General features: G+C 65.1%; 51 protein-coding genes. 21 read left to right on the forward strand and 30 right to left on the reverse strand.

Annotated elements, in window-relative coordinates; genetic code table 11:
• The 6 genes from AC1DRP_RS17635 to AC1DRP_RS17660 form a co-directional block, all read left to right on the forward strand.
• Positions 1-280, forward strand: a 280-nt coding sequence (locus AC1DRP_RS17635) for a TRAP transporter large permease subunit (RefSeq protein WP_476769122.1), incomplete at its 5' end; no start/stop codon positions are given.
• A gap of 10 nt (positions 281-290) precedes the next feature.
• The gene (locus tag AC1DRP_RS17640) at positions 291-611 is read left to right on the forward strand and encodes a rhodanese-like domain-containing protein (protein WP_441506262.1); all 321 of its coding nucleotides are present in this window, start codon (positions 291-293) and stop codon (positions 609-611) included.
• Positions 612-737: 126 nt separating this feature from the next.
• Positions 738-3,047 (forward strand): xanthine dehydrogenase family protein molybdopterin-binding subunit, encoded by a 2,310-nt coding sequence (locus AC1DRP_RS17645; RefSeq protein ID WP_476769123.1) that lies wholly within the window; start codon positions 738-740, stop codon positions 3,045-3,047.
• Between the two features lie 131 nt (positions 3,048-3,178).
• Positions 3,179-3,616 (forward strand): c-type cytochrome, encoded by a 438-nt coding sequence (locus AC1DRP_RS17650; RefSeq protein WP_441491531.1) that lies wholly within the window; start codon positions 3,179-3,181, stop codon positions 3,614-3,616.
• Between the two features lie 283 nt (positions 3,617-3,899).
• Positions 3,900-4,334: a c-type cytochrome gene (locus tag AC1DRP_RS17655; RefSeq protein ID WP_476769124.1), complete on the forward strand. Its 435-nt coding sequence runs from the start codon at positions 3,900-3,902 to the stop codon at positions 4,332-4,334.
• 149 nt (positions 4,335-4,483) lie between these two features.
• Positions 4,484-5,413, forward strand: a complete 930-nt coding sequence (locus AC1DRP_RS17660) for a c-type cytochrome (RefSeq protein ID WP_441491529.1) — start codon at positions 4,484-4,486, stop codon at positions 5,411-5,413.
• A gap of 137 nt (positions 5,414-5,550) precedes the next feature.
• On the opposite strand, the gene AC1DRP_RS17665 is transcribed toward AC1DRP_RS17660, so the two are convergent.
• The 3 genes from AC1DRP_RS17665 to AC1DRP_RS17675 form a co-directional block, all read right to left on the reverse strand.
• Complete coding sequence (locus tag AC1DRP_RS17665; protein WP_043237595.1) at positions 5,551-6,171, reverse strand: helix-turn-helix domain-containing protein; 621 nt, start codon at positions 6,169-6,171, stop codon at positions 5,551-5,553.
• A 162-nt stretch (positions 6,172-6,333) separates the two neighbouring features.
• A complete protein-coding gene (locus AC1DRP_RS17670) occupies positions 6,334-7,257 on the reverse strand; it encodes a DMT family transporter (RefSeq protein WP_441506259.1) in 924 nt (307 codons plus the stop codon).
• A 227-nt stretch (positions 7,258-7,484) separates the two neighbouring features.
• Entirely contained in the window at positions 7,485-8,264 is a 780-nt protein-coding gene (locus AC1DRP_RS17675) for an SDR family oxidoreductase (protein WP_441491527.1), read from the reverse strand.
• Between the two features lie 124 nt (positions 8,265-8,388).
• Between AC1DRP_RS17675 and AC1DRP_RS17680 the strand changes: the two genes are divergently transcribed.
• Positions 8,389-9,201 (forward strand): UDP-2,3-diacylglucosamine diphosphatase, encoded by an 813-nt coding sequence (locus AC1DRP_RS17680; protein WP_476769125.1) that lies wholly within the window; start codon positions 8,389-8,391, stop codon positions 9,199-9,201.
• Positions 9,201-10,280 (forward strand): glycosyltransferase family 4 protein, encoded by a 1,080-nt coding sequence (locus AC1DRP_RS17685; protein ID WP_476769126.1) that lies wholly within the window; start codon positions 9,201-9,203, stop codon positions 10,278-10,280. The genes AC1DRP_RS17680 and AC1DRP_RS17685 overlap by 1 nt, the downstream gene beginning before the upstream one ends.
• Here the strand turns inward: AC1DRP_RS17685 and AC1DRP_RS17690 are convergent.
• Positions 10,219-12,006 carry a cation:proton antiporter domain-containing protein gene (locus tag AC1DRP_RS17690; RefSeq protein WP_476769127.1) on the reverse strand — a complete coding sequence of 596 codons (1,788 nt, stop codon included), beginning with the start codon at positions 12,004-12,006 and terminating at the stop codon, positions 10,219-10,221. The two genes, AC1DRP_RS17685 and AC1DRP_RS17690, sit on opposite strands and share 62 nt — an antisense overlap.
• Before the next feature lie 147 nt (positions 12,007-12,153).
• Here AC1DRP_RS17690 and AC1DRP_RS17695 point away from each other — a divergent pair, with 147 nt between their 5' ends.
• Positions 12,154-12,999, forward strand: a complete 846-nt coding sequence (locus tag AC1DRP_RS17695) for an AAA family ATPase (RefSeq protein WP_441506255.1) — start codon at positions 12,154-12,156, stop codon at positions 12,997-12,999.
• 12 nt (positions 13,000-13,011) lie between these two features.
• Here AC1DRP_RS17695 and AC1DRP_RS17700 read toward each other — a convergent pair whose 3' ends face one another.
• Complete coding sequence (locus tag AC1DRP_RS17700; RefSeq protein ID WP_476769128.1) at positions 13,012-13,605, reverse strand: hypothetical protein; 594 nt, start codon at positions 13,603-13,605, stop codon at positions 13,012-13,014.
• Between the two features lie 91 nt (positions 13,606-13,696).
• Here AC1DRP_RS17700 and AC1DRP_RS17705 point away from each other — a divergent pair, with 91 nt between their 5' ends.
• From AC1DRP_RS17705 to AC1DRP_RS17740, 8 genes are all read left to right on the forward strand, one after another.
• On the forward strand, positions 13,697-14,263 hold the full coding sequence (locus tag AC1DRP_RS17705; RefSeq protein ID WP_441506253.1) for a DUF2975 domain-containing protein: 567 nt from the start codon (positions 13,697-13,699) through the stop codon (positions 14,261-14,263).
• Positions 14,264-14,272: 9 nt separating this feature from the next.
• Positions 14,273-14,509 carry a helix-turn-helix domain-containing protein gene (locus AC1DRP_RS17710; protein WP_069879946.1) on the forward strand — a complete coding sequence of 79 codons (237 nt, stop codon included), beginning with the start codon at positions 14,273-14,275 and terminating at the stop codon, positions 14,507-14,509.
• A gap of 52 nt (positions 14,510-14,561) precedes the next feature.
• Complete coding sequence (locus AC1DRP_RS17715; protein WP_441491519.1) at positions 14,562-15,089, forward strand: SixA phosphatase family protein; 528 nt, start codon at positions 14,562-14,564, stop codon at positions 15,087-15,089.
• Between the two features lie 25 nt (positions 15,090-15,114).
• Positions 15,115-16,563, forward strand: coding sequence for a YcjX family GTP-binding protein (locus tag AC1DRP_RS17720; protein ID WP_441506252.1), 1,449 nt, complete (start codon positions 15,115-15,117; stop codon positions 16,561-16,563).
• Positions 16,564-16,580: 17 nt separating this feature from the next.
• Positions 16,581-17,582: a YcjF family protein gene (locus AC1DRP_RS17725; protein WP_441506251.1), complete on the forward strand. Its 1,002-nt coding sequence runs from the start codon at positions 16,581-16,583 to the stop codon at positions 17,580-17,582.
• Between the two features lie 201 nt (positions 17,583-17,783).
• Positions 17,784-19,199, forward strand: a complete 1,416-nt coding sequence (locus AC1DRP_RS17730; RefSeq protein WP_476769129.1) for a flagellar hook protein FlgE — start codon at positions 17,784-17,786, stop codon at positions 19,197-19,199.
• Between the two features lie 71 nt (positions 19,200-19,270).
• Positions 19,271-21,145, forward strand: coding sequence for a flagellar hook-associated protein FlgK (gene flgK / locus AC1DRP_RS17735; protein ID WP_476769130.1), 1,875 nt, complete (start codon positions 19,271-19,273; stop codon positions 21,143-21,145).
• 11 nt (positions 21,146-21,156) lie between these two features.
• Positions 21,157-22,674, forward strand: a complete 1,518-nt coding sequence (locus AC1DRP_RS17740) for a flagellar biosynthesis protein FlgL (protein ID WP_441506248.1) — start codon at positions 21,157-21,159, stop codon at positions 22,672-22,674.
• Positions 22,675-22,769: 95 nt separating this feature from the next.
• On the opposite strand, the gene flaF is transcribed toward AC1DRP_RS17740, so the two are convergent.
• The 9 genes from flaF to AC1DRP_RS17785 all read right to left on the reverse strand — a co-directional run bounded on the left by flaF (position 22,770) and on the right by AC1DRP_RS17785 (position 29,152).
• Positions 22,770-23,141 (reverse strand): flagellar biosynthesis regulator FlaF, encoded by a 372-nt coding sequence (gene flaF / locus AC1DRP_RS17745; protein WP_441506247.1) that lies wholly within the window; start codon positions 23,139-23,141, stop codon positions 22,770-22,772.
• Positions 23,125-23,517 carry a flagellar biosynthesis repressor FlbT gene (gene flbT / locus AC1DRP_RS17750; protein WP_441506246.1) on the reverse strand — a complete coding sequence of 131 codons (393 nt, stop codon included), beginning with the start codon at positions 23,515-23,517 and terminating at the stop codon, positions 23,125-23,127. The genes flaF and flbT overlap by 17 nt, the downstream gene beginning before the upstream one ends.
• A 52-nt stretch (positions 23,518-23,569) precedes the next feature.
• Complete coding sequence (locus AC1DRP_RS17755) at positions 23,570-24,901, reverse strand: flagellin N-terminal helical domain-containing protein (protein ID WP_441506245.1); 1,332 nt, start codon at positions 24,899-24,901, stop codon at positions 23,570-23,572.
• Between the two features lie 206 nt (positions 24,902-25,107).
• Positions 25,108-25,644 carry a flagellin gene (locus tag AC1DRP_RS17760; RefSeq protein WP_476769131.1) on the reverse strand — a complete coding sequence of 179 codons (537 nt, stop codon included), beginning with the start codon at positions 25,642-25,644 and terminating at the stop codon, positions 25,108-25,110.
• 38 nt (positions 25,645-25,682) lie between these two features.
• Positions 25,683-26,279 (reverse strand): flagellin N-terminal helical domain-containing protein, encoded by a 597-nt coding sequence (locus AC1DRP_RS17765; protein ID WP_476769132.1) that lies wholly within the window; start codon positions 26,277-26,279, stop codon positions 25,683-25,685.
• Positions 26,280-26,521: 242 nt separating this feature from the next.
• Positions 26,522-26,983: a hypothetical protein gene (locus AC1DRP_RS17770; RefSeq protein ID WP_441506243.1), complete on the reverse strand. Its 462-nt coding sequence runs from the start codon at positions 26,981-26,983 to the stop codon at positions 26,522-26,524.
• 192 nt (positions 26,984-27,175) lie between these two features.
• Positions 27,176-27,664: a hypothetical protein gene (locus AC1DRP_RS17775; RefSeq protein ID WP_441506242.1), complete on the reverse strand. Its 489-nt coding sequence runs from the start codon at positions 27,662-27,664 to the stop codon at positions 27,176-27,178.
• The gene (locus AC1DRP_RS17780) at positions 27,651-28,019 is read right to left on the reverse strand and encodes a rod-binding protein (protein WP_441491507.1); all 369 of its coding nucleotides are present in this window, start codon (positions 28,017-28,019) and stop codon (positions 27,651-27,653) included. Before AC1DRP_RS17780 ends, AC1DRP_RS17775 begins: the two co-directional genes overlap by 14 nt.
• On the reverse strand, positions 28,019-29,152 hold the full coding sequence (locus tag AC1DRP_RS17785; protein ID WP_043237642.1) for a flagellar basal body P-ring protein FlgI: 1,134 nt from the start codon (positions 29,150-29,152) through the stop codon (positions 28,019-28,021). Before AC1DRP_RS17785 ends, AC1DRP_RS17780 begins: the two co-directional genes overlap by 1 nt.
• A 227-nt stretch (positions 29,153-29,379) precedes the next feature.
• Between AC1DRP_RS17785 and AC1DRP_RS17790 the strand changes: the two genes are divergently transcribed.
• A complete protein-coding gene (locus AC1DRP_RS17790) occupies positions 29,380-29,787 on the forward strand; it encodes a flagellar assembly protein FliX (protein ID WP_441491506.1) in 408 nt (135 codons plus the stop codon).
• A gap of 153 nt (positions 29,788-29,940) precedes the next feature.
• Here AC1DRP_RS17790 and AC1DRP_RS17795 read toward each other — a convergent pair whose 3' ends face one another.
• From AC1DRP_RS17795 to AC1DRP_RS17810, 4 genes are all read right to left on the reverse strand, one after another.
• Entirely contained in the window at positions 29,941-31,113 is a 1,173-nt protein-coding gene (locus AC1DRP_RS17795; RefSeq protein WP_476769133.1) for an alpha/beta fold hydrolase, read from the reverse strand.
• 121 nt (positions 31,114-31,234) lie between these two features.
• Positions 31,235-31,780: a 2,4'-dihydroxyacetophenone dioxygenase family protein gene (locus tag AC1DRP_RS17800; protein WP_441491504.1), complete on the reverse strand. Its 546-nt coding sequence runs from the start codon at positions 31,778-31,780 to the stop codon at positions 31,235-31,237.
• A gap of 106 nt (positions 31,781-31,886) precedes the next feature.
• Positions 31,887-32,609: an SDR family NAD(P)-dependent oxidoreductase gene (locus AC1DRP_RS17805; protein ID WP_476769134.1), complete on the reverse strand. Its 723-nt coding sequence runs from the start codon at positions 32,607-32,609 to the stop codon at positions 31,887-31,889.
• A gap of 62 nt (positions 32,610-32,671) precedes the next feature.
• On the reverse strand, positions 32,672-33,511 hold the full coding sequence (locus AC1DRP_RS17810) for a hypothetical protein (RefSeq protein WP_476769135.1): 840 nt from the start codon (positions 33,509-33,511) through the stop codon (positions 32,672-32,674).
• Between the two features lie 221 nt (positions 33,512-33,732).
• Here AC1DRP_RS17810 and AC1DRP_RS17815 point away from each other — a divergent pair, with 221 nt between their 5' ends.
• On the forward strand, positions 33,733-34,947 hold the full coding sequence (locus tag AC1DRP_RS17815; protein WP_441491501.1) for an NADP-dependent isocitrate dehydrogenase: 1,215 nt from the start codon (positions 33,733-33,735) through the stop codon (positions 34,945-34,947).
• A gap of 319 nt (positions 34,948-35,266) precedes the next feature.
• Here the strand turns inward: AC1DRP_RS17815 and AC1DRP_RS17820 are convergent, their stop codons facing one another.
• The 11 genes from AC1DRP_RS17820 to flgB form a co-directional block, all read right to left on the reverse strand.
• Positions 35,267-35,911: a hypothetical protein gene (locus AC1DRP_RS17820; RefSeq protein ID WP_476769136.1), complete on the reverse strand. Its 645-nt coding sequence runs from the start codon at positions 35,909-35,911 to the stop codon at positions 35,267-35,269.
• 27 nt (positions 35,912-35,938) lie between these two features.
• The gene (alaS, locus tag AC1DRP_RS17825; protein WP_476769137.1) at positions 35,939-38,581 is read right to left on the reverse strand and encodes an alanine--tRNA ligase; all 2,643 of its coding nucleotides are present in this window, start codon (positions 38,579-38,581) and stop codon (positions 35,939-35,941) included.
• Positions 38,582-38,762: 181 nt separating this feature from the next.
• Entirely contained in the window at positions 38,763-39,809 is a 1,047-nt protein-coding gene (gene recA, locus AC1DRP_RS17830) for a recombinase RecA (protein ID WP_113514031.1), read from the reverse strand.
• A 166-nt stretch (positions 39,810-39,975) separates the two neighbouring features.
• Positions 39,976-40,455 carry a hypothetical protein gene (locus AC1DRP_RS17835; protein WP_441491498.1) on the reverse strand — a complete coding sequence of 160 codons (480 nt, stop codon included), beginning with the start codon at positions 40,453-40,455 and terminating at the stop codon, positions 39,976-39,978.
• 57 nt (positions 40,456-40,512) lie between these two features.
• Positions 40,513-43,014 (reverse strand): cell cycle histidine kinase CckA, encoded by a 2,502-nt coding sequence (gene cckA / locus AC1DRP_RS17840; RefSeq protein WP_441491497.1) that lies wholly within the window; start codon positions 43,012-43,014, stop codon positions 40,513-40,515.
• A 75-nt stretch (positions 43,015-43,089) separates the two neighbouring features.
• On the reverse strand, positions 43,090-44,157 hold the full coding sequence (gene flhB / locus AC1DRP_RS17845) for a flagellar biosynthesis protein FlhB (protein ID WP_441491496.1): 1,068 nt from the start codon (positions 44,155-44,157) through the stop codon (positions 43,090-43,092).
• A 9-nt stretch (positions 44,158-44,166) separates the two neighbouring features.
• The gene (fliR, locus tag AC1DRP_RS17850) at positions 44,167-44,925 is read right to left on the reverse strand and encodes a flagellar biosynthetic protein FliR (protein WP_069882615.1); all 759 of its coding nucleotides are present in this window, start codon (positions 44,923-44,925) and stop codon (positions 44,167-44,169) included.
• A 74-nt stretch (positions 44,926-44,999) separates the two neighbouring features.
• On the reverse strand, positions 45,000-45,266 hold the full coding sequence (gene fliQ, locus AC1DRP_RS17855; protein ID WP_069879968.1) for a flagellar biosynthesis protein FliQ: 267 nt from the start codon (positions 45,264-45,266) through the stop codon (positions 45,000-45,002).
• A gap of 26 nt (positions 45,267-45,292) precedes the next feature.
• Positions 45,293-45,619, reverse strand: coding sequence for a flagellar hook-basal body complex protein FliE (gene fliE, locus AC1DRP_RS17860; protein ID WP_441506233.1), 327 nt, complete (start codon positions 45,617-45,619; stop codon positions 45,293-45,295).
• A 29-nt stretch (positions 45,620-45,648) separates the two neighbouring features.
• Positions 45,649-46,059 (reverse strand): flagellar basal body rod protein FlgC, encoded by a 411-nt coding sequence (gene flgC / locus AC1DRP_RS17865; protein ID WP_043237671.1) that lies wholly within the window; start codon positions 46,057-46,059, stop codon positions 45,649-45,651.
• 27 nt (positions 46,060-46,086) lie between these two features.
• The gene (flgB, locus tag AC1DRP_RS17870) at positions 46,087-46,488 is read right to left on the reverse strand and encodes a flagellar basal body rod protein FlgB (RefSeq protein ID WP_441491493.1); all 402 of its coding nucleotides are present in this window, start codon (positions 46,486-46,488) and stop codon (positions 46,087-46,089) included.
• Between the two features lie 258 nt (positions 46,489-46,746).
• On the opposite strand from flgB, the gene AC1DRP_RS17875 reads away from it, so the two are divergent.
• Positions 46,747-47,802, forward strand: coding sequence for a hypothetical protein (locus AC1DRP_RS17875; RefSeq protein WP_476769138.1), 1,056 nt, complete (start codon positions 46,747-46,749; stop codon positions 47,800-47,802).
• Positions 47,803-47,999: 197 nt separating this feature from the next.
• Positions 48,000-48,701, forward strand: coding sequence for a flagellar type III secretion system pore protein FliP (gene fliP / locus AC1DRP_RS17880; protein ID WP_476769140.1), 702 nt, complete (start codon positions 48,000-48,002; stop codon positions 48,699-48,701).
• A 3-nt stretch (positions 48,702-48,704) separates the two neighbouring features.
• Here the strand turns inward: fliP and AC1DRP_RS17885 are convergent.
• The coding region (locus tag AC1DRP_RS17885) for a hypothetical protein (RefSeq protein ID WP_476769139.1) at positions 48,705-51,532 on the reverse strand (2,828 nt) is incomplete at its 5' end.

The following is a 51,532-nucleotide window of genomic DNA, read 5'->3' on the forward strand; positions in this document are numbered from 1 at the left end:
GCCGGTGTTCTTCCCGATCGTGACCGCGCTCGATTTCGGCATGCCTGTCGACGATATCGCGATCTGGTTCGGCATCCTCGTCCTGATCGTGGTCGGGATCGGGATGACCTGCCCGCCGATCGGCCTCAACGTCTTCGTCGTCGCTTCTCTGGCGCGTGATGTCCCGGTCACGCGGATCTATCGCGGGGTGCTGCCTTTCGTGCTCTCCGATATCATCCGGCTTGGCATCGTGGTGGCATTTCCAGCCCTCACGCTCTATCTGGTGAAGCTACTGGATTAGCCTGGACTGGATGGCAGCCGTGACCGTGAACGATCTCGATATCGACGACATCAAGGCCGGGCTTGCGGCTGATTCCATTCTGATCGTGGATGTGCGCGAGCCGCATGAATTCGCCGCCGGGCATATTCCCGGCTCGGTCTCGCGGCCGCTGTCCCAATTCAACCCCGCCGACCTGCCCAATCCGCCTGGAAAGCGCGTCGTGTTCTCCTGCGCGGCCGGCGTGCGCTCGCTGCGGGCTCTGGAATTCGCGCAGTCGGCCGGGCTCGATATCGACAGCCATTATCGCGGTGGCTTCAAGGACTGGGCGATGCACGGCCAGCCCGTCGAGTAATAGGACCGGGCCTTGCGCGTCATGCATCGCAGCTTTCTGCCTCCGGGGGGCTGACGCGACGCCGATCCTGCTCCAGTTTCCTAAGCGACGGTTTCGAGATTTTCGTACTTTCAAGGATGTAAGCCCATGCGCCCCATGAAGTTCGGAGTCGGCCAGCCCATTCGCCGGGTCGAGGATCACCGCCTGACTACCGGGACGGGGCGCTATACCGACGATATCGCCGTCGAGGGAGCGCTGCATGCCTTCGTGCTCCGCTCGCAATATGCTCATGCGAAGTTCACGATCCGGGACAAGGACACCGCCCGCAAGATGAAGGGCGTGAAGCTGATCCTGACCGGCGAGGATGTCGCGCATCTCGGCGACATCCCCTGCAAAGGCTTGATCACGACGGTTACGGGCGAACCGGTGGAGCCGAATCCGGTGCCGGTCTTGCCGACCGACACGGTGCGTCATGTCGGCGAGGCGGTCGCCTTCATCGTTGCCGAGACCCTGAGCCAGGCCCGCGACGCAGCCGAGGCGATCGATATCGCCTGGGAGGTCCTGCCCTCGATCACCGGTATCGCCGAAGCGCTCGCTCCAAAGGCACCGCAGGTCTGGCCGGGGCGTGAGGGCAATGTCGCGTTCGAGGCCGAACAGGGCAATGCGGAGAAGACGGAGAAGGCTTTCGCCAAGGCCGATCGCATCGTTTCCGTCACGATCGTCAACAACCGTCTCGCCTCCAACTACATGGAGACGCGCGCCTGCATCGCCGAATACGACAAGGATTCGAAACGCTGGACGCTGACGCTCGGCAGCCAGGGCAGCCATGGCACGCGCGATATCCTCGCCGGCTACATCCTGAAGGTCGACCCCTCGCGCATCCGCGTCATCACGCCCGATGTCGGCGGCGGCTTCGGCACCAAGATCTTCATGTATCGCGAATACCCCCTGACCATGGTGGCGGCCGAGAAGCTGAAACGCCCGGTGCGCTGGGTCGCGGACCGGACCGAGCATTTCCTCGCCGACACGCATGGCCGCGCCAATCTGACCACGGCTACGATGGCGCTCGACAAGCAGGGCCGGTTCATTGGCCTCAAGGTCGATCTCGCTGCGGAAATGGGCGCCTATCTCTCGCAGTACGGGCCTTTCATCCCCTGGGTCGGCACGACGATGACGCCGGGCTGCTACAATATCCCGGCCGTGCATGTGCGCTTCCGTGGGGTCTTCACCAACACCACGCCGGTCGATGCCTATCGCGGAGCCGGGCGTCCGGAGGCCGCCTACCTGATCGAGCGGCTGGTCGATGCCATCGCGCGCGAGACCGGCAAGACACCGGACGCTGTCAGAGCGCAGAACTTCGTCAGGCCGGCGGAGATGCCGCATTCGACCCAGACCGGGCCAGTCTATGATTCCGGTGAGTTCGAGGGGCATATGCGCCGCGCCATGGATGTCGCCGACTGGAAGGGCTTCAAGGCGCGTCTCAAGGCCTCGACCAAGGCCGGCAAGATCCGCGGCATCGGCATGGCCTGCTATATTGAGGCTTGCGGCGGCGGCGGCCCGGAGAGTTCAACCGTCATCCTCGAGAAGGACGGCACGGTGACCGTGCTGATCGGCACCCAGTCGAACGGGCAGGGGCACGAGACGGCCTACTCGCAGCTCGTCGCGCAGCATCTCGACATTCCGATGGACCGCATCCGCGTCGTTCAGGGCGATACCGACCGGGTCGAAACCGGATCCGGCACCGGCGGCTCGCGCTCCATTCCGGTTGGGGGCGCTGCGCTCGACAAGGCATCCTCGATCCTGACCGAGAACCTGAAGCAGCTCGCGTCCGAAAAGCTCGAGGCCGGTATCGGTGATCTCGAGATCGTCGATGGCGMGGTGCGGATCGTCGGCACCGACAAGGCGCTCGACCTCAAGGCTATTGCCGCCCTGCCTGGAGCGACGGCGGACAAGCTCAGGGTCCATCAGAGCTGGACGCCACCGGAAGCGACCTATCCGAATGGCACGCATATCTGCGAGCTGGAGGTTGATCCCGGTACCGGCGCGACCGAGATCGCCAACTATGTCGTGGTCGACGATTTTGGCGTGACTCTGAACCCGCTGATGCTCGAGGGCCAGGTCCATGGTGGTGCCGCCCAAGGCATTGGCCAGGCTCTGATGGAGGAAATCCGCTTCGATAGCTCCGGCCAGATGCTGACGGCGACGTTCATGGATTACGCTCTGCCGCGCGCGGTCGACGTTCCCAACTTCCATTTCGAGACCCGCAATGTCCGCTGCGTCACCAACGCGCTCGGTGTTAAGGGCGCCGGAGAGGCCGGGGCGATCGGGGCCTGCCCGGCGGTGATGAACGCGATGGTGGACGCGCTCGACCGTGCAGCCGGCATCCGGGCGATCGATATGCCCGCGACGCCGAAGAAGGTCTTCGGGGCATTGAGAGCTGCGGGCTATCAGCACTGACGCAGGCGTAAGCCCCTCTCGTTCCGACGTGATCACGGAAATGCGACTTGGCGTCGTGATGCGGATCGGCTGATCTGGAACGCTTCTAAGCGGCGCGCTCGACGCCGCGCTTTCCGGGAGGAGGCTTACGCATGATACGCACCGTACTCGTCGCTGCCGGCCTAGTTGTGACGCTCTCGACCGTGATTGCCCAATCGGATCCGATTGCCGAGCGTCGCAATACGATGAAGGGGGTCGGCGCCGCCACGCGCGATGGCGCGGCCATGGCCAAGGGCGAGGCTGCCTTTGACGCGACCAAGAGCGAGACGATCTTCAAGGTCTACGCGGCCGCCGCCAAGAAGATGCCGGGCCTTTTCCCTGATACGGCCAAGACGGGTGGCGAGAGCACGGCCGGACCCAAAATCTGGGAGGATCCAGCCGGCTTCAAGGCTGGGTTTGCCAAGCTCGATACGGAGGCCACCGTTGCGGCGGCGAGCTCCACCACGGACCTCGACAGCTTCCGTACCGCCTTTGGAACGGTGACCAAGAACTGTGCCGCCTGCCACGAGGTCTATCGCATCAAGAAATAGGTTTCTCTGGGCCACTGCGGTGGTGCCGCCTTGTCGAACATGAGGTGAGGGGCGGGGTCCATATTGGAGCCCGCCCTTTTGTCTTTGCCCTGCACTACGGCCGTTCCAAACTCCCGCAACGTTCGTGGCGGCCGCCTGTCCGCGGCAGCGACAGGTAGATTTGCTTAAATTCCGGTGCGTTCACGAAAATGCGACTTGGCGCTGTCATGCGAATGAGCTGATCTGGAAGGGTTCTAAGCGGTGCCTGTCAGGCGCCGCATCTCCCCGAAAAGGATAGTCGCGCATGATCCGTACCGTAGTCGTTGCTGCTGGCCTCATTCTCGGCCTTTCGGCCGTCGTCGCGCAGTCTGACCCTATCGCCCAGCGCCGCGATGCGATGAAGGCCGTTGGCGCGGCAACGCGCGAGGGCGCGGCCATCGCCAAGGGCGAGGCAGCTTTCGATTCCGCCAAGGTCCAGAATATCTTCAAGGTCTATGCAGACGCGGCCAAGAAGCTGCCTGCCCTGTTCCCGGAGACGGCCAAGACCGGCGGCGAGACCACTGCCGCGCCAAAGATCTGGGAGGATCAGGCTGGCTTCAAGATCGCTCTCGCCAAGTTCGAGACCGAGGCCATGGCCGGTGCTGCCGCTGCCAAGGACCTTGACGGTTTCCGCGCGGCCTTTGGCGCCGCGACCAAGAATTGTGGCTCCTGCCACGAGGTCTACCGCATCAAGAAGTAAGCTCGGCTGCGCCGCGCGGTTGCGTCGTGCGGTCGAACATGGGTTGATGGGCGGGCTCCACCATGGGCCCGCCCATTCTCGTCAGACCTGCGCTTCGAACTTTTGGAATCCTCGGAGCGTTGAGGCACCAGCAAACCGGGAAACGCTTGATGCGCCGCCTATTTCTCACGCTCGGCATTTTCATCCTGTTGGGACTAGCCGGCTTCTATGTTCTCACCGATCCGCGCGTCGTTTCGCCCGCGCCCGAGATCGGCACTCTGCCGCCGCCGGATGTCGAGAATGGCAAACTGCTCTTTGCGGCGGGAGGCTGCTCTTCATGCCATGCAACGCCCGGTCAGGATGACAAGCTCCGGCTTGGCGGCGGGCTTGCCTTGCCCTCGCCCTTCGGCACGTTTCACGCTCCCAATATCTCACCGCACACGCGGGACGGAATCGGCAATTGGGGCGTGAAGGATTTCGTCGATGCGATGGCGACCGGTGTCTCGCCGTCGGGACAGCATTACTATCCGTCGTTTCCCTACACCTCCTATCGGCTGATGCCACCCAAGGCCCTGGCCGATCTCTTCGCCTACCTGCGCACGCTGCCCTCGGTCGAAGGACGTGCGCCGGGGCACGATCTGCCTTTCCCCTTCAACATCCGCCGCGCGGTCGGGGGCTGGAAGCTGCTGTTCTTCGACGGTACGCCGTTCCGGCCGGACCCGACGAAGAGCGAGGAGTGGAACCGGGGCGCCTATCTGGTGCAGGGGCCGGGCCATTGCGCCGAATGCCATTCCAATCGCAATGCGCTGGGCGCGATCATTCCGGCGACACGCTTCGCCGGTGGCCCAGACCCGGAGGGCAAGGGCTTCGTGCCGAACATCACGCAGCATGCGGACGGGCTGGCGAACTGGTCGAAGTCGGAGATCGCCGAGATGCTCAAGACCGGCTTTACTCCGAGCTTCGACAGCGTCGGCGGCAGCATGGCGGCGGTGGTGCGCAACACCGCACAGCTGTCAGATGCCGATCGGATGGCGATGGCGGAGTTCATCAAGTCGCTGCCGGCGGTCGCCGGCCCGCCGCGGCCCAAGAAGGCMGAGTGAGCCGCATTGGCGCGTTGGCGGTTACGCTCGCACTGTCATCCCGGTCTGCCTTTGGCCGCCCGGGATGATCCAACCTTCTGCGTTTGGATCGGCCTTCGCGAGACCGCAATCCACTCTTCAGGCCGGTGCTTTAGCGTCTACTCCATCACCGCCGCTTTGAGGATGCAGACCATCAGCGCCGAACCGGGCTGGTCGCCGACGCAGCGGACGATATGGCGGCGGTCGCAGCGGTAGCGCAGCGTCTCGCCCGCCTTGGCGCGCTGGATCACGTCCCCGACCTCGACCTCGAACTCGCCGGAGGTCACGGAGAGCGACTCGATCGAGCCGCGCTGATGACCTTCGGAATCGAGCTCGCCGCCGGGCTCGGCCTGTACGTCGTACCATTGCAGCCATTCGACCGTCTTGATCCACCCGATGATGGCGAGCCTGAGCTTGCCGTCTTCTGAGACCAGAATCGGCGTATCGGCGCGGGTGGTCTTGTCGATGAAGGCTTCCTCTTCGCCGCTCGACAGCACGCGCTCGATCGAGATGTCGAGGGCCTGCGAGAGCCGCCAGATCGTCGCCAGTGTCGGGTTGGTTTCGTTGCGCTCGATCTGGCTGATGATCGACTTGGCAACGCCCGACTGCTCCGCGAGCTCGGAAAGCGAGAGATTATAGGCCTTGCGCAGGCGCTGGATCGTCTTGCCGAGCTGGCCCGAGATGACCTGGGCTCCGGATTCGAGCTCGCGCCCGCCACGTTCCTTGGTCTCGATACCCATCCTGATACCTGTCACACGAATGCTGATCGTTTGCGGAAGCGAACAAACGTTTGTCTAACCGGACAATGCCTGTTCCAGTTGGAAGGAGCAAGCTGGAGAGGGGCGGGCGACGGCCGAGGGCGGCTTCGTCGGGGCGCCTTTCACACAATTCTGCCCGTGTTCTCAGGTCGCCCGCGTCGGGCCGACCTCGCGCGTCTCCCGCTTGAGCAGACCGAGCTGCTTCTCGCGCAGGATCACATAGATGCCGGATGCGATGACGATGGCTGCGCCGATGAGCACGGCTGAAGCCGGCCAGTCGCCGAAGACGAACCAGCCGATCGTAACGGCCCAGAGCATCGTCGAGTATTCGAACGGCGCGATCAGCGAAGCGTCGCCGTAGCGATAGGCCTGGACCAGGAAAATCTGGCCGAGCCCGCCAAGAATGCCGATCGCGACCATGAGTGCGGCGTCCTGAAGATCGGGCATGCGCCAGCCGAGCAGGATGGTGAAGAGGCCGAGCGTCGTCGTCATCAGCGTGAAATAGAAGACGATCGCGCCGGTGCGCTCCGTCATGGTCAATTGCCGCACCTCGATCGAGGCAAAAGCCGAGCAGCAGGCGCCGGCAAGGCCGAAGGCCGCGCCGATTGCCGGTGCATTGCTGCCAGCGATCTGGAAACTGCCCAGATGCGGGGACAGCATGATCAGGACGCCGATGAAGCCGATCGTCACCGCGCTCCAGCGATAGATGCGGACACGCTCCTTCAGCACCAGAGCTGCAAGCACGACGACTGCGAGCGGCGCGGCATAGCCGAGCGCGACCGCGTCCGGGAGCGGCAGAAAGCTCAAGGCTACGAAGCCGCAGAACATGCCGGTCGAACCGATCACCCCCCGCTTGAAATGGCCGCGCAGATTCTTGGTCTTCAGGGCAGCAGGAATTTCGCCGCGCCAGCCGAGCCAGAGCAGCAGCGGGATCAGCGCGAAGAAGGACCGGACGAAGACGAGTTCCCCTGTCGGATAACGGGCCGCGATCGCCTTGATGCCAGCCGACATCAGGGTGAAGGACAAAGCCGAGATCAGCTTGAGCGTGATGCCGAGGAGAGGAGACAACGGTGCTGCGCGTACGTGTCGGGGGAGAGAGTCTTATAAAAGACTTGTCCCTCTAGATCACGTTCGCGCGTCCGGTCCAAGCGCAATGCTTGCAACCCTGATGCCCGCGGCGGCGCATGCGTGCCGGGGAAGCGTGCTGGATGCGGGTCTTGCGCGGCAGGAACTGGGAGAGAATTCCTGCCCCGGACAGCAAGGCTCACCGGGGCAGATGCTGGCCTTGCCGCGTCTCAGAACGTTCCCTTGAAGACGCCGCCGTCGATCAGCAGGTTCTGGCCGGTGATGTAGCCGGCATGGGCGCTTGCCAGGAAGGCGCAGGCCTTGCCGAACTCCTCGGCGCTGCCGAAGCGCCTCGCCGGGATTTCGGCCATGCGGCCCTTCGTCATTTCTTCGGGCGTGATCCCCTTGATCGCCGCCATCTTGGTGGTCGAGCCCTTCAGCCGATCGGTATCGAACATGCCGGGCAGGATGTTGTTGATGGTGACGTTGGCATATGCGACCTCGCGGGCGACGCCGGAGAAGAAGGCGGTCAGACCGGCGCGTGCGCCCGACGAGACATCGAGCCCGGTCAAGGGGGTCAGCACGCTCATCGAGGTGATGTTGACGATGCGGCCGAAGCCGCGCGCGATCATGCCGTCGACGACACGCTGCATCAGTTCGACCGGCGTCGCCATGTTCTGGATGACGCCTTCGAGTAGCGCTTCGCGCGAGACTTCGCGGAACGGCTTCGGCGGTGGGCCGCCATTGTTGTTGACCAGGATGTCCGGCTCCGGCGCGGCGGCGAGCAGCGCGTCCTGACCTGCGCGGGTCGAGACGTCGGCAACGACCGCGATCACGGTTGCACCATACTTGGCCCGGATCTGGCTTGCCGTGGCCTCCAGCGTGGTCGCGTCGCGGCCGTTGATGACCACGGTGCATCCGGCCTCTGCGAGGGCCTCGGCGCAGCCGCGGCCAAGCCCCTTGCTCGAGGCGCAAATGATGGCCGTACGGCCGGCAATACCCAAATCCATCGCGTTTCTCCCGAGCTTTCGCTGATGTTCAGCTGAGCAGAACCACGGATTGAGTTCTGCGTCATCAAAGCGCAATGCAAATCAGACACACGCCGCAAGCAATGCAACAAGATGGGCTGGCGGCATGAGCGACGAGGACGAGGCGAAGCAGGTTCGCAGCATCTTCATCTCCGACCTGCATCTGGGAACGCGAGGAGCACAGGCCGATCTCGTGCTCGAATTCCTGCGGGCCTATGATGCTCCGCAGRTTTATCTCGTGGGTGACATCATCGACGGCTGGCGGCTGAAGAGCGGCTGGTACTTCCCGCAGGCGCATAACGACGTCGTGCAGAAGCTCTTGCGCAAGGTGCGCAAGGGTTCGCGGCTGATCTACATCACCGGCAACCACGACGATTTCCTCCGCGACTTCACTGGAAGCGAGTTCGGCGGAATCCACATCGCCGACCATGCGCTGCATGAAACCGCTGACGGCAAGCGCCTGCTGGTGATCCATGGCGATCTGTTCGATCTGGTCGTGCGCAACGCAAAATGGCTCGCCCTGCTGGGCGACTGGGCCTACACGGTTGCGCTTGCGTCCAATACGGTCGTCAACAAGGTCCGTCGCCTCTTCCATCTGCCGCACTGGTCGCTCTCGGCCTGGGCCAAGCAGAAGGTGAAGAATGCGGTCAATTATATCGGCGAGTTCGAGACCTGCCTTGCCGCCGAGGCCCGCCGCCATGGTGCAGACGGCGTCGTCTGCGGCCATATCCATCACGCCGCACATCGCAAGATCGACGGGCTCACCTACATCAACACGGGCGACTGGGTCGAAAGCTGCACGGCTGTGGTCGAGCATCATGACGGCCGCTTCGAGGTCATTCGTTGGCCGCAATACCGGCTCAAGAGCGAGCCCGTGCGGCCGATCCCGCTGCCGGCTCTGGTCAGCGAGGCCGCCTGATGCGCGTCCTCATCGCGACGGACGCCTGGCGCCCCCAGATCAATGGGGTCGTCCGGTCGCTGGAGCAGATGGTCGAGGCAGGACCGTCATTCGGTGTGACGCCGCATATGCTGACGCCCGACGGATTTCGGCAGATCGGCTTGCCATCCTATCCCGATATCCGCATCGCGCTGGCAACGCAGGGCGCCATCGCCCGGCGCATCACCGATTTTGGGCCGGACCACATCCATATCGCGACGGAAGGGCCGATCGGCTGGCTGACCCGCGCCGTCTGCCTCGCGCAGAAGCGGACGTTCACGACGAGCTACCACACAAGGTTCCCGCAATATGTCGCGGCCCGCTGGCCCATCCCGGAACGCTGGAGCTACCAGTTCCTGCGCCGGTTCCATGGGGCGGCTGCCGGGGTCATGGTCTCGACCGCGACAGTCGAGGCCGAACTGAAGGAGAACGGGTTCGAGCGCATTCTGCGCTGGGGGCGAGGCGTCGATCTCCAGCAGTTCCATCCGCGCCAGGCAAGCGTGCTCGACCTGCCGCGTCCCATCTTCCTCAGCGTCGGGCGCGTCGCGGTCGAAAAGAACCTGGATGCCTTCCTGTCGCTGCGCCTGCCCGGCAGCAAGGTCGTCGTCGGCGATGGCCCGGCGCGCGCGGATCTGCAGCGGGCCTTCCCGGATGTGACATTCCTGGGCACGCGCGAGGGCGACGACCTGGCCGCGATCTATGCGTCGTCGGATGTCTTCGTCTTTCCGAGTCTGACCGACACCTTTGGTATCGTGCTGCTCGAAGCCGCGGCAAGCGGGCTGCCCGTTGCCGCCTTTCCGGTGCAGGGGCCGAGCGATGTCTTTGCCGGCAGTGGTGCCGCCGTGCTGGACGAGGATCTGCGGCGCGCAGCGCTAGCGGCCTTGCGCATCCCGCGCGAAGCTTGCCTGGGACTTGCCGCAGGCCATAGCTGGCAGAGCAGTGCCGAGCAGTTCTACGGGCATATCCAGCGGATTYCCCGGCGCGCTCCGGTCCAGAGCATTACAACCTTCGCGAACGCCCGTGCCGGGGAAGCGCAGGCGCAGGAGCGGCAGCGGGCTTGAGTTCGCGCCGAAACACATCCCTTCTTTCGTGCACGGAGGCGATGACGAGGCCCATTGGCACGCCAAGGCCGACAAGTGCTGCCTCCGACAATTGCAGACTGGCCTCGATGGTCTCCGGCACTGCGTCGTTGACGCCGAGTTCATRGAGATGCCGGGCATGGGCGGCGTCGCGGGCGCGCGCCACGATGACGAGATCGGGGCGCAGAGCCCTTGCCGCCTTGACGATCTCATCGACCGCACGGTGGTTGTGGATCGTGACGATCAGGGCGCTTGCGTCGACCACGCCGCAGAGTTTCAGGAAGTCGGGCTTGGTCGCGTCGCCGAAGAAGGCGGGTCGGCCAGCGCGCCGTTGGCCGGCGATCAGGATCGGGTCGGAGTCGAGCGCGATATAGGGCTTCTTGTGCTCTTCCAGCATCGAACCGACGAGCCTGCCAACCCGGCCGCAGCCGATGACGATCGCACGCCCCGCATGATCGTCGGGCGGCAGGATCGTAGCCTCCTCAGGCAGTATCACCGGCGGCGCGAAACGCGCCGCCATATGGCGTGCTACACGAGCCAATAATGGCAGCGCCACCATGGTGAGGGACACCGCGGCAAGCACGAGGCTTGCCGCGTGCTGGTCAACAAGCTTCGCGCCGACAGCCGCATTGAGCAGCACGAAGGCGAATTCGCCGCCCGGAGCGACCATGATCGCGGTCTCGAGCGCTGTCGGGACGGAGAGAGCCAGCAGCCGGGCCAGGCCCAGCACAACCAGCACTTTGGTCAGGAGAAGGCCGGCCGCGATGCCGAGGATGATTGCGGGCTGGGCTGCAAGCTGCGCGGGATCGACACTCATGCCCACGATCAGGAAGAAGACGCCGATCAGCAGGGATTTGAACGGCTCGATCGTGACTTCGATGGCGCGCCGATACTCGGTTTCGGCCAGGAGCAGGCCGGCGATGAAGGCGCCGAGGCCCATGGAGAGGCCAGCTGTTGCCGCCACAAGTCCCGTGCCGAGTGCCACCAGCAGAGTTGCGGCAAGGAAGCTCTCGGAGCTGTCCGTCGAGGCGACAAGGCGAAAGAGCGGACGAAGCGCCAGCCGCCCGACCACCACAATGCCGGCAATCGCTGCGAAGGCGTGCACGAGCGCCTGCGCAAGGCCGGCGATCAGCGAGCCGCCATTCTGCGCACCGAGGACGGCGATGAGGAAGAGCAAGGGCACGACCGCGATATCCTGGCAAAGCAGGATCGCAAAGCTGGTGCGCCCGGCCGAGGTCATCATGCGGCGCTTGGCCGAGAGCAGTTCGACGACCATGGCGGTCGAGGACAGGGCGAGGCCGAAGCCGATGATCAAGGCCGCCGCAGCGGGCTGCTTCAGCAGGAAGGCGCCGCCGCCGATGATTGCGGCAGACAGCGCGACCTGCCCGAGCCCGAGGCCGAAGACCAGCCTGCGCATGGTCATCAGGCGCTCGAAGGAGAGCTCGAGCCCGATGACGAAGAGCAGGAAGGCAACGCCGATTTCGGCGGGGCCGGTCAATGTGCTCGAGTCGGACACGGTGATCGTGCGCAGCAKCGGCACCGAAGAGACGAGGCCGCCCAATCCGAAGGGGCCGAGCAGCGCGCCGCAGGCCATGAAGGCGACAATCGAATTGACGCGGAAGCGCTTGGCAAATGGCACGATTACGCCGGCCGTGGCGAGGACGACGATGGCGTCTTTATAGGCCGAGGGGTCGATCGTGGCTGCCAAGCTATCCTCGCGTTGCCGATTCAGGGGGCGAATCATGTTTGCGGTCCAAGAGCTTGCGATACAAGCGCTTGTGCGGACCCCAGCAAAAAACTTGCCGTTGGCGGAGACGGCCCGTAGCTTCCGCCCGCATTGTTCGAAGGGGTTTCCATGCGTTTTGCCGGCACCGATTCCTATGTCGCGACCGAGGATCTCACCGTCGCTGTCAACGCGGCGATCCGGCTGGAGCGGCCTCTGCTGGTCAAGGGAGAGCCGGGCACCGGCAAGACCGTGCTGGCGGAGGAGATCGCATCGGCCCTGAAGGCGCCGCTGATCACCTGGCACATCAAATCGACGACCAAGGCCCAGCAGGGTCTCTACGAGTATGACGCGGTCAGCCGTCTGCGCGACAGCCAGCTCGGCGACCCGCGGGTGTCCGATATCTCCAACTACATCAAGCGCGGCAAGCTCTGGGAAGCCTTCGCCTCGGGCGAACGACCCGTGCTGCTGATCGACGAGATCGACAAGGCCGATATCGAGTTCCCCAACGACCTGCTGCTCGAGCTCGATCGCATGGAGTTCCATGTCTACGAGACGGGCCAGACGGTTCGGGCCGCGCAGCGCCCGGTGATGATCATCACCTCCAACAACGAGAAGGAACTGCCGGACGCCTTCCTACGCCGCTGCTTCTTCCACTACATCCGCTTCCCCGATACGAAGACGATGCAGGCGATCGTCGAAGTGCATTTCCCCGGCATCAAGAAGCGGCTGATGGAGGAGGCGCTGCGCCTTTTCTTCGAGGTGCGCGAAGTTCCGGGAATCAAGAAGAAGCCCTCGACCTCGGAGCTGCTCGACTGGCTGAAGCTGCTGGTCGCCGAGGATATCGGCCCCGAGGTCCTGCGTGAGCGCGACCCGCGCAAGCTGATCCCGCCCCTGCACGGAGCGCTGCTCAAGAACGAGCAGGATGTCAGCCTGTTCGAGAAGCTCGCCTTCATGGTGAGGCGGGAGAGCCGCTGAGCGGCTGACCGCTCAGGGATTGCAAGGCGGGATCGCCACCGCGAGATCGATCTTGGCATCGACCTCGCGCACGGCTTCGCGCAGATCGAAATCGCGCGCCACGACGACGTAGTCCTGCGTTTCCGACGTCTTCAGATAGCTCGTCATCAGGATTGGCTTGTCGCCGAGCTCTCCCGTACGGCAGGCCTTGTCCGCGTTTAGCGCCAGGGAACCGCGATTGCCGCTGTTGCCGACCCCGACAAGCAGTTCCTCGCGGAACACCGAGAGCTTGGTTGCATCCGCGGGGCTAAGCCGGAACACGGCCAGACGCCGTCCCGGCGAAGTCATGACCGGCAATGCGGCGAGCTCGGTGGCGTCGCGCACTTCTTCCAGCACCACTTTGCGCTCATGGCGCCCGCCGCCCTTGGGGGAGACCACGATCGTCATGGTGACGCCGCCCGGCAGGGGGCGGATGTCGGACGGCAGGCTGATGGCGGCACGCAGATCGGCCAAAGTCGTGCTGCGCATGTCGATGCGCGACAATTTCGGCAGGGAACTCAGCGGGACATGGCCGCACGCGCCGGCAAGGGCGGCTGCGATCATGGAAGCGAACAGGGAAGGGCGCATGGTGAGGCTCGTCAATTTCAAATGGGAATATGGCCTGGACATTCAAAAATTCATCTATTAGTTTAATTTTGTCAATCGAGGGCAGAATGAAATGAGCGCGGAAAACACTCTGGGGTCGAGCGATGCGCCGCTGGCCAGGCTGAAGCGCGTCAGCATGGCAGCACGGCTCGCCAGCTATGCCGCAGCATTGCTCATGGGATTTGGCGTGGTCTGGTTGTGGAGCGACCCTGAAAGCCTCGCCAATCATGCGCGTGGCACCATTGGCGTAACTGTCGCGCCGCTGACGACGGCGATGCGCAGCTACTGGCTCGCCCTGTCTGTCGCCACCGTTCCGGCTGGCTTGTTTATCTACGCGATGCTGCGTCTCGCAAACCTGTTTGGGCGCTTCGGAAAGGGACGGGTCCTTGAAGTCGTCAATGCCGTCGAGCTCAGCCGGATCGGCTGGCTGCTCATTCTGTTTGGTGCGGCGACCCCGATTGCGCGCGCCCTGCAGAGCGTGGCGCTGACCTATGACAATCCGGCCGGCCGCAGGCAGCTTGCGATCACGCTCGATCCCGGCATGTTCGGCGCGCTGGCTGCAGGTGCTGTCCTTGTCGCCTTCGGGCTGGTGCTGCGCGAGGCGATGCGCCTCTCTGACGAGAATCAGAGTTTCGTGTAGGACAGGGCGATGCCGATCATCGTCGAACTCGATGTCATGCTGGCGCGTCGAAAGATGCGCTCGAAGGAACTTGCCCAGCGCATCGGCCTGACCGAGCAGCAGGTGTCTCAGCTCAAGTCCGGGAAGGTCCGTGGCATGCGTTTCGATACGCTTTCGCGCATCTGCGACACGCTCCAATGCCAGCCCGGCGACCTGCTGCGCTACGAGCCGGGCGAAGAGGAGGAGGGTGGGGGCGCAGAGGCTTGAGAGTCGTGCGCGGCCTCTCGCAAAACCCGAAGCAGATGGTTAGGTTCTGATTATGCTGCGCCTTCTGCTTCTCCGCCACGCCAAGTCGAGCTGGTCCACCGGTCTCACCGATCGGGAGCGACCACTAGCGGTCAGGGGCCGCGAAGCAGCCCCTGTCATGGGGCGCTATCTGGCAGAGGAGATGCTGCTGCCCGATCTCGTGCTGGTCTCGCCAGCACGACGGACAACCGAAACCTGGGAGCTGGTCGGGCCGATGCTGCCGGAGCGCCCCGGGAGCCATCTCGAACCACGCATCTACGAGGCCAAGCCCGAGCGATTGCTGCAGGTCGTCCATGACACGGAAGCCAATGTCCGCACGCTCCTGATGATCGGGCATAATCCCGGCTTTGAGGAATTGGCCGCAAAGTTGACCGGCCATGGCGACCGTTATGCGGCGGCGCGAATGGCACAGAAATACCCGACCTGCGGGCTTGCCGTGCTTGATTTCGCCGTCGAAGACTGGCGCGATGTCGCACCGCGCGGCGGGCGGCTCGATCGTTTCGTGACGCCCGCCTCGCTGGGCGAAGGGCCGGACGAATGAGCGGACCTGCTCCGTTCCTCGCCACATGAGCTCCCCCTCCTATCTCGACGAGGCGCGCAATGCCGCGCTGGCCTTCGGTGACAGCCTGCTTGGACTTGCCCGGCCGCGCCTGCGCCTGGGTGTCACCGGGCTGTCGCGCTCGGGCAAGACTGTCTTCACCACGGCGCTGATCCAGAATCTCATCGAGGGCGCCAGGCTGCCGGTGCTCAAGGCGGCGGCAGATGGACGGATCACGCGCGTACGGCTGGTGCCCCAGCCGGATCCCGATATACCGCGTTTTCCCTATGAGGCTCACCGCGCCGCCCTGTCAGGTCCCGACCGGCGCTGGCCCGAGTCGACCCGACGCATTGCGGAGCTGCGGGTCGAGATCGACTACGAGCGAGCGGCCGGCTGGTTCAAGGGGCCGGCGACGCTGACACTGGATATCGTCGACTATCCCGGCGAATGGCTGCTCGATCTCGCGCTGATCGGCGTCGACTACAAGACGTGGTCGCGGCAGGCGATCGTGGATGCGCGCAAGCCTCACCGGATCGGTTCGGCCAAGCCCTGGCTCGATGGCCTCGCTGTCCGCGATCCGTCGGGGCCTCCTGATGAACTGGCCGCGGAACTCGCGAGCGATCTGTTTAAGGCCTATCTTGCGAGGCTGCGCGCCGATCCGGAGGCTGTCGCCGTGACCCCGCCCGGGCGATTCCTGATGCCCGGTGACCTCGAAGGTTCACCGGCGCTGACCTTCGCGCCGCTCGACGTCGCTCCCGATACCGAGGTCGCGCCAGGCACGCTGGCGGGGCTGATGGCGGATCGCTACGAGGCCTATAAGCGCGTCGTGGTGACGCCGTTCTTCCGTGATCATTTCGCCCGCCTGGACCGGCAGATCGTGCTGGTCGATACATTGGCGGCGCTCGATGCCGGTCCACCGGCGCTCGCCGATCTTGAAACGGCGTTGGGCCAGGCCCTCACGGCATTTTCCGTCGGTCGCAACTCCTGGCTGACGAGCCTGTTCGCGCCACGCATCGAGCGCGTCCTCTTCGCTGCGACGAAAGCCGACCATATCCACCACACCAGCCATGACCGGCTGGCAGCAGTGATGTCTCATCTCGTGGCGCGGGCGGCCGCACGGGCGCAAGGCGCCGGCGCCAAGGTCGAGGCGATGGCGCTGGCTGCGGTGCGGGCGACGAGGGAGGTCAGGATCAAGCAGGGAGGCGAGGATCTGCCGGCGATTGCGGGCGTTCCGGAGGCGGGCGAAAGGGTCGGCGACGAGGTATTCGACGGCATCGCCGAAGCGGCGATCTTCCCGGGTGAACTGCCCGAGCGTCCCGAGGCGATCTTCGATCCGAAGGCGCAGTCCTGGCAGGTGAGGGCGCCACGCTTCAGGCCGCCGCTGGTGCTGCCGGATGCAGGAGGGCGGAGCCAGCCTCCGCCGCAGATTCGCCTCGACCGTGCGCTCGAATTCCTGATCGGTGACAAGCTGGCGTGACGGAGGGAGGCAGATACATGAACAAGGCTCCCCGCGCCGTTCGTCTCGATGCCACCGTGCCGGGCGAGGACGCTCCACGCATGACGAAGGGCGTCGCGGTCCTGCCCGAAAGCGAACCGCTCGACCCGGTCGAGCCGGCCGTCGTCCCGGTGGCGAGCCGAAAGGGCTTCAGCTGGGGCAGCGTGTTCGTTGCGGGTCTGTCCGCCTTCCTGACACTCTCGATCGGCGTCTGGGCCGAGCGGACCATCTCCTCGCTGATGAATGAGAGCCCAGTGCTGGGTTATGCGGCATTGGCCTCGGCGGCGCTCGCCGTGCTCGCCCTTCTGGTGATTCTGGGCAAGGTTCTGCGCGACATCCTGCGCGAGCGGCGCGTCGAGTCGTTGCGGCTGCGTGCCACGGCGGTGCTTGCCGGTGGCAGTCTCGACGAAGCCAAGGCGATCACCGGCGAACTTCAGCGCCTCTATGCGACGCGACCGGAGACTGCAAAGAGCCGGGCAGAGCTGGCGGACAGCCTGCCCCAGCTCTTTGCGCCGCATGACGTTCTGACCGTCGCAGAGCGGAGCCTGATGACGCCGCTCGACGCCGCGGCGCAGGCGCAGATCGCGCTGGCCGCGCGCCGGGTCTCGCTGGTCACGGCCGTCAGCCCGCGGGCCCTGATCGATATCGTCTTCGTGCTTGTGGCTTGCGCGAGATTGCTGCGGGCGATCGCCGGCATCTATGCCGGCCGCCCCGGGACGCTGGGCCTGCTGCGTCTGGCGCGGCAGGTGCTCGGCCACCTGGTCGTGACAGGCGGCATCGCGGCCGGTGACGCGCTGGTCCAGCAGGTCGTCGGGCAGGGGCTCGCCGCTCGGCTTTCGGCCAAGCTCGGGGAGGGCGTGCTCAATGGCCTGCTGACGGCGCGCGTCGGGCTCGCTGCGCTTGCCGTTTGCCGGCCTCTGCCATTCATCGAAGCCAAGCCACCCACCCTGTCGGATGTGGCAAGCGACCTTCCGTCCTGGCGCGGCACGGCTTCCAGCTGACCTTCGGGCTCGGCAAGATCTTGGGGCTCGGCAAAATTTGCCGKCCGGCACGGAAACTGCCGGGCGGAATTCGCCGCGATACGGTTTCGAAACTATCCAAGTGATTGAAAAATAGAATTCTCCTGCATGGCACGGGCCCTGCAGTGGCTGCCTCGACGTATTGGGCGCCCATCCGGGTGCCAGGGTTGAGGCGAGGGTATCATGGGTGTCTTCAGCGCGCTGACGACGGCAGTTTCGGGCATGCAGGCGCAGTCCTATGCGCTCGAGAATATCTCAGGCAACATCGCGAATTCGAGGACGGCCGGCTTCAAGCGTGTCGATACGACGTTCTCGGATCTGGTCCCGGATTCGGCTCTCAATCGCCAGATCGCTGGTTCTGTCGCGTCCTATAGCCGCGCGACCAACACGATCCAGGGCGATCTCCAGGCCACGCGCATCGACACCAATGTCGCGATCAACGGCGATGGCTTCTTCGTCGTCGACCAGCGCCAGAGCGGCCTCGGCGCCAATACCCAGTTCACCAACAGCAATCTCTATACCCGCCGCGGCGATTTCGATTTCGATGCCAATGGCTATCTGGTGAATGGCGCGGGCTACTATCTGAAAGGGCTGAAGATCGACGCCGTCACGGGCCAGTTGGTCGGCACCCAGCCAGAAGTGCTGCGCATCACCAAGGAACAGTTCCCGGCCAAGGCGACGACCTCGATCGAGTATCGCGCCAATATCCCGGCCTTCCCCGGCACGACGAACGCCAAGACCACCGTGCCTGGATCCGAGCTGTTGAAAGCTACGGGCTACGCCTCCAATCCGCTGTCCACGACCGCCGGCGGAACCGGCCTCGTGACCGGCGCCGACGTCACCCGATTCCTGAGCGATTCCATCGCGGGCGGGTCCGTCACCGTCTATGACGCGCTCGGCAAGGCGACGAGCGTCGAATTGCGCTGGGCCAAGACCACGAATGCGGCGCCGGCCCAGGTGGGGCCGCCGGCCGTTCCGGCGACCGTCRACACCTGGAACCTCTTCGTTGCCGAGAACACCGGCGCGACGGGCGGCGCCGTGGCCTATCGTAATGCCAATGTCGACATCACCTTCGGCTCCACCGGCCAGATGGTGAACCCTGCCGGCGGCAACATCACGCTGCCGAACATGACGATCGCGGGCACGGCGATCTCCGGCATCAATCTCACGACCGGCGGCAACGGCCTGACCCAGAACGGCGATGTCAGCGGCCAGATCGACGCGCGTAGCATCCGTCAGGACGGCTATACGGCCGGCACGCTCGACCGCGTCTCGGTTTCGGCCGAAGGCCAGGTGATCGGCACTTTCAGCAACGGCCAGGTCGTCGCGATGGCCCAACTCTCGGTGGCCCGCTTCAATGCCGGCAACGCCCTGAAGCGCCTCGACGGTGGCGCCTTCGAGGAAACGATCGAGTCCGGTCCTCCGATCATCGGTCTGGGTACGTCGCAGCTCATCGGCGGCAATGTCGAGCAATCCAACACCGACATCGCCGACGAGTTCTCGAAGATGATCGTCACCCAGCAGGCCTACTCGGCCAACACCAAGGTGATCAGCACGGCGCAGGAAATGCTGCGCGATGTGTTCAGCATCATCCGCTGAGCGGCTTTGACCGCCGGCGGAGGCGGTTCCGGGCGATCCAGGAGGATCGCCGGTGACGGCAGGAGTTGACGATGGGTCTGAGTACTTCCCTGGGCACCGCGATTTCCGGGCTGCATGTCACGCAGACCGGTATCGGCGTTGTTTCGCAGAATGTCGCCAATGCCGGCGTTGCCGGTTATGTCCGGCGCGTCGTCAGTACCTCCGATACGCTCAGTGGCGCGACGATCGGTACGTCGAGCACGGCTGTTCAGCGCCTGCTCGACAAGATCGTCCAGCATCAGCTCTGGCAGGAAAGTGCCGGCGCCGCTTACACGTCGACACGGGCGGATGCGCTCTCGAATCTCGACAAGCTGTTCGGCGCGCCGGGAAGCGCGACGGCGCTCGATTCTGTCTACAGCTCCTTCACCACCTCGCTCCAGGCGCTGAAGAACGATCCGTCATCCTATACCAACCGCACGGCTGTGCTCGATGCAGCCAGCCAGCTCGCAAACCGCCTGAACGGGCTGTCCGCCGGTGTTCAGGCTGAGCGCACCCAGGCCGAGACGAAGATCGGCGGTGCCGTCAACCAGATCAACCAGCTGCTGGACTCGCTGACCAGCGTCAATGCCCGGATCGTGCAGGGGCAGAGCGACCAGGCGACAGCGGGCCTGAAAGACCAGCGCGACCGTATCGTCTCCGAACTCTCGCAATACATGGACATCAAGACCAGCGAGGATGCGCGCGGCTCGCTCAGCATCGTCACTGGATCGGGTGCCCAGATCTTCGACGGCCGACCGGCGGTGAAGTTCAGCTTCGACGGCCGCTCCGCGCTTGGCCCGGAAGCGCAATGGAGCCCCAACGCGGCGACGCGTGGTGTCGGCACCATTACGATGACCGACAATTCCGGCAACCAGATCGACGCGATCGCCAACAAGGTGTTCCGGTCGGGCGAGATCGCAGCCAATCTCGAGCTTCGCGACAAGACGCTGGTGCAGATGCAGGCCCAGCTCGACGAGATGGCGGCGCAGCTCTCGAGCGCCTTGTCCGATCGGGAGATCGCCGGAACGGCCGTCACCACAGGCGCGGCCTCAGGCTTCGATGTCGACCTCGCCGGGCTTCAGTCSGGCAACAGCGTGACGCTCGACTACCAGGTCACTCCCGGTGGCGCGACGCGGCGTTTCACCTTCGTGCGCGTGGAATCCGGTGCATCGCTGCCGCTGCCGGCATCGGCCAGCGGCGATGCCAACAACACCGTGGTCGGCATCGATTTCTCGGGCGGCCCGGCGTCTGTCGCAGCCCAGATCCAGGCCGCGATCGGCGGTGGGTTCACGGTTTCGAATACCGGTTCGATGCTGCGCATCGTCGACGATGGCGCGGGCAATACCCGCGACGTGCTCGGCCTGACGGCACGCCCGACCACTACAAGCCTGTCCGGGGCCAACGGATCGCCCGAACTGCCCTTCTTCGTCGATGCAGGGAACGGCAACGGCGCCTATACCGGCTCGTTCGAGGGCAAGTCCCAGGCTCTGGGCTTTGCCGGCCGTATCACGATCAATCCTGGACTGATCGCGGACCGCTCGAAGCTCGTCGTCTTCAACACCACGCCGGCGACGCCGCAGGGCGACGCCACCCGGCCGCAGATGCTGCTCGACCGGCTGACCAAGGGCCTGCGGAGCGTCACCAACGCGGTCTCGCTCGACGGCTCGACGGCGACCTCCAACATCACCGTCTCGAACTTCGTGCAGCGCGTCGTCGCCTCGCAGGGGCAGGCGGTCGAAAACGCCAAGCGCCTCGATGAAGGCCAGCAGGTGGCGCTCGCCTCCGTGCAGAGCCGCTTCGCCGAGACCTCACAGGTCAATGTCGACCAGGAAATGGCGACGTTGATCGAGCTGCAGAACGCCTACGYCGCCAATGCCCGCATCATCTCCACGGTGAAGGAGATGATGGACATGCTGATGAGAGTCTGAGGGACGCCATCATGACGATTACCTCCTATGGCACCGGAGCCTATCGCGCGGCTAGGCCGAGCGAATTCGTCTCGACGCGGGCGAAATTCGATGATCTTCAGCGCCAGCTCGATACGGGCAAGAAGGTCACCAGCTACGGCGATCTCGGGATCGAGCGGCGCACCAGCCTCGACCTCAACGCCAAGAAGGCCTCGCTCGATTCCTGGCTCTCCGGAATCCAGCTTGCCGACGTCAATCTCAAGCTCTCGACCAAGGCGGTCGAGGGGTTTGCCAAGCTGACGGCCGAAACCAAGAACGACGCGCGTCCGGGCAGCTATGTCGAGAGCGCCAGCGGCCGTTCGGCGCCGCAGGTTCTGGCCGAGGAAAAGTTCAAGCAGGCGCTCGACCTGCTCAACACCAATGTCGGCGGGCGCTATCTGTTCTCGGGGCGGACCTCGGATACCGAGCCGGTGGTCAGCTATTCCCTGATCATGGATGGGGACGGCGCCGGCCGCGCCGGGCTGAAGCAGCTGATCGCCGAGCGCAAGGAAGCCGATCTCGGCCTGACCGGGCTCGGGCGCCTCACGGCAGGTGGCGCCGGCACGACGGCGACAATCGCGGAAGAGGCGGGCAATCCCAATTACGGCTTCAAGCTGAAATCCGCCACCACGACATCGGCGGGATTGGTCCCGACCTATACTGCGGGTCCGCCGGCCGATGTCTCCGTGAATGTCGCGGCTCAGCCGCAGCCCGGTGACACCTTGCGCTTCAAGGTCGATCTGCCCGATGGCACCCAGAAAGAGATCGTCCTGACGGCGCGGGCGGCCGGGAGCAATGGCAGCGCGACGGACACGTTCGAGATCGGTGCCGACGTCAATGCCACGGCTGCCAATCTGCGCGCTTCGGTTTCGGCCGCCTTCGGCAAGGAGGCTCAGACGACGCTGTCGGCCTCGTCGGCCCAGGTCGCGGCCAAGAACTTCTTCGATGGCAGTTCCAGCAATCCGCCGGTGCGGGTGCCGGGGCCGCCCTTCGCCACCGCGACGGCTGCGCCGGCGCCTGGAACACCGGCGAATACGGTGATCTGGTACCAGGGCGACGATGCGCCGGGCTCGGCGCGCGCGACGACGACGGTGCAGGTCGATCAGAGCGAGACCGTCGCCATAGGCGCACGCGCCAATGAGGAGGCCTTCAAGGTCGGGCTGGCGCAGTTTGCCGTATTCGCGGCCGAGACCTTCCCGGCCGGCGATCCCAACTCGAAGGGGCGTTACGAGGCCCTGGCCGAACGCGTCAGCAATACGATCGGCTACGGCACCGGCGTGCAGAAGCCGGCCGAGATCATCGTCGAACTCGGGACGGCCCAGAAGGCGATGGCGAGCGCCAAGGAGCGCCACACCGCCACCCAGAATTATCTGACGACGACGCTCGCCGGGGTCGAGGAGGTCACGACCGAGGAGGTTGCAACGCAGATCCTGGCACTACAGACACGCCTGCAGGCGAGCTACCAGACGACCGCGATTCTCTCGAAGCTGACGCTGACGAACTACATCTGACCCAGCCGAGACTTGGTGAAAACGAAAACGGCGCCAGAAACTGGCGCCGTTTTCGTTTGAGGGTTTGGTCGGTGTCGGACGCAAGGGCCGTCGGATCAGCGCCCGCGCAGGCCGGCGGCGATGTCGCGGTTGATGCCGATCAGCACGGTCAGGGATTCCGGGACCGGGTTGGCGGAGATGCGGAAGGTCTGGTTGAAGATGAAGTTGGCGAGGCCGAGGATGTTGCGCTTGATCTCGACCGGCAGCGGGTTGTCCTCGGCGATCACCGCAGAAACCAGCAGGGTCCAGAGCTTGCGGTTGTAGTTCAGGGCATCGTCGAGCTCGCGCTGGCGACCGAGCCAGTCATCGGCAACGGACTGAAGCCGGACGGCGGCTTTCAGGAGCAGGGATGCTTCGAGTTCGCGAGGGGAGACGGCAGACTGGGCAGTCCTGGCGGCAGAGGCGTACGCGTTAAACCCGTGTTGCATTCTCGATGAGTTCCGCTTCGTAGGCGATCAGCTGCTTTGCTGCCTTCAGGGCTTTGTACAGATCGCCGCTTAAGATGCGGTTATTGATCTCGGTCATATGCGGCAGGGAACTCGGGGCAGCCTTCATGAAATCGCGGACGAGCGCGAAATAGGTCTCGTGCTCATGCGTCGGATCCTGCGCCAGATACATCAGCTGGATGGCGAGATAGATCTTCTTCGCCGGCGTGTTGGCGGTGGTAGCTGTGAGGATGTCCTTCTCGCGCAGGATCGGCGCCTCGCCTTCGATGAAGAAGCGCGTGCGCTGCTCGTCGTTGCGGATCACCACCTGGCCGATGATGATGCGCTCGTTCGGCTTGAGCTCGACTTTGAGAGCCATGACGATCCTGCCTTCTGGCTTTTGGGAGGGGAGGTCGGGTGCTTCGGCGCGATCAGCCGAAGAGCCGGAGCACGCCCTGGTCGGCCTGGTTGGCCAGCGAGAGCGCGGTCTGCGAAAGCTGCTGGCGCGTGTTCAGTGCCAGCAGGCTTGCGCCTTCCTCGTTCGGATCGGCAAGGACGAGATTGTCGGCACCGATCTTCAGCGTATTCACTAGCTCCTTGGTGAAGTCCTGACGGGTCTGGGCGACCGAAAGGTTCGAGCCGAGCGTCGAGGCCAGCGACTTCAGCGAGGTCAGGGCGCCGGTCAGGGACTGGGTCGCCTTCTCCAGGTCGAGGTCGTTCTGGAAGTTGACGAAGCCAGCCAGCTGGGTGTTGACGGCCTGGTCGATGCCGAGATTGGCGGCGCTCAGGGTCGAACCCTGGATTTCCAGCTTGGTCTGGTTCGTGCCGGTCTTCTCGTTGAAGACGATCGAGAGGCGGTCGCCTGCGAGCAGGTTGATGCCGTTATAGCTCGAATCCTTGGCGAGCTTGTCGATCTGGTCGCGCAGGTCGTTGAACTGCTGGATCAGGTTCGAGCGGACGGCCGAGGTGACGTTCGACGAGGTGATCGTCGAGGTGCCGACGACGGCATCCAGCGCGCTGAAGCCGATCGCGGCGTTGTCTCCGCCTGCCTGGGCATCGGTGATTGCAGCACCACCGTTAGCGCCCGAGCCGAAACCAAAGGCGACGGTCTCGGAGCCGGTGCCCTTGACGTTGAGCTGGCCCTTCTCGTCGACGAAGGCTGTGGCAAGCCCGGACTTGTTGATCTCGTTAACGACATCCCGGACAGTCGTGTTCGCGGACGCAAAGGAGGCTGTGTAGGTGGTGGTGCCGACGGTGATCGAAATGCCGAGCGACGGCGTTGCTGTCGTGTCGATGCCGAGGTCGCCGGCGGAGGCGGGGGTCGCGGTGGAAACAGCCGTATCGCCGGCGCTGCCAATACGCTTGTCGAGCGCGATATCCTTGAGGCTCTTGCTGGTCACAGCCGCTTCGGTAGCGTTGGCGAGAGCCGTGCCGGCCTTGGTCGGGCGGTTTTGGGCCGCGTCGGCCTGGGCCTGCTTCACCGTCGATTGCAGCGACTGCACCAGCTTGGTGACGCCGTCGATACCCTTGGATGCCGACTGAATGGTCTGGATGCCGTTGGAGATGCCGTCGAGCAGGCCGGTGAGCTGGCTGGAGCGGTCGTTCAGCGAGGCCGAGGTGAAGTAGTTCACCGGGTTGTCGATGGCCGAGTTGACCTTCTTGCCGGTGGCGAGGCGATTCTGGATGACGCTCTGCTGCGCGGTGGTCTGCTGAAGCGTCAGGAGGTTGTTGCGCACGCCGCTGGAAAGAATCGTATTCGCCATCTTCGGTCCCCTGGAACGCGCGATTCGGCGCTGAGCCAAATTTTCTGGGCCGATAATCCCTTGTTAGGGATAACAAATGGTTAAACGAGGGATGCGGCGTGCTCCTCATGCCGTCCGTCAAATGCAAAAGAGGCGGAGCTTTCGCTCCGCCTCTTTTTGTCTTCGGCCCACATTCTGTGGGCGAGCCCGCTTCTGCGGACGAAGGATCAGAACAGGCGCAGGACCGCCTGGTCGCCCTGCGAGGCCATGGAGAGGGCGGTCTGCGAGAGCTGCTGACGGGTCTGCAGCGAGAGCAGGTTGGCGGCCTCTTCGTTGGCATCGGCATTGACGAGGCTATCGGCACCAGCCGCCAGCACGCCGGCGAGGTCCTTGGTGAAGTCCTGGCGGGTCTGCGCCACCGAGAGGTTTGCACCAAAGCCCGAAGCAAGCGACTTCAGCGAGGTCAAGGCGCCGGTCAGGGCCTTGGTTGCGCCTTCCAGATCGGCGTCGTTCTGGAAGTTGGTGAAGCCGGCGAGTTGGGTGTTGCCGGCCTGGACGATGCCAAGGTTGTCGGAGGTCAGCGTCGAGCCCTGAATCTCCAGCTTGGACTGGTTCTTGCCGGTCTTCTCGTTGAACTGGATCGAGACCTTGTCACCGGCCAGCAGGTTGACGCCGTTGAAACCTGAATCCTTGGCGAGTTCATCGATCTGCGTGCGCAGGTCGTTGTACTGCTGGATGAGGTTCGAGCGAACCGCCGAAGTCACGCCAGATGAGACGCCGCCGGTGGTGCGATCAGCCGCTGCTAGACCGAAGGCAGCATTGCCGTGTTGGCCGTCAGGGCGATCGAAACGTTGGTCGTCGAAGTTGGGGAGGCTGGCGTGCCAGTGGTGAGCTGGATGGTCAGCGAGGGAGCGGCCGTGGTGTCAACACCCAGGTCGCCGGCGCTGCCGGCAGTGGCTGCAGAGACCGCCGTATCGCCGGCGCTGCCGATGCGCTTGTCGAGTGCGATATCCTTCAAGCTCTTGCTCGTCGCAACAGCTTCTGCTGCGCCGGCGAGCGTGGTGCCGGTGCCGACGACGGTCGGACGGTTCTGAGCGGCGTCGGCCTGGGCCTGCTTCACAGTGGACTGCAGCGACGAGACCAGTTTGGTGATGCCATCGATGCCCTTGGAGGCAGCCTGAATGGTCTGGATGCCGTTCGAGATGCCGTCGAGCAGACCTTTGAGCTGTCCCGAGCGCTCGTTCAACGACTGGGCGGTGAAATAATTGACCGGGTTGTCGACCGCGGTGTTCACCTTCTTGCCGGTGGCCAGCTTATACTGGGTGGCCTGGGCGGCGGCAGCGGTCTGCTGGAGAGTGGCGACCGAATTGCGGACAGCCGAAGAGAGCGTAATAGCCATAGTCGTTATACCTTCTGGTATGGTGCCATTCTGGCGTCATGGCCTTCTGGCCGCGACCCGAGGACACTCGGTCGCCAACCCGTAACGAGTGGTAAATTTCAGCGGTCGAATTGCCGTCAGATTKGGCAAAGCCACTGCATGGTTAAGCGCGCGATAAGACGGTGGCTGGGTTCCATCGGCCCAAACGCAAACCGCCCGCGGGAGCGGGCGGCTGGGATACAAATTCGGGAAGGCAGCCCTTGTCAGGCGGTGCGCTCGACATAATGCTGCGCGCTGGTTTCGTCGGCGAGCCGGGCTTTCTCGGCGAGTTCACGTGAATAGATGCGCAGCCGGAGCAGCGTCTCGTCAGGCAGTTGCGAAACGGTCTCGCCGGTCACCCTGTTCTTCTTCTGGATGACAACTTCGCGGGTGCGCGGCTCGATCACGATGCGACGCTCGATGAGATCGCGCAGATCCTGTTCGCGCTGGCGCGCCGCCTGCCTGTCCGTGGTGGCGTTCTGCTTTGCCATGGCGTCGTCGCGCCGCGCTTGTTCAGAGCGGGCCTGCAGATCGAGCTGGACCGCTTCACCCGCTGTTGCCGACTGGACGGTTTGCGCCGCCGGCAGTTCGACCGGGATGCTCCCCTTGGTCGCGGCGGCATCGCTTCTGGCGGTCACGTGATAKGCGCCGACCGCTGTCGCCCTCGTCGAGGCCCCGAAATCCATCGCTCACTCCTTCTGGAGTCGGATAACAGCCACCCCTCGCGGCCGTCGTACGAAAGGCGCGGCCAAGCCGCACCCTTCGCATCATATCGACAATGACCGCGAAGATTGAATCTTCCGTAAGGAGATTAGGTAAATTTTGACGATTGCCGTGGCAGCCGCCGCCTCCCCCCTGGCACGCTGGCTCCCCGTGGCTCAGAGACTGCGGGAGATCACGAGCGGCCCGGAGTTCGGGCGRACAAAGGCGCCGGCTCCCACAGTTGCCGTCGGTCCGTAGCCGGCGGCCCGCATCGGACGGTTTGCCTCGAAGGCGAGATCGCGGACGATCGATTCCGAGACGGCTCGCGCGGTGGCAAGCACGATCTGGTTGATCTCGATCAGGTCCTGGAATGCGACATGGGCGGCCTTCAGGCGCTTGACCTGATCGGGGACGAAGCGCGCCAATGCCACCGCATTCAGCTTCACCTGCTCGACGCCGCGCATATAGATGCCGGCAAGCTCGGTCTTTCGCGGTTCGCGTTCCATTGCGTCCGACAATTTGCCGGCGCGGACCAGTTCGGTTTCCTCGCCAACGACATGGGACAGGGCCCCGAGCGTCTCCAGCACGGCTTCGATCAGCGCCTGCGCTTCGAGAGCGCTTGCGATCCGCGGCCGCTCGTCCAGTACACGCCTAGCCAGCGACACGTGCAGCTCCGGTAGTCATCGCCGCGGTGGCCTGTTCCTGAACCTGCAGCAGGCTGCGCATGATCGGATCGGACAGGCCGATGCCACCGGCGCGCTGCAGATTGCGGGCATATTCCTGGGTCAGCATCGAGCGATAGACGCCACCGCCGGTGCCGTTCTCGCCGAGCGGTCCCTCGGTCTCGCTGGAGGCCATCAGTTTGTCCGTGACCTGTTCGAGGAAGACGGTCTCGAACTCGTCGGCCTGCTTCTTGGCCTTCGCCTTGGCGGGATCGAGAGCGTTTGCCAGGCCGCTGACGAGGCTTCCGGCAACGCCGAGCGCCAGTTTCGCAGCGGGGAGGGCGAGTGCGGCGGTCATTACATCACCTCGATTTCTGCCTGGAGGGCGCCGGCGGCCTTGATCGCCTGAAGGATGGAGATCATGTCGCGCGGGCCGATTCCGAGGGCGTTCAGTCCGTCGACGAGCTCGGCGAGCGTCACGCTCTCCTTGACGAGGGCGAGCTTGTTGCCGCCTTCGGTGTCGACCTTGACGTTGGTGCGGGGCACGACGGTGGTGCGGCCGCGGGCGAAAGGCTCGGGCTGGCTGACTTCCGGCTGCTCGCTGATCGTCACGGTCAGGTTGCCCTGCGCGACGGCGACGGTGGAGACGCGGACGTCCTTGCCCATGACGATGATGCCGGAGCGTTCGTCGATGACGATGCGGGCGAGCTGGTCGGGCTCGACCCGCAGCTGTTCGATCTCGGTCAGCATGCGGATCATGTTGCCCTGGAAGCGCGGGGGGATCTGCAGCACGACAGTCGAGGGATCGGTCGGCTCTGCCGCATCGCCGCCGAGGAAATCATTGATCGCAGCGGCGACGCGGCGCGCCGTCGTGAAGTCCGGGTTGCGCAGCGACAGCCGCAGCGTCTTCAGCTTGTTCAGCGCGAAGTCGATCTCGCGTTCGACCAGGCCGCCATTGGCGATGCGGCCGACCGTCGGCACGCCGCGAGTGATCTTGGCGGCGTCGCCCTCGGCCGAGAAGCCGGAGATTGCGACCGGCCCCTGCGAGACGGCGTAGACCTCGCCATCGGCGCCGAGCAGCGGCGTTGCGAGCAGGGTGCCGCCCTGAAGCGACTTGGAGTCACCCAGTGCCGAGACCGTGACATCGAGGCGCGTGCCCTGGGTGGCGAAGGGCGGCAGGTTCGCGGTCACCATCACGGCGGCGACATTGGCGGTGCGCATATTGGCGCCGCGCGTATTGACGCCGAGCCGCTCCAGCATCGCCTGCAGCGACTGCTTGGTGAAGGGCGTATTGTTCAGCGTGTCGCCGGTGCCATTGAGGCCGACGACGATGCCATAGCCGAGGATCTGGTTGCTGCGCACGCCTTCGACGGCGGCGAGATCCTTGATGCGGGAGAGCGCCTGCGCCGGCTCGGCCGCCCAGGACAGGCCGATGGCCAGCAGCGCGGCCAGCGGCGTCACAAGGCGTTTCAGGGAGGGCAGGCGAACCATAGGGCACCGGCGGGAATGAGACAGTAGCGGCTCATGCCTTGCGAGGGGCGTGCCAACTGCCGATTTCATGAAAACCCTTATTTGCCAGCCTGTTGTGAGGTAGGCTCTGTCTGGCGCTTGCCGTTGTCGCTATGTCGTTCCTGCCGGATCGGCAGTTTTTGCCGGGCGATTTACCGCTTGTTAACCATGCGGGTCCAAGGCTTGGCGCATCGTCAACCGAGGCCGTCATGATCCGTATCGACCCGCGCACGCCCGTTATCGGGGCAGGCTCGGCCAGCCAGACCCGGCGGGCCGGCGCGGCGTCGTTCTCTTTGCCCGGCCGCGAATCCGCGACGGCGGCACAGGGCAGCACGGTCAGCAATGCGGGGTCGCTCGATCTCCTGCTCGCGGTCCAGGCCGAAGGCGATGCGCAGGAGCGCAAGAAGCGTCAGGCACGGCGCGGGCATGACCTGCTCGACGGGCTCGACAGGCTGAAGGCTGCGCTCCTCTCCGGCCGCGTCCAGATCGCCGAGCTGGAACGCCTCAAGACGACGCTCTCGTTGCGGCGCGAGACCACCGATGATCCGCGCCTCGACGATGTGCTGGCTCATATCGAGCTGCGGGCGGCGGTCGAGCTCGCCAAGCTCGGGCGTTAGATCCTCGGACCAGAAATCGTATCCGGTCCGATGATCTAACCCTTTGTGTTTGCATCGGCCTTCCCGAAAGCCGCAATCCACTTTTCCGGCCGATGCAATGGCCTTCGAACCTGCCGCCGGTCCGATCAGGACCGAGCGGTTGCAGCGAGACCCTTACTGCGACAGGGCGCAAACGCTCGGCGGCGTCACGCCCTTGAAGCGCTGATCCATCCAGGCGATCGCCGCGTCGGCGCTGTCTCGCGCAGCCAGGAGATGGCCGACGCCCGGCAACGCATCGAATTGCACCGCGCTGCCGGCGCGACAAAGCTTGTCTGCGTAGTCGCGTGTCACCTGGGGCCGGACGAGCGTGTCGCTCGTGCCCTGCGCGATATAGACCGGGACGCTGCGCGGCAGGAGACCGGGGGTATTGCGGCTGAGAAGCGCGCGCCAAGGCTGCTGCTCAGCAAAGGCGTTGTCGACGAGGAAGCGGCGCTCCAGCGCCTTGGTCGGGCGCAGCCTGCTGAAGATGTCCGTCAGGCTCTCCAGGCAATCTGCGGCCAACTGATCGACCACCGGAATCGCGCCCGAACTCACGATCTTGTTCAGGGGCGCCTTGTAGACACGCGTCCAGGACCACAGGGTCATTGCCGTCAGGTTCCGGCCGCCATCCGTGTCGATGTCGTCGGACAGCAATGTGGCGAGTTCGGTCGCAGGCGCTGCGGCGGCGACACCGACGAGGTCGAGTTCGGGCGCCAGGCGCTTCGCCAGGATGCCGGTGAACAGCGCCGCGTGCCCACCCTGGGAGTGGCCCCAGACGGTGAAGCGCCGCCCGGCGGAGGCATTGGGGAGCTGGCCGGTCGCGCGCACCGAGTCGATTACGGAGCGGGCCGCGCTGGCGCCGACCAGATAAGGATGGACCCCCGGTGCGCCCAGGCCCGGATAGTCCGTCGCCGTGACGATGTAGCCACGCGCGAGCATCGGACGCAGGCCCTGAATGGATTGGAAGATACCGCCGGAGCGCGACGGTCCGCATTGCGGCTGGACCCCGGTCGTCGGGTGCGCCCAGGCGACGACGGGGCGTCCCTCGGCCGGACCGGGGCCGGGCGGGACGATCGCAACACCGGACACGGCGATCGGCCGCCCGTCGAGGCCGACCGAGCGATAGAGCATCCGGTAGGCGCTGGCGCCCTCGGGCGTTCCGTTCAGAATCTCGGTCCGGATCAGCGTTCCGGGGCGCCCTCCGGCGATCTCGGCAGACGTCGCCGTATAGAAGTCCGATTGCGCGTCGGCTGGCGAGGGGAGGCCGGCCGCCGACATCCACATCAGCAGGGCGAGGACGGCGCGCATGAACGGTTCTCCAGAGGTGGCATAGGCTTCGGTCGGTTTGACCGGAACTAGCCGAGAGACCGTTTAGGATTCGTCCGTGCTGCCGAACCGACGCGTGTCGATCCGGCACGGAAACTGGTCGTCAGCGAATGAACTGGTCCGCGTAATCCGCTCCGAGCCCGTTGCCCGCGTAATGCGCGCGGCATTTGTCGAGGCGGGTGAAGACGTCGTCATAGCCCAGGCACTTGCCGTCGGGATCGACATAGATCATCGCGCCATTGACCTGGAACATGGTGATCATCTCTTCGACGTCAGGGTCGACGACGAGCGTATGGGTCTCGCCCGGCGCCTCGTAGACATAGGACCCTTCGGTCGCCACCCAGTCGTGCTCCAGGTAGCGCCACTTTCCCTTGAGGACATAGCCGTGCACGGGCAGGGGGTGGCGGTGGCGCGAGAGCACGCCGGCGCGGCGTACCTTCAGGAGGTTCATCCAGTATCCGCGCGTCACGCAGAAGAGCAGCGGACGGAACCAGACATTGTCATCGACCGGCACCCAGACCCGCTCGTCGGTTGGAATGACATTGGGCACGATCAGTTCGGGTGGGGAATCCTTCGGCTGAGGGTGGCGATAGGGCGTCCAGCGGTCCTCGGCGCTCGCCTCGACTGGCATGGGGTTCGGGTTGGTCATGGCGTTTCCTGCCTGAGATCTTGATTCAAGTCGTTGCCGGAGTGATTCCGGAAGCGGTTGCATGCCGTTGCCGTGTTTGGCGTTTTTGGTGTTGATGTGGATGGCGTCAGATGGCGAGATACCCGCCATCGACGGGCAGGATGGCACCTGTCACGAACTTGGCCGCATCCGAGAGCAGGAAGGCGATGGCGCCGCCGACATCGCYSGGYTYGCCCCAGCGACCCTGTGGTGTACGCGCCAGGATCGGCGCCGAACGGGCAGCATCCTCGACCAGGGGCCTGGTCAACTCGGTCGCGATCCAGCCGGGAGCGACGGCGTTGACGCGGATGCCTTCAGGTGCCCAGGCGGCCGCGAGCGACTTGGTGAGCTGGCCGATGCCGCCCTTCGATGCGGAGTAGCCCGGGGCGAAGGGCGAGCCGTGGAAAGTCAGCATGGAGGCGATGTTGACGATCGCCCCGCCATTGGCGGCGAGCTTGTCCTTGGCCGCCACGCACATCCGCATCGAACCGGTGAGGTTGACCTCGATCGTCAGGCGAAAGGCTTCGATCTCGAATTCCTTGCCGCCGCGCTGGATCATCCCGGCGCAGTTCACCAGCGCATCGATACGGGGGCAGAGCGCGACGATGGCCGCGACCTGATCATCCCTGGTCACATCGAGCTTGGCGTGACGGATCGTGGGGTGAGGCGGGGACGCCGCGACCTCATCATCGGTGAGGCCGGTGGCGATGACCTCGTAGCCGGACTGGGCGAGCGCAAGCGCAGCGCCTGCGCCGATGCCGCGTGTGCCGCCGGTTACGAGAGCGAATTTGGGAACGGGAGTATCTGTCATGCCTAAAGGCTAGAGCGACCGGGGCGATCACGGAAGGCCGGCAAAGGCAGAGCAGGGTCCCTTCATTCGAGGCTGTATTTCAGGCGCAGCAGGGCGGTGCCGCGCGTCTCGTACTGGCTCGCGACGAGCGGCATCTGACGTGCCAGCGCCAGATCGAGCGAGGCCTCCCAGGAGAGATTCGCCAGAGCTGCGAGATCGGCGCTCAACTTGACCTCCGGCACAAGCGTCGAGTGCGGGCCACCATCGGGAGCGAAGACGTAGCTGCCGGCCATGGAGAGCTGCGAGCTCATGGTCAGGTACTGAAAGAGCTGGTGGCGGAACCCGACCAGCAGACTGGCGTTCTGCTCGGGTTTTCCCGCCGTGCTGCTGCCGCCTCCCGTCGAGATCGTCCAGATGAAGCCGGGCCCCTTGTTGGCGACAGGCCGGGCCAATTTCCAGTCGATGCGTGCGTCGCCGACCTGCTCGTGCCCGGGCGGTGCGAYCAGCTTGGTCGAGATCGAGAACGTGTCGGCGCCGAGCTGGAGGCCGACGCTCCGTTCGGGCGCAGACCCTGTCGGGCCACGTGTCGAAAAGCCCTGGCGAATGACGCTGAGCGGGATTTCCCTAGGCAACTGCCGGTTGGCCTTCGGCGTGGCGGGCCAGTTTGCGCGCGCGCTCAGAGCCGGATCGAACGGCACGGCGTCCAGATCGTCCTGCGCCTCTTGAGCCTGTGGTTCGACCGCGTCGTCAGGCACTTCGTGGGTGAGGATAGGTTTGGGAATGGGGAAGCGCGGGCTGTAGGCACCGTCGTCATTGGCCTTCGCCGCCCAGCCCGTGACGAGCAGGAGGGCAACGATGCCGGCCCGAGCCCCGATGGACCGGCCAGCACGAATACTGCAGCGATGGTGATACAAAGTCGGCATTCTTCCTCGGCGGCGATCTCAAATCGAAGTTAGAACGGGAAGGTGCAGTTTTTGCGGCAGTGCAGCATGAAGGCAGTGCGGCATGAGGCTTGGGCAACTCGACCAAAAGCCGTGCTTCCCCAGTGGCACGTAACCCGCTAGGAAGCGCGCGGGCGGGCTGCGGAGCTATGGCTGCAGCCCGGAAACGTTCCAGACTGGCCAGCAGCAGGGGTCGAAATCACATGAGCAAGATCAAGGTCGCCAATCCCGTCGTCGACATGGACGGCGACGAGATGACCCGCATCATCTGGCAGAAGATCAAAGACACGCTGATCTTCCCCTATCTCGACCTCGAGCTGGATTATTACGACCTGTCCGTCGAGAACCGCGACGCGACCAATGACCAGGTCACGATCGATGCCGCCAACGCCACCAAGAAGCATGGCGTCGCGGTGAAGTGCGCCACCATCACCCCGGACGAGGGCCGGGTGAAGGAGTTCAATCTCAAGCAGATGTGGAAGTCGCCGAATGGCACGATCCGCAACATTCTCGGCGGCGTGATCTTCCGCGAGCCGATCATCTGCAAGAACGTGCCGCGCCTCGTGCCGGGCTGGACGCAGCCGATCGTCATCGGCCGCCACGCCTATGGCGACCAGTACCGCGCCACCGATTTCAAGTTCCCCGGCAAGGGCACGCTCTCGATCAAGTTCGTCGGAGATGATGGCGCCGTGATCGAGAAGGAGGTCTTCAAGGCTCCGGACGCCGGCGTCGCCATGGCGATGTACAATCTCGACGATTCGATCAGGGATTTCGCACGCGCTTCGCTGAACTACGGCCTGATCCGCAAGTACCCGGTCTATCTCTCGACCAAGAACACCATCCTCAAGACCTATGACGGCCGCTTCAAGGATATCTTCGAGGAGATCTACCAGGCCGAGTTCAAGGCCGAATTCGACAAGCTCGGAATCACCTATGAGCACCGTCTGATCGACGACATGGTCGCTTCGGCGATGAAGTGGTCGGGCGGCTATGTCTGGGCCTGCAAGAACTACGATGGCGACGTGCAGTCCGACACCGTGGCCCAGGGTTTTGGTTCGCTCGGCCTGATGACCTCGGTGCTGATGACGCCGGATGGCAAGACCGTCGAGGCTGAAGCCGCGCACGGCACGGTGACGCGCCATTATCGCGAGCATCAGAAGGGCAGGGAGACCTCGACCAACTCGATCGCCTCGATCTTTGCCTGGACGCGTGGCCTCAGCCACCGCGCCAAGCTCGACAACAATGCCGAACTCGCCAAGTTCGCGACGCTGCTCGAGAAGGTCACGGTCGACACTGTCGAGGCTGGCGACATGACCAAGGATCTGGCGCTGCTGGTCGGTCCCGACCAGAAGTTCCTCTCGACCACCGGCTTCCTCGAGAAGGTCAGCGAGAACATGCGCAAGGCGATGTCTGCCTGAGCTCTGCGATCCTGAGTGAATGAGTTGAAGCGCCCGGATCCCGATCCGGGCGCTTTTTGCTGTCGAGGCCAAGGTGCATGCGACGACACAGCGTGTCGTGCCGTGCAGACCAGGTCAGCCGCTGGCGTAACGTCAGCGGGGTGATCCGCACGTGCTGCGGCCGACATCCGTCCTCGACGAAGGGAACCTGGTCGCTCGGTTGGGCGGGCTCTGCGGGATGACCAGCAAACTCACTGCGGAGCCGTCTCGGAGAGCTCCGCGCTATCGCTCGCCTTGAGAACGCCGATCGCGATGCCTGGGCACGCGGCCGGGATGATCGCTACTCGATCGTGAGGGGGCGGCGAGCGAGGATACGCTGGCCGCTCAGCGGTGCGTTCATGACATAGCGAAGTTCATAGCTGCCCGGCTTGTCCGGTGCTTCCAGCAGCGCTTCGACATTCTCTGCCGGATAGAAGGATGGGCCTGCCGCGTCCACGGCTGCATCAGGCGCCGTGATGACGACGCGATCGCGCTCGCCATTGGGACCGATCCCGCGAACCGGGATGCTTGTCTTGGCCTTGGCGCGGTCCGGCGCCGACAAGGTCGCCGAAGGGGATGTGGTTGCCAGGGGCTGCCTGGCCAGGATCTCGGGCTTGCCGGAATCCTGGCGAACGAGGCGGAGTTCATAGCTGCCGGGCTCGCCGGGCGTCGTGATCGCGGTTGCGGACACGGCGCCGAGAATGACCGAGACGATGGCCGCTTCAGCAGGATCGCTGGGGCGCGCGATGGCGAGCTGTGATTGTGCCGGCGCCTTGCTGGCGAACACCGTCAACATGGAGCCGGCCATCGCGCTACGCGAGGCCGACAGGGTTGGCTGGACGGGCTGGGCCGGTGCGGCGGGGCGGGGGCGCACCTGCTGGGCAAAGCCTGAGGCGCTCGCTGCCACCAGGGCAAGAGCAATGGTGGCGGCGAGACGATACTGCACCCCGTCTTCTCCGTCGTCCGAACCCGGTCAGCTCATCGCGGCTGCGACGGCGTCGAGCGCAGCCTGCGCCTTGGAGCCGTCCGGGCCACCGGCCTGCGCCATGTCGCGGCGCCCGCCACCGCCCTTGCCGCCGAGCTGCTCGGAGGCGGCGCGCACCAGCGCCACCGCGTCGAAGCGCGAGGTCAGATCCTCGGTAACACCGACGACGACGCCGGCCTTGCCGTCCTCCGCGACGCCGACAATGGCGACGACGCCCGAGCCGACGCGAGACTTGGCTTCGTCGGCGAGGCTCTTCAGATCCTTCATCTCGACGCCGGTGACGGCGCGGGCCAGGAGCTTGGCGCCGGAAATCTCGAGGATCGGATCCTCGGCGCTGCCGCCGCCGCCCATGGCGAGCTTCTTGCGCGCCTCGGTGAGTTCGCGGTCCAGTTTGCGGCGCTCCTCGACCAGGGCGGCGAGCCGTGCCTCGGCTTCGGCCGCGGGGACCTTGAGCAGGCTGGCGAGGTCGCGCAGACGCCTGGCATCGGTGTTGAGCTGACGCCGGGCTTCCGTGCCGGTCACCGCCTCGAGACGGCGCACGCCAGCTGCCACCGCGCTTTCGCCGGCGATGCTGACGATGCCGATATCGCCGGTGCGCGAAACATGGGTGCCGCCGCAGAGCTCGACCGAGAAGGCCTTGCCGGCCTCGGTCGTCCCCATCGAGACGACACGGACCTCATCGCCGTATTTTTCACCGAACAAGGCGCGGGCCCCCGAAGCGATGGCTTCGTCGACGCTCATCAGGTGGGTCGCCACCGGCTCGTTCCGCAGCACGGCTGCGTTGGCGATATCCTCGACCTGGGCCAGCTCCGCCTCGGAGATCGGCTTGGGGTGCGAGAAATCGAAACGGAGCCGCTCAGGCGAGACCAGCGAGCCCTTCTGGGCGACATGATCGCCAAGGACGAGCCGGAGCGCCTCATGCAGCAGGTGGGTCGCGGAGTGGTTGGCGCGAATCGTGCTCCGGCGCGCATGATCGACTGTAAGCTCAGCCGGTGTGCCGAGCTTGATTTCGCCCGAAGTGACCTTGACCGCGTGGGCGAAGATGTCGCCGAGCTTCTTCTGCACATCCGAAACTTGTGCGGCGAAGCCCGCCCCGGTGATTGTGCCGGTATCGCCAACCTGGCCGCCGGACTCGCCATAGAACGGGGTCTGGTTGAGCACGACGAAACCGGTGTCGCCGGCCTTCAGGCTCTCGACTTCCGCATTGTCGCGGATCAGTCCGGTGACAACGCCCTCGGCCGTCTCGGTGTCGTAGCCGAGGAACTCGGTGGCGCCGACGCGGTCGCGCAGCGGGAACCAGAGCTTTTCTGTCGCAGCCTCGCCGGTGCCGGACCAGGCGGCGCGCGCCTTCGCCTTCTGCTGCTGCATCGCCGCGTCGAACCCGTCGAGATCGACGCCGATATCGCGGGCGCGGAGCGCATCCTGGGTCAGGTCGAGCGGGAAGCCATAGGTATCGTAGAGCGTGAAGGCGACATCGCCCTTCAGCTTCTGGCCGGCGCCGAGATCCTTGGCAGCGTCGTCGAGAATCGAGAGGCCGCGTGCCAGCGTGGTGCGGAAACGGGTCTCCTCGAGCTTCAAGGTCTCGGTGATCAGGGCCTCTGCACGCAGCAGTTCGGGATAGGCCTGGCCCATCTCGCGGGTCAGGACCGGCACGAGCCGGTGAAGCAACGGCTCCTTGGCGCCGAGCAGCTGGGCATKGCGCATGCCGCGACGCATGATGCGGCGCAGGACATAGCCGCGGCCTTCATTCGAGGGCAGAACACCGTCGGCGATCAGGAAGGCAGAGCAGCGCAGGTGGTCGGCGATGACACGATGGCTCGCCTTCATCGGTCCGTCGGACGAGACCGATGTCATGTCCGCGATGGCGCGGATCAGGGTCGCGAAGAGGTCGATCTCGTAATTGTCATGCGTGCCTTGAAGCACGGCGGCGACACGTTCCAGCCCCATGCCGGTGTCGATCGAGGGCCGCGGCAGATTGGTGCGGATGCCGCCGGCGGCCTCCTCATACTGCATGAACACGAGGTTCCAGATCTCGATGAAGCGGTCGCCGTCCTCATCGGGCGAGCCTGGAGGGCCGCCGGGGATATGGTCGCCATGGTCGTAGAAGATCTCGGAGCAGGGGCCGCAGGGGCCGGTGTCGCCCATGCGCCAGAAATTGTCCGAGGTCGGAATCCGGATGATCTTCGAATCCGAAAGTCCGGCGATCTTCTTCCAGAGCGCGTGCGCCTCGTCATCCTCGGAATAGACCGTGACGGTCAGCTTTTCCTTGGGCAGGCCGAACTCGCGCGTGACCAGCGTCCAAGCGTGGGTGATCGCCTGCTCCTTGAAGTAGTCGCCGAAGGAGAAGTTCCCCAGCATCTCGAAGAAGGTGTGGTGGCGCGCGGTGTAGCCGACATTGTCGAGGTCATTGTGCTTGCCGCCGGCGCGCACGCATTTCTGCGCCGACGTGGCGCGCTGGTAGGAGCGCTTTTCCTGTCCGGTGAAGACGTTCTTGAACTGCACCATGCCTGAATTGGCGAACATCAGCGTCGGGTCGTTGCGTGGCACGAGCGGGCTCGATGGCACCACCTCATGGCCGTTCGCCTTGAAATAATCGAGGAAGGTGGACCTGATTTCGTTGACGCCGCTCATCGCAATTCGAACTCTGCTTCAGGATGGGTGGCCGGGCGGGCCTGCTGGTTGGGATCGGTTCTAGTCAGCGGCTTTGCACCTGTCCAGAATTCCCGTGACAAGGCCTTGGCGCATAAAAGAAACGGGCGGCCCCGAAGGGCCGCCCGCCAAAAATACCCTGCCGCTGGCGCGGAGATAAGGCTCAGGCGTCGCCCTCGTCGAGATCATCGTCGGTCGGTGTCGCCTCATCGAGGATGCGATCGGCAACGAGGCCTGAATTCTGCCGGATCGTGGCCTCGATGCGCGCCGCAACGTCCGGATTGGCCTTGAGGAAGGATTTGGCGTTCTCGCGGCCCTGGCCGAGGCGCTGGCTGTCGAAGGAGAACCAGGCTCCGGCCTTCTCGACCATCCCGGCCTTGACGCCGAGGTCGATCAGTTCGCCAACCTTCGAGATGCCCTCGCCGAACATGATGTCGAACTCGACCTGCTTGAAGGGCGGCGCCACCTTGTTCTTGACGACCTTGACGCGGACCTGGTTGCCGGTGGCCTCGTCGCGCTCTTTCAGCGTCGAGACGCGGCGAATGTCGAGGCGCACGGAGGCGTAGAATTTCAGGGCGTTGCCGCCGGTCGTGGTCTCGGGCGAGCCATACATCACGCCGATCTTCATGCGGATCTGGTTGATGAAGATGACCATGCAGTTCGAGCGCGAGATCGACGCGGTGAGCTTGCGCAAGGCCTGGCTCATCAGGCGCGCCTGGAGGCCGGGCTGGACATCGCCCATCTCGCCTTCGATCTCGGCGCGGGGCGTGAGGGCCGCAACGGAGTCGACCACCAGCACGTCGATGGCGCCGGAGCGAACCAGGGTGTCGGTGATCTCGAGCGCCTGCTCGCCGGTATCGGGCTGCGAGATCAGGAGGTCGTCGAGATTGACGCCGAGCTTGCGGGCATAGACCGGATCGAGTGCGTGCTCGGCATCGACGAAGGCGCAAACGCCGCCCTTCTTCTGGGCTTCGGCAATGGTGTGGAGCGCAAGCGTGGTCTTGCCGGAGGATTCTGGTCCGTAGATTTCGATGACGCGGCCCCTGGGGAGGCCGCCGACGCCGAGCGCGATATCGAGCCCGAGCGAGCCGGTCGAGATGGTCTCGATCTCGATCGCCTGCTGGTTCTTGCCCAGGCGCATGATCGAGCCCTTGCCGAAAGCCCGTTCGATCTGCGAGAGCGCCGCATCGAGCGCCTTAGCCTTGTCCATCGAAGAGCCTTCCACGAGCCGGAGATTTGCCTGATTCACAACGTGCGCTCCTTATGGCAGGGGCGCGATCACTTCTCAATGTGCGCCGTGAGCAAATATGGTCACGGTTTGTTCCTGTCTTCAAGTTCTTTTTTTGTTCTCATTCATCGCCTCCCTGCAGAGCTGTTCAAGCCCGGCTGTCGCCCTTCGCTTGCATGGCCCGGATCTGCATCGCGTTGCCGAGCCGCTCCAGCTCCAGGGTGTAGCAGTAGAGCGCGAAGATGACGGCGATGAGGAGCGCCCCGCGCCAGCTCAGATCGAGATAGCCAAGATCGAGCTCCGGGACGTGCCGGAGATAATAGAGCGAGAACAGAGCGCCGCCGAAGATGAAGCCGATCCGGGCTGCGAAGGAGACGAAGTGGCCGATCACCAGGCCGCCATAGGTGGCGGGGATGGTCACATGACGCAGGCGCCACCAGTAGCAGGCCTGGCCGATCAGGACCGCGAGCGCGGTCTGCAACGCGCTGCCGCGAGTGGCAGTCATGATCGTTCCGATATTGTCGATCAGCAGGAGGAAAATGCCCCGCACATTGGCGAGCACGACGATCGCACACAGGGTTTGGGCGAGAAGCAGGATCAGGTATCTGCGTGAGTTCCCGTCCGACATCGCGCTGCCCGCATCGTTCGTGGACGCCGCGCCTCGCTACCTGCGCGGCCTCGCGCCTCAGCTCATCGCGGCCTTCACTGTCTCGACCAGCTGCTTCATCGTGAAAGGCTTGGGCAGGAAGTGGAACTGCTCGCCTTCCGGCAGGTTCTTGCGGAAGGCCTCCTCCGCGTAGCCGGAGACGAAGACGACCTTGGTGGCCGGGTTGCGCTGACGTAGCTCGCCAAGCAGGGTCGGGCCGTCCATCTCGGGCATGACCACGTCGGAGACGACGAGGTCGATCTTGCCGTCATGCTTGAGGAAGATATCGAGCGCCTCCACGCCCGAGGCCGCTTCGTGCACGGTATAGCCGCGCGAGATCAGCATGCGGGCATTGAGCGCACGCACCGCGTCCTCGTCTTCGACCAGCAGGATGACGCCGGCGCCGGTATGATCGGCTGCGACCTTCTTGGGCGCTTCCTTGGCAGCGTTGTCGGCGGCGATCTCCTCTTCCGTCGGCACGTGACGAGGCAGGAAGATGCGGAAGGTCGTGCCCTTGCCGAGGGTCGAATCGACGAAGACGAAGCCACCGGTCTGCTTGACGATGCCATAGACCATGGAAAGGCCGAGCCCCGTGCCCTTGCCGACCTCCTTGGTGGTGAAGAAGGGCTCGAAGATCTTGTCGAGATGTTCGGCCGGGATGCCGGTGCCGCTGTCTTCGACTTCGAGCATGACATAGTCCGCGGTGGGCAGGGCCTGATGGCCGAACCCGGCGCATTCTTCCGCTGCGACGTTGCGCGTGCGGACCTGCAGCTTGCCGCCGTCCTGCATGGCATCGCGCGCATTGACCGCGAGATTGACGATGACCTGTTCGAGCTGACCGAGATCGGCCTTGACCGACCAGAGGTCGCGGCCCTGGCGAATGTCGAGCGAGACCTTGTCGGCGACGACGCGCTTCAGCATCAACGAGAGATCGGAGAGCACGTCGCCGAGCTCGAGCACCTGCGGGCGCAGCGTCTGGCGGCGCGAGAAGGCGAGCAGCTGCCGGACCAGCGAGGCCGCCCGGTAGGCGTTCTGCTTGATCTGCATGATGTCCGGGAAGGACGGGTCGGTCGGCTTGTGGCTGGCGAGCAGGAACTCGGACGCGTTGATGATGACCTGCAGCACGTTGTTGAAATCGTGCGCGATGCCGCCGGCGAGCTGGCCGACAGCCTGCATCTTCTGGGCCTGGTCGATATTGTCCTTGAGCTTGCGCTCGGAGGTGGTCTCCAGCGCATAGACGATGGCGCGCTCACCATCGCTGTCCTCGGTCGCTGCGACCGGAGAGAGATAGAGTTTGGCCGAACGTCCGTCCTCGCCCGAGAGATTGGCATCGAGCGGGGCGATGTCGCTGCTGCCGGCCATGGTCGCTGCGAGCGCCTCGTCGAGGCTGCCGGGCGCGACGAGATCCTGGATTGTCGCGGGCTGGCGGCCCTGCTGCGTCAGCCGGGTGAAGGCGGCGTTGGAGCGCAGGATCGCGCCGTTGCGGTCGACAGTCGCGATCGCCATCGGTGTCGAGTGGAAGAAGCGGGCAAAGCGCACTTCGGCATCGCTGCGCCCGTCGGACCCGGCTTCGCCGGTCGTCCGGTTGAGCACGAGCGTGCGTGAGGGGCCAGCGCGGCTGTCGCTGCCGAAGGCAACCTGATGATGCAGCCTGACCGGCAGGGTCGTGCCATTGCGCCGGCGCAGATCGACATCGAGGACCTCGACGCGGACATCGCCGGGCTGCCCGCGAATGGCCTGGATCAGGGCAGCCGCGTTCGAGGTTGCGATGTCGTCGAGATGCAGTCCGCCCGAGCCGAAGCGGGCGAGGTCATAGTCGAGCCAGCCCGAGAGCGTGGCATTGAGATAGGGCACTTCGCCATCGGCGTCGATCGAGAGGAAGCCGGCCGGTGCGTGATCGAGATAGTCGATCGCGTGCTGGAGTTCCTGGAAGGCGTTCTCCTGACGCTCACGCTCGGGCGTCACGTCCGAGACGCTCCAGAGCATGGCGGCCTTGCCCTCGCGGCGCACGGGGGATACCCGGATTCGATACCAACCGACCGTGTCGCGACCGTTGAGGGCGGGCTCGAGCCGGACTTCCTCCGCCAGCCGGCGGCCTTCGCGCGCGGCGGTCGCCAAACGGTAGATCGCTTCCGAGACCTCCGGGCGGCCGGTAAACAGGCGTTCGACCGGCTTGATGTCGCTGGCTCCGCGGGCTCCGGCGAGCGCCAGATAGGTTTCGTTGGCGTAGACGATGCGGTTCTCGCCCTCGGTGACGACGACGCCGTCATCGGCGCTGTCGACGATGGCTTTGGTCAGGTCATTGCGCGCTGCGCGGCCCGAAAATTGAACAAGGCCAATAGAAAAGGCAAAGAGGCCGAAGACACCGATCACTGAAAGCAGGGCCAGCAGGCCCAGGATCAGCGGCTGCGCCCATTCATTGGCGATGAAGCCGAGCGCGATCGCGGCTCCGACGAGCAAGCCGGCGACAAGCAGGATCAGGCCGATACGGCCTGGCTTGTCGGAGCGATCGATCGCGGTTGTCGCCGTGGTTCCGCTCATGCGGCTGGTCCGTCCCGTTTCACGCCTCCTCGCCGCCAGCGAGGGGCTTAGCGCGCAGGTCGCGCAGATTGCGAGTTAGGCGCGCCTACCCTTCAGGCGCAAGACGTAACCGATGACTTCGGCGACGGCCTGATAGTGTTCGACAGGAATTTCTTCGTCGATATCGACCGTCGCATAGAGCGCGCGGGCCAGCGGCGGGTTCTCGACGATCGGCACGCGATGCTCCCCCGCGACCTCGCGGATCTTCAGGGCAAGCGCGTCGACGCCCTTGGCGAGGCAGAGCGGGGCGCCCATGCCCTGCTCGTATTGCAGCGCGACGGCGAAGTGGGTCGGGTTGGTGATGATCACGGTCGCCTTGGGCACCGCGGCCATCATGCGTTTCCTGACCCGCTGCGCGCGGATCTGCCGCAGCTTCGCCTTGACCTCGGGATTACCTTCGGAGTTCTTGAACTCCTCCTTGAGCTCCTGCTTGGTCATGCGCTGACGCTGGTACCAGCTGAAGCGCTGATAGACGAAGTCGCCGATCGCGATCACTGCAAAGAGCGCGAGCACGCTCGCCATCAGCTTGATCGTCAGCGACAGCGTCGCCGGCAGCATCGCGGCGACACTCATCTGCGCGAAGCTCTCGAGCCGGTCGTGCTCCTTCCAGAGCGTCAGGCCGACGGCGGTGCCGATCAGCAGGATCTTGGCGAGGCCCTTGGCGAAATTGACCCAGGCCTCCTTGCCAAAGATCCGCTTGGCCCCAGCCATCAGCGAGATCCGGCTGAATTTCGGCATCAGCGGCTCGAAGGTCCAGAGCGGCTTGTGCTGGATCAGCGCACCGGCAAGCCCGGCGCAGAGGATGAAGGCGAAGGGCAGGCCGAGCGCCATGAAGCCCGTCATCACGCCCTGCTTGGTGACGTTGAAGAAGGCCTCGCCGCTGGAAGGCACCTGATGCGCGTTCATCAGGAAGGAGCGCAGGGAAAGCGCCGCACTGCTCGCCGACCAGCCGGCTCCGACCAGCAGCGCCAGTGTGAAACCGCAAAGGACGAAGAAGGTGCCGATCTCCTGCGAGCGGGCGATGTCGCCCTTCTCGATCGCCTGGTCCAGCTTTCGCTGGGTCGGGTCTTCTGTCCTGTCCTCGTTGTCGGCGTCCTCTGACATCGCCGCTCCTCAGTTGCCGGTGAACTGGCGAAGGAAGTTGCCGAGATCCTCGAGGAAGACGCCCATCATCACGCCGACGACGGCGAGCAGCACGAGCATGCCGCCGAGGATCGAGGCCGGCACGGCGAGGAAGAAGACCTGAAGCTGCGGCATCATCCGCGCCAGCACGCCGAGCCCGAGATTGAAGAGCAGACCGAAGACGATGAAGGGCGCGGAAATCTGAACGGCGAGGGCGAAGCCCTGCGTCGCCGCACGGATCGCCAGGGTCATCATGTCTCCGACATCCGGAAAGCCGCCAGGCGGCAGGAGCCGATAGCTTTCATGAATCGCCGCGATGGCGACGTGATGGAGGTCGGTGACCAGGATCAGCGTGATGCCGAGCATCGTCAGAAAGTTGCCGATCGACGGGTTCTGCATGCCTCCGGTCGGATCGACCGTCATCGCGAAACCCAGGCCCATGGTCTGGGCCACGATCGCGCCGGCGCTCTGCAGGCAGGCCATCACAAGGCGCACGCTGAGCCCGATGGTCAGTCCGATCAGGAGTTCGCTGATGAGAAGGCCGACCAGCGCAGGCATGTCGCCGGGCGGGGTGATGATCGTGCGCGCCATGGGGACGATCATCAATGCGATGAAGAAGGCCAGCGACAGACGCGCGCGTGAGAAGATGAAGCGTTCGCCGATGCCGGGCATCAGCATCACGAGGGTGCCGACACGCGCGAAGACGAGCACGAAGAGCGCGCCGATCTCGGGCAGGATCGCGATCTGCATCGTGCCGGCTGGGCCCCTGCGCCACTCGGGACGCCACTGCGGCAGCCCCAGAGCCGGTCGCGGCAGCGTAAGGTTCATTCGCCCGTGGCGATTCGGACGGCGACCCGCCCCATATAGCCTGCAAGCGCATCGCCCATGAACGGCAGAAACAGCATCATGGCGGCAAAGACCGCAACGATCTTGGGGACGAAGATCAGGGTCTGCTCCTGAATCTGCGTCAGGGCCTGGACGAGCGAGACGGCGAGGCCGACCCCGAGCGCGACCATCATCAGCGGGCCGCCGGCCTTGAGGAAGACGACGATGCCGTCGCGCGCGACGTCGAGGATGGCGCCTGAGGTCATGGTTTGCGTCCTGATCGAGCCGGGAATCAGACCGGCATCCGCATGATTTCCTCATACGCTGCAATCACGCGGTCGCGAACCGCAACCAGCGTTTCGATCGCGGCCTCGCTTTCCGCGACGGCCGTGACGACATCGACGATATCGGAGCGGCCGGCGGCCACGCTTGCGGTCTGGATGTCGCTCTTGCGGCCGGCATCGGCGGTTGCTTCCAGCGCCTTGCCGATCAGCGAGGAGAAATCCGGCATGCCCGCGCTGGCGCCGGCGGCCGCACCGAGCGGCTTGCGCATCAGGTTGCCGGCGCCGAGACCCTGCGTCGAGGCGTAAGCGCCGGCGGCGAAGCTGGATGTGGCCATGGTGCGAGGTTCCGTTCCGCTGGCGCCGATCAGACGCGCAGGATGTCGATGGTGCGCTGGATCATCCGGCGCGTGGAGGAGATCAGGTTGAGATTGGCCTCGTAGCTGCGCTGTGCCTCGCGCATGTCCATGGTCTCGACCAGCGAGTTCACGTTCGGCATGCTGACATTGCCGGTGGCGTCGGCTGCGGGGTTGCCGGGCTCGAATTTCGTCCGGAAGGCGCTTTGGTCACGCTGGACGCGGCCGAGATCGACGACCTGGGCTTCGAGCTCACGGTCGACCCGCCGCTGGAACGTCGGAATCTTGCGGCGGTAGGGATCGACGCCGGCGCGATCCGGTCCCGAATCGGCGTTGGCCAGGTTCTCGGCGATGATCCGCATGCGGCCGGACTGGCTGCGCAGGCCCGATGTCGCCACCGCGATGCTCTTGAGAAGATCCATGAGGCTGCTGCTCCTGCGTCCGCTGCCTTAGCGGCCCTTACCGATCGCGATCTTCATCAGTCCGAGGCCCTTGCTGTAGAGCGAGGCGGCGAGCTGATAGTCGGACTGGTTCTGGGCCACCTTCATCATCTCGTCCTCGAGATTGACGCCGTTGCCGTTGGGAGTGACCTCGAAGCGGGGTGCCTTGGCGGTATCGAATCCATTGCGCTGTCCGGAGGGGCCCATATGGCCGGCAGAGGTCTGGGCCAGCGAGACGCCGGACGAAGCCGTGCCGATGGCCGGCGCCTTGAGATCCATCGGGCGGAATCCGGGGCTGTCGGCGTTGGCGACATTCTCGGACAGCACTTTTTGCCGGGACTGGTGCCAGTGCATACGCGTCTTCAACGCCTGCATCAGGTTTCCGCCAGCGCCTAAGGCATTGCCAGACATGGAGTTTGTCCCGTTTTCTCAGGGGATGGCCGTGATCGGAGCCGCGGAGCGATTCCGTCCTGACAGTCGATCCACTGGGAAAATATTGCCGGGTGCTTGGTTAATTTCGCGTTAAGATTCACGAATCCGGTGAACCAAATTAACCAAGTGCTAACCCTGTTTCCCGAAATTGCGGGCGTTATGCTATAGCCAACGTGTTGAACCTTGGGTGGAATTGCGGTCCGCCAAGGGCTGTCGCCGTCGCACATGAGGCAAACCTTGCAGACGTTGTTTGGCTTCGAACTCTCGACCGGCCTCCGCTGGATCATTGCATTCGCTATCGTCCTGATTCTGGTGGCGCTCTTCGCCTTCCTGCTGCGGCGCATCACCGGCGGGCGACTCAGGATAGGAGGGCAGGGCGGTGGCCGCGCCCGGCAACCGCGCCTCGGGGTGGTCGATATCCATGACCTCGACCGGCAGCGCCAGCTCGTGCTGATCCGGCGCGACAATGTCGAGCATCTGGTGATGATCGGCGGCGCGTCCGACGTGGTGGTCGAGACCAATATCGTGCGCGGCAGCAGCGGCGGACGGATTGCGGTACCGGCGCAGGCCGAGGCCCCGGTCTTTGAACGCCCTCTGGCGATCGACCCGGCGCTCGGTTTCGAGGCTCTTCGCGCCGATCTGCAGGAGGAAACGCGTCGCGCCTCTCCGCCGCCGCAGCCGGCCGCCCCGCAGCCGGATAGCCTGCCGCCGCTGCCGCATCGTACCCCTGGGCCTGTTTCGCGCGTCGAACCGGCTGTGGCACCGGCAGGCGCTGCAGCGGCTGGCATGGCCGGTCTCGCGGCAGGAGCTGCGATTGTGGCCTCACAGGCTCCGAATTTCGGGCGCAATCAGGCTCCCGCRCCAAGCGTGAGTTCCGATGAGCTTGACGATATGGCCCGTCAGCTCGAGGAGGCGCTGAAGCGTCCGCATTCGGCTGTCCGGTCGTCCCAGGCGCCGGCGACCCCGGTTCCGGACGTCGTTCTGCCGGTGACGCCGCCTGCGCCGGTCAAGCCTGAAGAGCCGAAGCCCGCAGCAGCCGCGCCGGTTCTCGCTCCGGACGACGCTCTGGAGGTCAGTGAGGACGAGGCCGATACGGAGGCCGAGGCAGAGATCGCCGAGTCAGAGACCGAGGCCGAGCCAAAGCCTGAGCCGTCCTCTGTTCCCGCCGCCGAAGAGCCGAAGGCCGAATCGAAGCCGGAGGAGAAGCCCATTCAGATCGATCCGTTCTCGGTCGATGCGATCGAAGCCGAGTTCGCGCGACTGCTCGGGCGTGATCCGAAGTCGAAGTCCTGACCGGACGGGCGTGATCAACAGGATTGTCGGGCTGCGACGATCCTGATGCCGCCGGCTTGGTTGCCCTGGCGGACATGGGCGCCCTAGCGTCGTCTCGCCCGATCGGTTGAGTCGGGCTTTGATGGCGGCTTTGCGTGATCCTGACCCTGACGGATGCGAGATGGCGTCGCGGTTGCCGCGTCGCTTGTGCCGGCGCGATGGTCGCGCTTGCGCTCTGCGAGCCGGCTCGGGCGCAAACGCTTTCGCTTGATCTCGGGCAGGGTGGGGGCGTCGCCGAACGGGCGCTGCAACTCATCGCCGTCATCACGGTGCTCTCCCTGGCGCCGTCTATCCTGATCATGGTGACGTCGTTCACGCGGATCGCGGTCGTGCTGTCCCTGCTGCGCTCGGCCATCGGCACGCAGACCGCGCCGCCCAACGCCGTGATCGTCGGGCTGGCGCTGTTCCTCACCGGCTTCGTGATGGCGCCGACATTGCGCGAAGCCTATCGCGTCTCGGTCGAGCCGCTGGTTGCCGGGCAGATCCAGCCCCAGGAGGCCTATAGTCGCGGCGTCGTGCCCTTCAAGGCGTTCATGCTCAAGCATGTCCGCGAGAAGGACCTGATGCTGTTCATCGAGATGTCGCGGGAGCCCCGCCCGACGCAGCCGGAAGATATCCAGATCCAGATTCTCGTGCCGGCATTCATGATCTCGGAGCTGCGCCGGGCGTTTGAAATCGGCTTCCTGCTGTTCGTGCCATTCCTCATCATCGATCTCGTCGTGGCCTCGATCCTGATGTCCGTCGGCATGATGATGTTGCCGCCGGTGACGGTCGCGCTGCCGTTCAAGCTGATCTTCTTCGTCCTGGTGGACGGCTGGGGCCTCGTCACGGGATCGCTGATCAAGAGTTACGGAACGTAGCGGTCAACCGCGGCCTGGCGCTGCGCCCGGGCTCGCCTCGGCGCCGGTCGAGCTGGGTGGTGCTGCCTGTTCGGGCTCGGCTTTGGGCCGGCTGCGCACAGCGCTTGAATAGGCCGGATAGCGCTCGCGATAGGCCCTCATGAACTCCGACAGGTTGTCGGCACCGGAAACGGCGCGCGCCATCTCGCGTATATCGGCGGCATTGGCACGGTTGGCCCCGGTCGCGAAGGCGAAGGTGCGAGCATCCGTGCTCTCGGCCATCTTGGCGGCGAATTTCGTGCGCAGCCGGTCGAGCGACAGAGCCTCGTTCGACATCACATAGGAGACGGCGGCGCGCATCACGTCGGCGCGCTCACGCTCGTTCAGCGGCGCGTTACCGCGCCAGCTTTCGCCCAAAATGCGTTCATGCGCTTCGCCAGCGTCGCGCCAGCGGCGGCCCGTCCAGTAAATATCCGAGCGCAGCCGGTCGACTTCCGGACCGCGCTCGATTTCGAGCATCTCGAGCGCCTGGTCGGTGCGCGAGAGATCGGAGAGGGCCTTCGCCTCGAGCAGGAGCCGCGCCCGCTTGACGTCTCCCGGCAGTTCGATCAGCCGCGTCGAGGAGATCGCCTGCAGCGCTTCGGCTGGCTTGCCGTTCATCAGCGCGATCATCGCAAGGCGTGCAGCCATCGTCGACCGCGCGGCGCCGGTCAGGCGGGCCTGCATCTGATAGCGCAGAATCTCGCTCGCCTGGTCGAGCAGGTCGAGTTCCACCAGCCGGTCGGCGAGAAGGCGGGCGATTTCGTCGCCGCGCCGGCCGATCGGCAGGAATTCCTTGAAGTCGTAGAACAGGGCCAGCGCTTCGATGCGCGGCAATTGTTCCTGCGCTGCGTCGCGATTGCTGAAGATCTCGGCGAAGCGCTGGGCCGTTTCATCGTGAAGGCGGCGCGTCAGCGGATTGTCGGGGTAGTTGTTGTTGGCGCGGCGCGCGATCTGGAAGGCGTCACGCCAACGGTGCTGCGCGGTATAGAGCCGGCCGAGCTCGGACAAAGCCTCGATCTCGATCTCGCCGCCGCGCCAGATGATCGACACCGTCTCGAGCCTGCGGGTCGCCTCATCAGGCGAAATGTCCTGGCGTTTCTCGGTCTGCACCAGCCGGATGGCACGCAGTTGCGCCTCCGCTGCGACTGGCCTGCTGGCGGCCTCGAATAGCGGCTTGTAGCCGTTCAGCGCGGCCTCTGGGCGACCGCTGACATCATCGAGCATGGCGCGAAGGAGTGCGAGCTCCTCCTTGTCCACAAGATCGCGCGGCAATTCCGAGAGCCGCTCGATCTGGCGCTCGGCCGTCGTCATATCCTGCATGGCCATGGCTGCGCGCGCCATCGCCGGGCGGAACTGCACCTGCAGATCATCCGGGTAGCCGTCGAGCGTCGCCTCGGCGCGCCGGAAACCGGCAAGCGCCTGGGCCTGGCGCCCRAGCCGCTGTTCGATCAATGCGCGCCAGAGCCCCGCCTCGGCATCTTCCTTGAGCGGGCCGGCCTCGAAGGAAGCGAGAGCCTCGGGGGTACGGTGCATCTTCGCCGCGATCACACCCTTCAGGAACAGAGCCTCGCGATTGCCGCGCATGGCGGCATCGTCGGCCAGCATCGCCTGGAGAGGCCCCGCGGCCTCCGGCATCAACCCGTTTGCGGCATAGAAGCGGGCGAGAGCCAGCCGTGCTTCGGATTTGCGGCTGCGCGAGGCGTCGGCGACATCGCGCAGCAGCTCACGCGCACGTTCACGGACGGCTGCAACGCGCAGCTTCGCCCAGAGCTCCGGGCTCAGCAGGGGCGGGGGCGCCGCGACCGGCGTCTTCGTCTTGTCTTCCTCGCTCTGCGGAAGATCGAGGGTGACGGTCAGGCCGCCGGCGCGCCCGATCAGCGCTTGCTCGGTGCCGGCGCGGACGACGATGTCGTCGGAGCGCGGCATGATGGCGAGGCCATGGGCGGTCTGCATCAACCCAAACTCGACGAAGCGATAGGGCTTGGTCACAGCCCGCGTTGGCCCCAGCGCGGTTGCGATGGCCATGGGCATGCCCGCGGTCCCGCCCTCGATCCAATGCACGCCGGTCATGCCGGGCAGGGGAATGGCGAGGATCGTCTGGCCGCGCTCATCGACCGTGCGTGCAGGGGCGACAGGGTTCGTCGGCTTGCCTGCCTGCTCACCGAAGCCGAGCGTCCAGCCGGTGCCGTCATCGCTGAAGCGCACCAACTGCTGGTTGGACAGGCGCAGCCGGACCAGCGTGGCCTTGCCTTCGCGCGTGACAACGGCTTCCTCGATCAGCTCCGGAAGCATCTGCCGAAAGCTCGCGGGGTCGATCGTGTCGCGGGTGTCGAAGACGAGAGTCACCAGGCCGGCATCGACGAAGGCCGCAGCCCCGGTCGGGCGCGGGAAGCGGAAATCGATGCGGCTGCCATCCGGGCCCGCCGATGACTGGATCTTCACGAGCTGAGGCGTCGGGTCGATGGCCGGCGCGGTAGGCTCTGCGGCTGGCTTGGCGACTGGAGCAGCTTGCTGTGGTGCCGGTGCCTCGCTTGCAGCTGCCGGCTTGACGGCAGGGGCGGGCGGCTTGTCCGGCTGATCGGCGGCACTCGCCGGGAGCCCCGTCAGGCTGAGCACGCCGGCCTTGGCCGGCGGCAGCAGATCGACGACGAGGCGGTCGTCGTCGCGGAAGCTGCGAGCCTGCCAGTCCTTGGGCAGGGAAAGGTCGAGCTGGGTATTCTCCGCACCGGTCTCGGTCGAGACGAACCCGACCCGTTCTGGCAGGGCCGACCGGATCGCGGAGGGCTCCACCGTGAGCGATTGGTCGAAGG

The sequence above is a fragment of the Allobosea sp. 01N443 genome, assembly GCF_056399325.1.

Excerpts from the sequence above, each read along its gene's own strand:
- AC1DRP_RS17725 (WP_441506251.1), top strand. The coding sequence starts at position 16,581 with ATGAACAAGGCTCCCCGCGCCGTTCGTCTCGATGCCACCGTGCCGGGC.
- flaF (WP_441506247.1), bottom strand. The coding sequence starts at position 23,141 with ATGCAACACGGGTTTAACGCGTACGCCTCTGCCGCCAGGACTGCCCAG.
- AC1DRP_RS17700 (WP_476769128.1), bottom strand. The coding sequence starts at position 13,605 with ATGCGCCCTTCCCTGTTCGCTTCCATGATCGCAGCCGCCCTTGCCGGC.
- AC1DRP_RS17705 (WP_441506253.1), top strand. The coding sequence starts at position 13,697 with ATGAGCGCGGAAAACACTCTGGGGTCGAGCGATGCGCCGCTGGCCAGG.
- AC1DRP_RS17665 (WP_043237595.1), bottom strand. The coding sequence starts at position 6,171 with ATGGGTATCGAGACCAAGGAACGTGGCGGGCGCGAGCTCGAATCCGGA.
- AC1DRP_RS17780 (WP_441491507.1), bottom strand. The coding sequence starts at position 28,019 with ATGACCGCCGCACTCGCCCTCCCCGCTGCGAAACTGGCGCTCGGCGTT.
- flgB (WP_441491493.1), bottom strand. The coding sequence starts at position 46,488 with ATGTCTGGCAATGCCTTAGGCGCTGGCGGAAACCTGATGCAGGCGTTG.
- AC1DRP_RS17800 (WP_441491504.1), bottom strand. The coding sequence starts at position 31,780 with ATGACCAACCCGAACCCCATGCCAGTCGAGGCGAGCGCCGAGGACCGC.
- AC1DRP_RS17740 (WP_441506248.1), top strand. The coding sequence starts at position 21,157 with ATGACGATTACCTCCTATGGCACCGGAGCCTATCGCGCGGCTAGGCCG.
- fliR (WP_069882615.1), bottom strand. The coding sequence starts at position 44,925 with ATGCAGATCGCGATCCTGCCCGAGATCGGCGCGCTCTTCGTGCTCGTC.
- AC1DRP_RS17715 (WP_441491519.1), top strand. The coding sequence starts at position 14,562 with ATGCTGCGCCTTCTGCTTCTCCGCCACGCCAAGTCGAGCTGGTCCACC.
- AC1DRP_RS17655 (WP_476769124.1), top strand. The coding sequence starts at position 3,900 with ATGATCCGTACCGTAGTCGTTGCTGCTGGCCTCATTCTCGGCCTTTCG.
- AC1DRP_RS17710 (WP_069879946.1), top strand. The coding sequence starts at position 14,273 with ATGCCGATCATCGTCGAACTCGATGTCATGCTGGCGCGTCGAAAGATG.
- AC1DRP_RS17755 (WP_441506245.1), bottom strand. The coding sequence starts at position 24,901 with ATGGCGAATACGATTCTTTCCAGCGGCGTGCGCAACAACCTCCTGACG.
- cckA (WP_441491497.1), bottom strand. The coding sequence starts at position 43,014 with ATGAGCGGAACCACGGCGACAACCGCGATCGATCGCTCCGACAAGCCA.
- AC1DRP_RS17815 (WP_441491501.1), top strand. The coding sequence starts at position 33,733 with ATGAGCAAGATCAAGGTCGCCAATCCCGTCGTCGACATGGACGGCGAC.
- recA (WP_113514031.1), bottom strand. The coding sequence starts at position 39,809 with ATGGACAAGGCTAAGGCGCTCGATGCGGCGCTCTCGCAGATCGAACGG.
- AC1DRP_RS17675 (WP_441491527.1), bottom strand. The coding sequence starts at position 8,264 with ATGGATTTGGGTATTGCCGGCCGTACGGCCATCATTTGCGCCTCGAGC.
- flbT (WP_441506246.1), bottom strand. The coding sequence starts at position 23,517 with ATGGCTCTCAAAGTCGAGCTCAAGCCGAACGAGCGCATCATCATCGGC.
- flhB (WP_441491496.1), bottom strand. The coding sequence starts at position 44,157 with ATGTCAGAGGACGCCGACAACGAGGACAGGACAGAAGACCCGACCCAG.
- AC1DRP_RS17785 (WP_043237642.1), bottom strand. The coding sequence starts at position 29,152 with ATGGTTCGCCTGCCCTCCCTGAAACGCCTTGTGACGCCGCTGGCCGCG.
- fliQ (WP_069879968.1), bottom strand. The coding sequence starts at position 45,266 with ATGACCTCAGGCGCCATCCTCGACGTCGCGCGCGACGGCATCGTCGTC.
- AC1DRP_RS17835 (WP_441491498.1), bottom strand. The coding sequence starts at position 40,455 with ATGTCGGACGGGAACTCACGCAGATACCTGATCCTGCTTCTCGCCCAA.
- AC1DRP_RS17765 (WP_476769132.1), bottom strand. The coding sequence starts at position 26,279 with ATGGCTATTACGCTCTCTTCGGCTGTCCGCAATTCGGTCGCCACTCTC.
- AC1DRP_RS17795 (WP_476769133.1), bottom strand. The coding sequence starts at position 31,113 with ATGCGCGCCGTCCTCGCCCTGCTGATGTGGATGTCGGCGGCCGGCCTC.
- AC1DRP_RS17650 (WP_441491531.1), top strand. The coding sequence starts at position 3,179 with ATGATACGCACCGTACTCGTCGCTGCCGGCCTAGTTGTGACGCTCTCG.
- flgC (WP_043237671.1), bottom strand. The coding sequence starts at position 46,059 with ATGGATCTTCTCAAGAGCATCGCGGTGGCGACATCGGGCCTGCGCAGC.
- AC1DRP_RS17695 (WP_441506255.1), top strand. The coding sequence starts at position 12,154 with ATGCGTTTTGCCGGCACCGATTCCTATGTCGCGACCGAGGATCTCACC.
- AC1DRP_RS17790 (WP_441491506.1), top strand. The coding sequence starts at position 29,380 with ATGATCCGTATCGACCCGCGCACGCCCGTTATCGGGGCAGGCTCGGCC.
- AC1DRP_RS17640 (WP_441506262.1), top strand. The coding sequence starts at position 291 with ATGGCAGCCGTGACCGTGAACGATCTCGATATCGACGACATCAAGGCC.
- AC1DRP_RS17720 (WP_441506252.1), top strand. The coding sequence starts at position 15,115 with ATGAGCTCCCCCTCCTATCTCGACGAGGCGCGCAATGCCGCGCTGGCC.
- fliP (WP_476769140.1), top strand. The coding sequence starts at position 48,000 with ATGGTCGCGCTTGCGCTCTGCGAGCCGGCTCGGGCGCAAACGCTTTCG.
- fliE (WP_441506233.1), bottom strand. The coding sequence starts at position 45,619 with ATGGCCACATCCAGCTTCGCCGCCGGCGCTTACGCCTCGACGCAGGGT.